The sequence below is a fragment of the Psychrilyobacter piezotolerans genome (genome assembly GCF_003391055.1).
Taxonomy (GTDB): domain Bacteria; phylum Fusobacteriota; class Fusobacteriia; order Fusobacteriales; family Fusobacteriaceae; genus Psychrilyobacter; species Psychrilyobacter piezotolerans.
Map to the genome: position 1 here is coordinate 1 of NZ_QUAJ01000013.1, position 57,671 is coordinate 57,671.

At 34.5% G+C, this 57,671-nt stretch carries 47 protein-coding genes and 1 other RNA gene (1 of these 48 running past the window's edge); 45 read left to right on the forward strand and 3 right to left on the reverse strand.

Features of this window, described 5'->3' with window-relative positions:
• The first annotated feature begins 275 nt into the window (after window positions 1-275).
• The 3 genes from DYH56_RS08325 (at window position 276) to rpoD (ending at window position 5,467) form a co-directional block, all read left to right on the forward strand.
• Window positions 276-2,279, forward strand: coding sequence for a sodium-translocating pyrophosphatase (locus DYH56_RS08325; protein WP_114642390.1), 2,004 nt, complete (start codon window positions 276-278; stop codon window positions 2,277-2,279).
• A 207-nt stretch (window positions 2,280-2,486) separates the two neighbouring features.
• A complete protein-coding gene (gene dnaG / locus DYH56_RS08330) occupies window positions 2,487-4,265 on the forward strand; it encodes a DNA primase (protein WP_114642391.1) in 1,779 nt (592 codons plus the stop codon).
• A 23-nt stretch (window positions 4,266-4,288) separates the two neighbouring features.
• On the forward strand, window positions 4,289-5,467 hold the full coding sequence (gene rpoD, locus DYH56_RS08335; protein WP_114642392.1) for an RNA polymerase sigma factor RpoD: 1,179 nt from the start codon (window positions 4,289-4,291) through the stop codon (window positions 5,465-5,467).
• A 96-nt stretch (window positions 5,468-5,563) separates the two neighbouring features.
• Here the strand turns inward: rpoD and DYH56_RS08340 are convergent, their stop codons facing one another.
• Window positions 5,564-6,097, reverse strand: coding sequence for a helix-turn-helix domain-containing protein (locus tag DYH56_RS08340; protein WP_114642393.1), 534 nt, complete (start codon window positions 6,095-6,097; stop codon window positions 5,564-5,566).
• A 430-nt stretch (window positions 6,098-6,527) separates the two neighbouring features.
• On the opposite strand from DYH56_RS08340, the gene DYH56_RS08345 reads away from it, so the two are divergent.
• From DYH56_RS08345 to DYH56_RS08490, 30 genes are all read left to right on the forward strand, one after another.
• The gene (locus DYH56_RS08345; protein WP_114642394.1) at window positions 6,528-7,544 is read left to right on the forward strand and encodes a PTS sugar transporter subunit IIC; all 1,017 of its coding nucleotides are present in this window, start codon (window positions 6,528-6,530) and stop codon (window positions 7,542-7,544) included.
• Window positions 7,545-7,825: 281 nt separating this feature from the next.
• On the forward strand, window positions 7,826-9,034 hold the full coding sequence (locus DYH56_RS08350) for an L-serine ammonia-lyase, iron-sulfur-dependent, subunit alpha (protein ID WP_114642395.1): 1,209 nt from the start codon (window positions 7,826-7,828) through the stop codon (window positions 9,032-9,034).
• A 166-nt stretch (window positions 9,035-9,200) separates the two neighbouring features.
• Window positions 9,201-10,187, forward strand: a complete 987-nt coding sequence (locus DYH56_RS08355) for a sigma-70 family RNA polymerase sigma factor (RefSeq protein ID WP_114642396.1) — start codon at window positions 9,201-9,203, stop codon at window positions 10,185-10,187.
• Entirely contained in the window at window positions 10,177-11,244 is a 1,068-nt protein-coding gene (locus DYH56_RS08360; protein WP_114642397.1) for a Nif3-like dinuclear metal center hexameric protein, read from the forward strand. The genes DYH56_RS08355 and DYH56_RS08360 overlap by 11 nt, the downstream gene beginning before the upstream one ends.
• A gap of 15 nt (window positions 11,245-11,259) precedes the next feature.
• On the forward strand, window positions 11,260-11,811 hold the full coding sequence (locus DYH56_RS08365) for a hypothetical protein (protein ID WP_114642398.1): 552 nt from the start codon (window positions 11,260-11,262) through the stop codon (window positions 11,809-11,811).
• Between the two features lie 12 nt (window positions 11,812-11,823).
• Window positions 11,824-12,177, forward strand: an RNA gene (gene rnpB / locus DYH56_RS08370) — RNase P RNA component class A.
• A gap of 440 nt (window positions 12,178-12,617) precedes the next feature.
• Window positions 12,618-13,439: a Cof-type HAD-IIB family hydrolase gene (locus DYH56_RS08375; protein ID WP_114642399.1), complete on the forward strand. Its 822-nt coding sequence runs from the start codon at window positions 12,618-12,620 to the stop codon at window positions 13,437-13,439.
• A 309-nt stretch (window positions 13,440-13,748) separates the two neighbouring features.
• Window positions 13,749-15,695, forward strand: a complete 1,947-nt coding sequence (locus tag DYH56_RS08380) for a GGDEF domain-containing phosphodiesterase (RefSeq protein ID WP_114642400.1) — start codon at window positions 13,749-13,751, stop codon at window positions 15,693-15,695.
• A 122-nt stretch (window positions 15,696-15,817) separates the two neighbouring features.
• The gene (locus DYH56_RS08385; protein WP_114642401.1) at window positions 15,818-16,720 is read left to right on the forward strand and encodes a GGDEF domain-containing protein; all 903 of its coding nucleotides are present in this window, start codon (window positions 15,818-15,820) and stop codon (window positions 16,718-16,720) included.
• 39 nt (window positions 16,721-16,759) lie between these two features.
• A complete protein-coding gene (locus DYH56_RS08390) occupies window positions 16,760-17,161 on the forward strand; it encodes a DUF1622 domain-containing protein (RefSeq protein ID WP_114642402.1) in 402 nt (133 codons plus the stop codon).
• Window positions 17,162-17,207: 46 nt separating this feature from the next.
• The gene (locus DYH56_RS08395; protein ID WP_114642403.1) at window positions 17,208-17,855 is read left to right on the forward strand and encodes a cobalamin B12-binding domain-containing protein; all 648 of its coding nucleotides are present in this window, start codon (window positions 17,208-17,210) and stop codon (window positions 17,853-17,855) included.
• The gene (locus DYH56_RS08400; RefSeq protein ID WP_114642404.1) at window positions 17,848-18,903 is read left to right on the forward strand and encodes a uroporphyrinogen decarboxylase family protein; all 1,056 of its coding nucleotides are present in this window, start codon (window positions 17,848-17,850) and stop codon (window positions 18,901-18,903) included. The genes DYH56_RS08395 and DYH56_RS08400 overlap by 8 nt, the downstream gene beginning before the upstream one ends.
• Window positions 18,893-20,911, forward strand: coding sequence for a diguanylate cyclase domain-containing protein (locus DYH56_RS08405; RefSeq protein ID WP_114642405.1), 2,019 nt, complete (start codon window positions 18,893-18,895; stop codon window positions 20,909-20,911). Before DYH56_RS08400 ends, DYH56_RS08405 begins: the two co-directional genes overlap by 11 nt.
• 174 nt (window positions 20,912-21,085) lie before the next feature.
• Window positions 21,086-21,667: a TetR/AcrR family transcriptional regulator gene (locus DYH56_RS08410; RefSeq protein ID WP_114642406.1), complete on the forward strand. Its 582-nt coding sequence runs from the start codon at window positions 21,086-21,088 to the stop codon at window positions 21,665-21,667.
• Window positions 21,668-21,692: 25 nt separating this feature from the next.
• Window positions 21,693-22,958, forward strand: coding sequence for a TolC family protein (locus DYH56_RS08415; RefSeq protein WP_158539101.1), 1,266 nt, complete (start codon window positions 21,693-21,695; stop codon window positions 22,956-22,958).
• A gap of 258 nt (window positions 22,959-23,216) precedes the next feature.
• A complete protein-coding gene (locus tag DYH56_RS08420; protein WP_114642408.1) occupies window positions 23,217-24,341 on the forward strand; it encodes an efflux RND transporter periplasmic adaptor subunit in 1,125 nt (374 codons plus the stop codon).
• A gap of 10 nt (window positions 24,342-24,351) precedes the next feature.
• On the forward strand, window positions 24,352-27,381 hold the full coding sequence (locus DYH56_RS08425) for an efflux RND transporter permease subunit (RefSeq protein ID WP_114642409.1): 3,030 nt from the start codon (window positions 24,352-24,354) through the stop codon (window positions 27,379-27,381).
• Window positions 27,382-27,598: 217 nt separating this feature from the next.
• Window positions 27,599-27,913 carry a PG0541 family transporter-associated protein gene (locus tag DYH56_RS08430; protein WP_114642410.1) on the forward strand — a complete coding sequence of 105 codons (315 nt, stop codon included), beginning with the start codon at window positions 27,599-27,601 and terminating at the stop codon, window positions 27,911-27,913.
• 243 nt (window positions 27,914-28,156) lie between these two features.
• A complete protein-coding gene (locus tag DYH56_RS08435; RefSeq protein ID WP_114642411.1) occupies window positions 28,157-29,545 on the forward strand; it encodes a sigma-54 dependent transcriptional regulator in 1,389 nt (462 codons plus the stop codon).
• 27 nt (window positions 29,546-29,572) lie between these two features.
• Window positions 29,573-31,297, forward strand: a complete 1,725-nt coding sequence (locus DYH56_RS08440; protein ID WP_114642412.1) for a peptidylprolyl isomerase — start codon at window positions 29,573-29,575, stop codon at window positions 31,295-31,297.
• Window positions 31,298-31,504: 207 nt separating this feature from the next.
• A complete protein-coding gene (eno, locus tag DYH56_RS08445) occupies window positions 31,505-32,812 on the forward strand; it encodes a phosphopyruvate hydratase (protein ID WP_114642413.1) in 1,308 nt (435 codons plus the stop codon).
• Window positions 32,813-33,015: 203 nt separating this feature from the next.
• Window positions 33,016-33,741: a prepilin peptidase gene (locus DYH56_RS08450; protein WP_114642414.1), complete on the forward strand. Its 726-nt coding sequence runs from the start codon at window positions 33,016-33,018 to the stop codon at window positions 33,739-33,741.
• 20 nt (window positions 33,742-33,761) lie between these two features.
• On the forward strand, window positions 33,762-34,373 hold the full coding sequence (locus tag DYH56_RS08455) for a type IV pilus modification PilV family protein (RefSeq protein WP_158539102.1): 612 nt from the start codon (window positions 33,762-33,764) through the stop codon (window positions 34,371-34,373).
• Window positions 34,374-34,377: 4 nt separating this feature from the next.
• Window positions 34,378-34,902 carry a PulJ/GspJ family protein gene (locus tag DYH56_RS08460; protein ID WP_114642416.1) on the forward strand — a complete coding sequence of 175 codons (525 nt, stop codon included), beginning with the start codon at window positions 34,378-34,380 and terminating at the stop codon, window positions 34,900-34,902.
• A gap of 116 nt (window positions 34,903-35,018) precedes the next feature.
• On the forward strand, window positions 35,019-35,888 hold the full coding sequence (locus tag DYH56_RS08465; protein ID WP_114642417.1) for a hypothetical protein: 870 nt from the start codon (window positions 35,019-35,021) through the stop codon (window positions 35,886-35,888).
• A gap of 19 nt (window positions 35,889-35,907) precedes the next feature.
• Window positions 35,908-36,960, forward strand: coding sequence for a pilus assembly protein PilM (gene pilM / locus DYH56_RS08470; RefSeq protein ID WP_114642418.1), 1,053 nt, complete (start codon window positions 35,908-35,910; stop codon window positions 36,958-36,960).
• Window positions 36,961-37,518: a PilN domain-containing protein gene (locus tag DYH56_RS08475; protein ID WP_114642419.1), complete on the forward strand. Its 558-nt coding sequence runs from the start codon at window positions 36,961-36,963 to the stop codon at window positions 37,516-37,518.
• 28 nt (window positions 37,519-37,546) lie between these two features.
• Complete coding sequence (locus DYH56_RS08480) at window positions 37,547-38,185, forward strand: hypothetical protein (RefSeq protein WP_114642420.1); 639 nt, start codon at window positions 37,547-37,549, stop codon at window positions 38,183-38,185.
• Entirely contained in the window at window positions 38,175-38,690 is a 516-nt protein-coding gene (locus DYH56_RS08485) for a hypothetical protein (RefSeq protein WP_114642421.1), read from the forward strand. The genes DYH56_RS08480 and DYH56_RS08485 overlap by 11 nt, the downstream gene beginning before the upstream one ends.
• A 4-nt stretch (window positions 38,691-38,694) precedes the next feature.
• The gene (locus tag DYH56_RS08490) at window positions 38,695-40,413 is read left to right on the forward strand and encodes a secretin GspD/PilQ domain-containing protein (RefSeq protein ID WP_114642422.1); all 1,719 of its coding nucleotides are present in this window, start codon (window positions 38,695-38,697) and stop codon (window positions 40,411-40,413) included.
• A gap of 86 nt (window positions 40,414-40,499) precedes the next feature.
• On the opposite strand, the gene asnA is transcribed toward DYH56_RS08490, so the two are convergent.
• Window positions 40,500-41,498, reverse strand: a complete 999-nt coding sequence (asnA, locus tag DYH56_RS08495; RefSeq protein WP_114642423.1) for an aspartate--ammonia ligase — start codon at window positions 41,496-41,498, stop codon at window positions 40,500-40,502.
• 540 nt (window positions 41,499-42,038) lie between these two features.
• Between asnA and prfA the strand changes: the two genes are divergently transcribed.
• From prfA to DYH56_RS08530, 7 genes are all read left to right on the forward strand, one after another.
• The gene (prfA, locus tag DYH56_RS08500; RefSeq protein ID WP_114642424.1) at window positions 42,039-43,112 is read left to right on the forward strand and encodes a peptide chain release factor 1; all 1,074 of its coding nucleotides are present in this window, start codon (window positions 42,039-42,041) and stop codon (window positions 43,110-43,112) included.
• Window positions 43,112-44,263, forward strand: a complete 1,152-nt coding sequence (prmC, locus tag DYH56_RS08505; RefSeq protein ID WP_114642425.1) for a peptide chain release factor N(5)-glutamine methyltransferase — start codon at window positions 43,112-43,114, stop codon at window positions 44,261-44,263. Before prfA ends, prmC begins: the two co-directional genes overlap by 1 nt.
• A gap of 111 nt (window positions 44,264-44,374) precedes the next feature.
• Window positions 44,375-45,460, forward strand: a complete 1,086-nt coding sequence (hflK, locus tag DYH56_RS08510) for an FtsH protease activity modulator HflK (protein ID WP_233500016.1) — start codon at window positions 44,375-44,377, stop codon at window positions 45,458-45,460.
• Window positions 45,441-46,286: a protease modulator HflC gene (gene hflC / locus DYH56_RS08515; RefSeq protein ID WP_114642426.1), complete on the forward strand. Its 846-nt coding sequence runs from the start codon at window positions 45,441-45,443 to the stop codon at window positions 46,284-46,286. The genes hflK and hflC overlap by 20 nt, the downstream gene beginning before the upstream one ends.
• 307 nt (window positions 46,287-46,593) lie before the next feature.
• The gene (queA, locus tag DYH56_RS08520) at window positions 46,594-47,616 is read left to right on the forward strand and encodes a tRNA preQ1(34) S-adenosylmethionine ribosyltransferase-isomerase QueA (protein WP_114642463.1); all 1,023 of its coding nucleotides are present in this window, start codon (window positions 46,594-46,596) and stop codon (window positions 47,614-47,616) included.
• Window positions 47,617-47,837: 221 nt separating this feature from the next.
• Window positions 47,838-48,386: a 16S rRNA (guanine(966)-N(2))-methyltransferase RsmD gene (rsmD, locus tag DYH56_RS08525; RefSeq protein ID WP_114642427.1), complete on the forward strand. Its 549-nt coding sequence runs from the start codon at window positions 47,838-47,840 to the stop codon at window positions 48,384-48,386.
• Window positions 48,387-48,735: 349 nt separating this feature from the next.
• Window positions 48,736-50,046: an MFS transporter gene (locus DYH56_RS08530; RefSeq protein ID WP_114642428.1), complete on the forward strand. Its 1,311-nt coding sequence runs from the start codon at window positions 48,736-48,738 to the stop codon at window positions 50,044-50,046.
• Between the two features lie 8 nt (window positions 50,047-50,054).
• Here the strand turns inward: DYH56_RS08530 and DYH56_RS08535 are convergent, their stop codons facing one another.
• On the reverse strand, window positions 50,055-50,897 hold the full coding sequence (locus DYH56_RS08535; protein WP_114642429.1) for a MipA/OmpV family protein: 843 nt from the start codon (window positions 50,895-50,897) through the stop codon (window positions 50,055-50,057).
• Window positions 50,898-51,132: 235 nt separating this feature from the next.
• Here DYH56_RS08535 and DYH56_RS08540 point away from each other — a divergent pair, with 235 nt between their 5' ends.
• From DYH56_RS08540 to prdA, 5 genes are all read left to right on the forward strand, one after another.
• The gene (locus DYH56_RS08540) at window positions 51,133-54,540 is read left to right on the forward strand and encodes an ankyrin repeat domain-containing protein (RefSeq protein ID WP_114642430.1); all 3,408 of its coding nucleotides are present in this window, start codon (window positions 51,133-51,135) and stop codon (window positions 54,538-54,540) included.
• Between the two features lie 3 nt (window positions 54,541-54,543).
• Window positions 54,544-54,759: an exodeoxyribonuclease VII small subunit gene (gene xseB, locus DYH56_RS08545; protein ID WP_114642431.1), complete on the forward strand. Its 216-nt coding sequence runs from the start codon at window positions 54,544-54,546 to the stop codon at window positions 54,757-54,759.
• A gap of 10 nt (window positions 54,760-54,769) precedes the next feature.
• Entirely contained in the window at window positions 54,770-55,642 is an 873-nt protein-coding gene (locus DYH56_RS08550; RefSeq protein WP_114642432.1) for a polyprenyl synthetase family protein, read from the forward strand.
• A gap of 281 nt (window positions 55,643-55,923) precedes the next feature.
• Complete coding sequence (gene prdC / locus DYH56_RS08555) at window positions 55,924-57,108, forward strand: proline reductase-associated electron transfer protein PrdC (RefSeq protein WP_199533000.1); 1,185 nt, start codon at window positions 55,924-55,926, stop codon at window positions 57,106-57,108.
• A gap of 170 nt (window positions 57,109-57,278) precedes the next feature.
• A protein-coding gene (gene prdA, locus DYH56_RS08560) for a D-proline reductase (dithiol) proprotein PrdA (protein WP_114642433.1) crosses the window boundary here: on the forward strand, window positions 57,279-57,671 show its 5' end (the start). It continues 1,494 nt past the right edge of the window; the window shows 393 of its 1,887 coding nt (coding positions 1-393); it begins with the start codon at window positions 57,279-57,281; its stop codon lies off the right edge, out of view.

Consider the following 57,671-nt stretch of genomic DNA (forward strand, 5'->3'; position numbering starts at 1 on the left):
CTTAAAAAAAGCTTTTAGGTTGTCGTTGGTAAGAATATCTTTAAGTGTAATAGTAGTCATAATAGTTATTATACCAAAAACCCCCAAGATGGGGGCTGGGGGTTGAAGAAGCGTTAGCTTTTTTTTATCTAGGAAATTAAAAAAAATAATTTTGAAAAAGAAAAAATATAAACTATACTTAAACTGAACGAAATTATACTTATAGATCACTTACTTAAATTACGTTAGGAGCTTCAAGGGACACCTTAGGTGAAACAAAAATTTATAGGGGGAAAATGATTATGGTTAATTTATTGTTGTTGGGAGTAGTTGGAGGACTGTTGGCATTGATAGCTTCATATTTTTACGCTTCAAAGGTAAGTAAATATGAGATTAACGATGTTAAAGTCGAGGAGATAACTGAAGCGATCAGAGAGGGTGCCATGGCATTTTTACATGCTGAATACAAGGTATTGGTATGGTTTGTTTTAGGAGTCGCAGTTTTATTAGGAGTATTTTTGAGTCCCTATGTGGCACTTACCTTTATATTGGGAGCAATTACATCAGGAGTTGCAGGAAATGTAGGGATGAGGATAGCTACTAAAGCTAATGGAAGAACAGCCATAGCTGCCAGAGACGGCGGACTGTCCAAGGCATTGGATGTAGCTTTTGCAGGGGGAGCTGTAATGGGTTTAGCAGTAGTAGGGCTGGGACTTATAGGGATATCAGCACTGACTATAATATTTGATGCAAATATGGAAATTATAACAGGATTTGGAATGGGAGCATCGTCTATCGCCTTATTTGCCAGGGTAGGTGGAGGAATCTACACTAAGGCAGCTGACGTAGGTGCAGACCTGGTAGGAAAGGTCGAAGCAGGAATACCTGAAGATGATCCGAGAAATCCGGCAACTATTGCAGATAATGTAGGAGATAATGTAGGAGATGTAGCAGGGATGGGAGCCGATTTATTTGAATCATATGTAGGCTCAATGATAGCTACCATGGCACTGGGAGCTACCCTTTCCGGGCTTATGCCGGGACAGAGAATGGCACTGATTATAGCACCGATTTTAATAGCCTTTGTAGGGATTATAGCCTCGATAATCGGGACATTTACGGTGAAGACAGATAATCCGGATGAGGTTTATCATAAGTTAGAGGGGGCTACCAGAATTTCTGGAGTTCTAGCACTTTTAGGAGCCTTTGGGGTTATTAGATATCTGGGGATTCCAATGGGTGTATTCTATGCAATTGTTTCCGGGTTAGTGGCCGGATTAATTATAGCCTATTTTACAGGTGTATATACCGATACAGGCAGAAAATCAGTAAACAGGATTTCAGATGCAGCTAAAACCGGGCCAGCTACATGTATAATAGAGGGATTAGCAGTGGGAATGGAATCAACTGTAGCGCCTATAATAATAATAGTAATAGCTATTTTGGCAGCATTTCACTTTGCAGGACTCTACGGAATAGCCATTGCAGCAGTTGGGATGTTATCAACTACAGGTATGGTAGTAGCAGTAGATGCATATGGACCAGTAGCGGATAATGCAGGTGGAATAGCAGAGATGTGTAACTTACCGGAAGAGGTAAGAGCTTGTACAGACAGACTGGATGCAGTAGGGAATTCTACAGCAGCAGTAGGAAAAGGTTTTGCCATCGGATCGGCAGCTCTTACGGCATTATCGCTGTTTGCAGCATATAAACAGTCCATAGAAGCTCTGACAGGAAGGTCATTGCTAATCGATATAACTAATCCTAAAGTAATAGGTGGATTATTCATTGGTGGGATGCTTACATTCCTATTTTCAGCCTTGACGATGACAGCAGTAGGTAAAGCAGCCATGGAGATGGTGGAAGAGGTTAGAAGGCAATTTAGAGAACATCCAGGAATTATGGATTATACAGAAAAACCCGATCATAAAAGATGTATAGATATCTCTACAAAATCTTCTTTAAAAGAGATGATCGTACCTGGATTATTAGCAGTATTAGCCCCGGTAATTGTGGGGTTATGGTCTGTAGAAGCTCTGGGAGGATTATTAGCAGGTGCACTTGTAACAGGGATATTAATGGCTATCATGATGGCAAATGCCGGTGGAGCTTGGGATAATGCTAAAAAGCAAATAGAAGCAGGCTATAATGGAGATGGCAAGGGATCTGAAAGACATAAAGCAGCAGTAGTTGGAGATACAGTGGGAGATCCATTTAAGGATACTTCCGGGCCATCGTTAAACATCTTAGTTAAACTTATGTCTATAGTTTCATTGGTATTGGTACCGTTATTTATATGATAATAAAAATAAAATTATAGATTAAGAGCCAGAGAAATTTCTCTGGCTCATATTAACTTCTAATGGATTCACTTTAAAAGTATATAAATTTGATTAATTTTAAAGTAAAACCAAAAATATTCAAAATAGTATTAAAAATACTTGAAATAATGAATATTATGGGATATACTGAAATGTAGTATCAAAATAAATTGAGATGGTGTTTTTATGAGATTTAGAAATGAAGATTTAGATAAGGTTATAACACAATTGAATATTGTAGAGGTTATAGGCGAATATGTCGATCTAAAGAAGACAGGTTCGAATTATAAAGGTCTTTGTCCATTTCATAAGGATACTAACCCTTCCTTTATGGTAAGTACCTCAAAAAACATATATAAGTGTTTTGTTTGTGGTGCAGGTGGAAATGTTATTAAATTCTATATGGAATATAATAAGCTGACCTATGGGGAAGCAGTCTATGAGCTGAGTAAAAAATATAATATAGATATTTCTCCTATAAGTGGGAATAGTTCAGAGGATAGAAATAAGAAATATTATAAGATCTTGGATGAAGCACTTTCATTTTTCAAGGGAAATATTTTTTCTAATTCTGGAAGGGAAGCGCTGTCCTATCTAAATAACAGAGGGATGAAGCCTGATTTCATAAGGGAAAATAATTTAGGGTATGCTTTAAATGGCTGGGATTCACTATACAATTATTTGACAGGAAAGGGGTATGATCCTCCGATCCTATCTAAATTAGGTCTGATAAAGAGTGGTGACAAGGGGTACTATGATACCTTTCGTGACAGGATAATCTATCCAATCTACTCACCTGGTGGAAATGTAATCGCTTTCGGCGGCAGAACTATGAGTGACAGAAAGGAAATTGCAAAATATCTGAACTCACCAGAAACCCCGGTATTTCATAAGGGACGGAATCTCTATGGAATAAAAAATAAGGGTAGCAGCATTAGGAGAAAAAATTATGCCATCCTAATGGAAGGCTATATGGATGTACTGGCAGCTCATGCCTATGGGTTTGATGTGGCTTTGGCTCCTTTGGGGACAGCTTTTTCAAGTGAACAGGCTGAACTCCTAAAAAGATATACATCCAATGTAATAATCGCTTTTGATATGGATAATGCCGGCAGGGTAGCCAGTGAAAAAGCCAGTCTAGTCTTAAAGAAATATGGATTTAATATAAGGGTTTTAGAACTGAAAAATGCTAAAGATCCCGATGAATTTTTAAAAAAATATGGTAAGACTGAATTTTTGAAATCTGTAAAAAACTCAAAGGAGATCTTTGATTTTTTATATAGTTATTACGTCAGGGAATATGACCTGAGCAATTTTATGGCAAAGCAAAATTTTATAGGTAGATTTAAGGAATTTTTTCAATCTGTGGAAACTGATTTAGAAAAAAGCTTGTATTTGAATAAATTGTCGGTATCTTTAGGGATGGAAAAAGAGGTTGAAATATTAAAAAAAATCTTAATATTAAACAACGAAGATACTGTGGTACCTAAAAGAATAGAAAGACAACCGTTAAAGACAAAATCATTAAAAATAGACGAATTAGAATTAGAAACACTGAAACTTTGTTTAAAAGACAGAAAGTATTTCGAAAGATTTAAAAATAAGACTATAACTTCTCCCTTTGTTCAAAATATATTTGATACAATAGAGCAAAATGGAGAGCAGAACTATATACAAGAACTACTGCGTGGAAATTTTTTTAAGCTGGAAGAGGAAGAGGAGGAGATAATCCTCAATATATCTACAGAGCTTTCTGCTAAAAATGAAGACGATATTATAAATACTTATATTGAGGTTTATAAGAGGTGGTTCGTAAAAGAAATTGATGAAAAAATGAGTTTTTTTAAAAAAAATGATATAAAATCATTTTTAAATTGTAAAAAAATATATGAAAAAATAATTGGTGATATAAAGATAGATGATTTAGAGGAAAATTATAAAGAATTTATTTCTATGAAAATTTGATTTGTGAGTGTTGAGGAGGCAAGATGAAAGATTTTATTAAAAATGGGAAGGTCCGTGAAATCATAAAGAAGGCTTTAGAAGACAAGATTATGTCTTTTGAGGAGATAAACAGTAAACTTCAAGATGATTTTGCTCCAGAAAAAATAGAAACCCTGATCAATGGGATGATCAATCAAGGGATAAAAGTAGTAAGTGAAAAAGAGTTGAAGAAAAAGGCTGAATCCAAGGAAAAACCCGCTAAGACGACTAAAACCAAATCAATGATAGTAAAATCTGATCTTCTAGAAGATGACTCTGAATTTGATCCTGAAAAAGTAAAGGAAGTAACTGAAGAAGAATTGGATACTAAAAACTTACTTGTAGGCGGGGTATCTGTAGACGAACCTATAAAAATGTATCTTCGTGAAATTGGTCAGGTTCCACTATTAAAGCATGCTCAGGAGATAGAATTAGCTAAACGGTCTGACGAAGGGGATGAATGGGCTAAAAACCAACTTGTAGAAGCTAACTTAAGACTGGTAGTAAGTATAGCAAAAAAACATACCAATAGAGGTCTTAAATTATTGGATCTGATCCAAGAGGGAAATATTGGTCTGATGAAGGCTGTTGGAAAATTTGAACATGCCAAAGGATATAAATTTTCTACATATGCAACGTGGTGGATTCGTCAAGCTATAACAAGAGCTATAGCTGACCAGGGTAGAACCATAAGGATACCGGTACATATGATCGAAACAATAAATAAGATAAAGAAGGAAGCCAGAATCTATCTGCAAGAGACAGGTAAGGAAGCTACACCTGAAATTTTAGGTAATAGATTGGGAATGGAAACTGAAAAGGTAAAAACTATTTTGGAAATGAACCAGGATCCGATTTCACTTGAAACTCCGGTAGGAAGTGAGGAGGACAGTGAATTAGGAGATTTCGTAGAAGATAACAATATGCTGAGTCCATACGAAGAAACTCATAAGACTCTATTGAAGGAACAACTGAATGAAGTATTATGCAGTCTCAGTGATAGAGAGGAAAAAGTCTTAAGATTTAGATATGGTTTAGATGACGGATGTCCAAGAACCTTGGAAGAGGTTGGGAAGATATTTAAAGTAACCAGGGAAAGAATCAGACAAATCGAGGTAAAGGCCTTGAGAAAATTAAGACATCCCAGCAGAAGAAAGAAATTAGAAGATTTTAAAACGGTGTAAAAACTAATAACAATAATAAAAAAAAGAGGCTGACCCAAAGGGTTGTGCCTCTTTTTGATTACTAAATTCAGTAATTAACTATGAATTGCTCTTTTTTTAGTTTCTCAAAGAAAACCAATGAGTAACATTTTTCTTTTTAGCAGGATTTCTATATTTATGAGCTTGGAATTTCTCAATATAGATAGAATCGCCTTCATTTAAAGTGTAAAGTTTGTTATTTAGTTCAATTTCTAAGCTACCCTCGATAACAACTCCTACTTCATCATAGTTGTGTCCCCAAGAAAAGTCACTATGTTGATTATCATCAGAAATGGTGATAGATATACCATTTAACGCGTGGTTAGCATTGGTTAAGGTTTCTATAGCGATATCTCCTTGTTCCGATTCAAAGATAGATTTCCTTTCAGTTCTCCTGGTGATCGGAGACTGTTCATTTACATCCTGTAAAACTTCCATGAGGTTAACCTCTAAAGCTTCACAGATTTGTTGAAGGTTACTGATAGACGGACTATTCTGTCCCCTTTCGATATTACTGATAAATCCAACTGACAGGCTGGTTTTACCCGAAAGGTCCTTTATAGTCATTTTTTGTTCTTTTCTAAAAAATTTGATTTTCTCTCCTAAATTCAAGGTTTATCCCTCCTAAATTAAATGTTAATGTATATTTTACGTTCATCTCAAGAATCTTAATTTTAAGGTGATTTATGTATAAATAGAGCATAGATCAAATTTTAAGGCAAAACGTAATATTTTGAAACATTGTATTTTATTTAACACTTCATTGTATCATAAAAACTAATATATTAAAAATTGAAGTTTTATACTTGGAATTCAAAAAAATGAAAAAATAAAAAGGAAATTCATCAATTTTGTTAAGTTATAGTGAATTTTTTGCTTTTATGTTTAATTAAATTGTTTTTTTTTTGGAAAAAGTACACTTTTATTCAGAAAAGTGATTTTTTTATTTGAAAATAGTGAATTTTATGTTATACTAATCAGGTTGTTAAACAAGAATGTTGAACATTAAGCAATTAAAATATTTAGGAGGAAAGAAAAAATCATGGAAATTTTAAAAGGAATAGTATTATTATTATTAGTATTAGTCGGATTCACAATGTTTAGTTTAAAGATGCCAAAAGGTATGAAGGCAATGGGTGCATTAGCAGGAGCAGCAACAGCTAGTTTCTTAGTAGAAGCTTTTCACTTTTATGTTGGAGGAGACTTATTTGGAATTACTATATTAAGAGATTTAGGAGCAGCATCTGGTGGAATGGGTGGAGTAGCAGCAGCAACTCTAGTGGCGTTAGCACTTGGATCATCACCTGTATATGCAGTATTAATTGGTTGTGCAGTATCTGGATTCGGAATATTACCAGGGTTTTTTGCAGGATACGTATTAGGATTTATCTTACCTAAGATGGAAGAAAAAATACCTGATGGAATAGATCTAATAGCAGTTATAGTAATAGCAGCACCATTAGCAAGATTAGTGGCTATTGGAGCAGACCCGTTAGTTAACGCTACTTTAATCAACATCGGAAAAATAATTACTCAAGCTACAGCTCAAAGCCCGACTATAATGGCAATTATTTTAGGTGGAGTAATCACAGTAGTAGCAACAGCACCACTTAGCTCAATGGCACTTACAGCAATGTTAGGATTAACAGGATTACCAATGGCAATAGGAGCATTATCTGTAATGGGATCATCTTTTATGAATGCAGTATTCTTCCACAAGATATTCAAAGATAAGTCAACTACTATTGCAGTTGCAGTAGAACCGTTGACACAAGCTGACTTAATCTCGGCTAACCCAATTCCTGTATATTGTACAAACTTCGTAGGTGGAGCTATAGCAGGACTTATCGTAACTCACTTTGGACTTATTAACAATGCAGCAGGAACAGCAACACCAATCGCAGGATTAATGGTTATGTACGGATTTAACAGCCCGTTAAAAGTAACTATTGCAGCAGCACTATGTGCAGTGGCTGGATTAACAATAGGATTTATTGGATCACTTGTATTTAAAAACTTTAAGATCAAAAGTGTTGCAGAAGTTAGAGGAACAGTATAAAACTAAAAGGATATAAAAGAATATAAAAGAATATAAAAGAATATCGTATTAAGATATTGTACAAAATAATGATAGGTTTAGGGGTGCCTCCTAAACCTATTTATGATTTTCGGAGTACAGAATGAACTGCTTTAGTTCTTAACAGCTTATAAATGTACAGTGTTATAAAATTTGTATGGAAGAAAGTTTGTAAATTATAAAAATTATGTTATAATATAGTGTATAAAAAATTATTTTATTGAATTATTTGAAATTCAGAAAAAACTTAGGAGGAAACAGTTATGGATTCGTTAAAGGAATTATTTAAGATAGGAAATGGACCATCTAGTTCGCACACTATGGGACCGGAAAGAGCGGCAAAGAGATTTAAAATGGAGAACCCTGATGCAGCTAGTTTTAAGGTAGAATTATATGGATCATTGGCAGCTACAGGTAAGGGACATTTAACTGACTGGGTTATCGAAGAAACTTTAAAGCCTAAAGCTACGGAGATAGTTTGGATGCCGGAATTCGTTCATGAGTTCCATACAAATGGAATGAAGTTCATAGCTGTAGATAAAGATGGAAATGAAACTAAAGAATGGTTAGTCTTCTCTGTAGGTGGAGGAACTATCGTAGAAGATGGTGAAGCTAGAGGCGGATCAAATAGAATTTATCCATTGACAACTATGGATGAAGTAATAAAGTGGTGTAAATCAAACCAAAAAGAATTATGGGAATATGTAGCAGAGATGGAAGATGCTTCTATCTGGGCATTCTTAGAGAGAATTTGGGAAGCTATGGAAGAATCTGTAAAAACAGGTCTTTCAAAGACTGGAGTATTACCAGGAACTATTAAATACCCGAGAAAAGCTCAAATGTTTTATAGAAAAGCCAGAAGAGATGACTCAAGAACTAGTTATTTAGGGAAAATATTTGCTTATACATTGGCAGTATCGGAAGAAAACGGTGGGGGAGGAAGAGTAGTTACTGCTCCTACATGTGGTGCCGCTGGGATTATCCCGGGATTATTATATGCACTAAAAGAAGAACATAACTTATCTAAGGAAGAGACTTTAAGAGGTCTTGCTATAGCAGGATTAATTGGAAACTTAATCAAAGAAAATGCAACTATATCTGGAGCAGAAGGTGGATGTCAGGCTGAAGTAGGAGCTGGGTGTGCAATGGCAGCAGGAATGGCAGCATTTATCTTAGGAGGATCTTTAGATCAAATAGAATATGCAGCAGAGATGGCATTAGAGCATCACTTAGGACTTACATGTGACCCAGTGGGAGGATATGTACAAATTCCTTGTATCGAAAGAAATGCAGCAGCAGCAGTTAGAGCATTGGATGCAGCTAACTATTCATTATTTACAGATGGTCAGCATACAGTTAGTTTTGATAAGGTAGTACTTACAATGAAGCAGACTGGTCTGGACATGAAGAGTGAATATAAAGAAACATCATTAGGCGGGTTAGCTAAATTTGATTTTAATGCAAACTGCTAATTAAAAAATAAAAATTAAGTATATTTAGAGCATATCTAGTATGCTTGATTAACTAAGAGGCAGTTCCTATCGGACTGCCTCTTAATTTAATTTTAAATTAATTGAAAGAGTTTAAAATCTTTGGTATTATATATAATACTAAAAAAATATATTTGGAGTTGGGAAGATGAAAAAAGATGTTAAAGACATTAAAAATATAGGGGATATCATAGATATGAGAAGTTTTGAAGTGATGGCTGAAACTTCTACTCCTAATGAATTTAAGAGTTTAATATTAACTTTAGAGGGAAAAAAAATAGATGAGACAGGTGGAAGGGTTGAAAAATTCGATAGAAAAAATATAGGAAATTTTTATGAAGATACTGTGGAGAATTATCTGAGGGAACTATCCTCTGTAAAATCTATAAAAAAAGAAACAATATCAGAATTAATAAAAAATATTCAGGATGGAGATATCTCTTCCAGGGAAATTCTCATGGAAGGATCGTTAAAATTAGTGGCTAAGACAGCTCTTTATTATTCCAAAGTAGGAACAAGTTATATAGAGTTAGTTCAAGACGGTCTTATGGGAATAATAAAAGCCATAGATAACTATGATCCGGACTGTTTTATGGATTTTTCAGAATATATGGGATTTTGGATAAAATATGAGATGATTCAAAGTAACAAGCTGATTGTTGAAGAACTGAAATCACCTATAGTGGCTTACTTTAAAAATATGAAGGTAGAAGTATATAAGTCGGAAAATAAAATCATCAATTCAGAAATAAAAGAGACATACGAGGCAGAGATAAAGAGAGTTTTAAATATGGATATGGAAGAATTTGAAAATTTACAGAAGATCAATGAATATGGATTTTTGATAAAAAAAGAAGACAGGGAGGAAGCAGAGGTATATAAGAGTATTGCCGAGATAGATATGGAGCTGGCAAAGGTAGAAAAACTGATGTCGGTATCTAATTTAGCCAATAAATTTACAGCGGCAGAGATAAAGATCCTGGATCTATACTATGGACTCAGCGGGAAGAGAAAATACTTTGAGGAGATTGGAGAGATCTTAGATATGCAGCCGTCCAAGGTAAAGGCAGAGGTGGAAAAGCTTATGATAAAATTAAAGTATAACGGAAAGAAGGTATGGATCGATGAAGATTAAGACTTTAATAAAAAGATTGGAAAAAAAATTTCCTAAAAACATTGCTGAATCCTGGGACAACATAGGCCTTTTGGTTGGGGATGATAATAGAGAAGTAACTAAAATCCAGATCTCGCTGGATGCCACAGAAGAGGTGATAGATCATGCCATAGAGGCGGGGGCAAATCTCATCATAACCCACCACCCGATTATATTCAGCGGGATAAAAAATGTTACTTCTAAAAATATCATGGGGAGAAAACTTTTAAAATTAATTGAAAACAAGATTGCCGTATATTCTATGCATACCAACTTAGATTCAGCAGAAAATGGATTAAACCAGTATATATGTGAAAAATTAGGGGTGAAAACATCTAAGATTTTAGATGAAAAATATATGGAGATGTATCTGCTATCGGTCTATATAAAGGCAGAATTTGAGGAGAGGCTGGAATCTAAGGTAGAGGAATTCGGACTGGAGTATAATGGGTATAAAAATGTATACTATACCTCTGATTCTGTGGAAAGTTTTGAAAAGATAGAGGAAAAGACAGAAAAAAAAGAAAAGTTCAGGAATAAAAATAAAAAAATAAGTATCTTAGGTGAAAAAGGAAAACTGTCGAATCTTTTAAATGAAATAAAAAAAATTCATCCCTATGATGAAGTCGCATATGAGATGATAAAAACAGAAAATAAGATTTCTTTAGGCGGGCTGGGCAGGATATACAGTCTGTCTGAAGGAATGGAACTAGGCAGCTATTTAGAGGTGGTTAAAGATAAGTTATCTCTAAATAATGTAAGGGTAGTGGGAGAATTGGATAAAAAAATAAAAAAAATAGCTGTAGTAAATGGCGGAGGAGCTAGTTTTTTAAGTAGGTTAGAAAAAATAGGTGTTGACCTTTTTATAACAGGTGATATAAAATATCATGAAGCCCTGGATGCCAGGGAGATGGGAATATCTATCTTTGACATCGGCCACTATGAGAGTGAGTATTTCTTTACCGATATAATAGAAAGACATTGTGATGATTTAGCGGTGGAGATCTACAATGATCGGCCAGTATTTAAGAGTTTATAAAATTAGGAGGATCCTATGATAAAAAGAATGGTGTTTCTAATCCTTGTAGTGTTTACTTTTTCCTTTGGGCAGGTAACTGACAGCGGGAACTATTTGACTGCAGAAGAGAAGCAGGAAATCGAAAAAAAATTATCAGAGATTGAAAAAAATGGAGATATAGTGTATCATATAAATCTTGGCAGAAAAATGGATGAAAAAAATATCGTTGAAAAAGCGATAATTTTGGACATAATTCCAGATGGGAAAAATGATATCAATGTACAATTAAAGTTTACCCAGGATATAGATACTAGTGATTACGAGGAAGAAATCGACAATTTGCTGGTTGAAGGGGAAGATGCAGTAGTAAAAAAAGAGTATAAGAAGTTTATACTAAGTGTTTTGGATGTATCGGAAAAAATCGTGGATGATATAGAGGTAGACAAAAAAGAGATCCAAAAACAAGAGGTAAAAAAAACATTCATTGAAAATAAATTTGCAGGATTACTGATCCTGATATTTATGGCTATAGCTATTTTTGTAACTTTAAGGTTTATAAAGATGGGTGGAATTAGAAAGAGTAAATAAAGTATTAATAACTAGGTGTTAGAGTCAGTCGCTGCTGGAGTAATCCAGGGGAGGAACGTCCGGGCTCCACAGGGCAATGAAGGCAGCTAACGGCTGCTGAGGGAAACCTTAAGGAAAGTGCCACAGAAAATAGACCGCCTATGAACTTGTTTTGTAGGTAAGGGTGAAAAGGTGGGGTAAGAGCCCACCAGTATGATAGGAAACTATTGTAGCTTGGTAAACCCCTTCTGGAGCAAGACCGAAGAAAGGTCATTATGAGACTGCCCGTCTCGATCTTTAGGTGTGTCGCTTGAGCCTATAAGCAATTATAGGCCTAGATAAATGATTGACCAACGACAAAACCCGGCGTATCCTAACACCTATTTATCATAAAATTAACCCCTCCTGAATCAGCATGCTGATTTAGGAGGGGTTTTTACATATAGACCCATTTGACCCTCTCTCTGGATCTCTCTCCCTCGTAGGGAGAAAGAACTTTCTTCTACCCTAACACCCTCCCCTCCAATGGAGAGGGAAAGGTTATAACGGGATTGAGGAGTGAAATACTAAAAAATATGGAAAATGATTTAGAACAGATTAATTTATAAAATTAGTGTCAAAAAAGAAAAACTTTGTGAGCCTCTTTATCTCCTTTCTTTGTGATGAAGGGTTAGAGGTTTTGAATCTGTGTAAATCCAATTAATCCGTGTCCTCTGTGTTCTATAAATTGGCGGCAAAAACTCAGACTTTAATCTGTATCAAAAAGCATTTTACCAATTTTTATGATATCATATACTTGGAATAAAAATCTGATATGAGGTGAAAATATGAAATATAAGATGATAGTAACGGATATGGATGATACATTGTTAAACAGTGAGGGAAAGATATCGAGAGAAAATAAAAAAGCCATAATGAAAGCTCAGGAGATGGGGGTAAAATTTGTTTTAGCTTCTGGAAGGCCTACCTTTGCCATGAAAGAGTTTGCCAAGGAATTGGAACTGGATAGATACGGGAGTTATATGCTGAGCTATAACGGAGCTATAATTACCGAGTGTGCTACAGATAAGACATGGCTGGAGGAAAAATTAACTGTAGAAGATGCCCACAAGATATATGACCTGTCTAAGGAGCATAATGTTCATCTCCTTACCTATGTAGGTGAGGAAATTACCGCAGAAACTGAAAGTGAATACATAGATGTAGAGGTAGATCTTACAGGTATGCCCTATAGAAAGGTAGACTGCTTTAAATCAACTGTAACCGAGCCGGTAGTAAAATGTATCATGCTGGAAAAACCAGAGTATCTAAAAGAAGTAGAGAAAAAATTAAATGAACTCCTAAAAGGGGACTATAGTCTGGCTATATCCAAGCCATTTTTCCTGGAAGTAATGAAAAAAGGGATCGATAAAGGGGCTAGTTTATTGAAATTAGCTCATAAATTGGATATAAAACCGGAGGAGATAATAAGTGTAGGAGATTCCTATAACGACATGACTATGCTAGAGGTGGCAGGGATGCCGGTAGCTGTAGAAAATGCCAAGGTAGAAGTGAAGAATATGGCAAAATTTATCTCAACATCTCACAACGATCACGCGCTGAAAACAGTGATTGAGAGATTTATAATGGATAAACCATTAAATATGTAGTAAGGTTAAATTTTCCACAAAATAGAAAAGCTGAATCCTTCAGCTTTTCTTATATAAGAATAATTTTAAAAAAAATGTAAGATAAAATTAAGACCTTTAATAGGGTCTTTTTTTCTTGATCCCGCTTTTATTTATTCTAATCATCCTTTAATATTAAAGTTCATTACATGACTGAACTTTCGCGAAACAATAGTTAGATGATTAAGACCTATGCAGAGGTCTTAAATTGTACCTAATATAGAATAAAAAGCTAAATAAAAAGGAAGTATTTTCTTTTTAAGTATAACATCTTTACCAGGAGGTGATGCTGTGAAAAATATCAAAACAATCACTATGTCCAATCAAATTATATTATTTGTCTTTGGTCTTTTAACACTTTTTTTTATCATTTTTTTTATGGAATTTAATGACGTTCAGACGGAAATAGACTCTGATCTATATATGGGAGCTTCAAATGTCAAATACTATATGGGGGAAAATTTCGTTAGTAAGAAGCTGAATGAAAATACATTAACCCCGGAAGAAGCTCTTGAAAAATTTAATTTTTTACATGAAAAAGCACTATTATTGGGATTGGATTATTTTTACATCCTTATGAAAGATGGTAACGATATAGTTTATGCTGCCGTAAGTGATACCAAGGAAGAACTCCAAAAAGTTCCAAATTCAGGATTTTGGTTTTCCTTAAAGGAATCCGGGGATAATTCATTTGATGAAACCTGGGAAGCCTTTAAATCTTCTGAACCTGTATATATAGAATCCTCGGATATGTGGGGGAGCTATCGATCGGTGTATATTCCCGAAATTTCAAAGGATGGTATTAGATATATTGCCGGGGCCGATATTACAACTACTTCTTTAAAAAAACAGATTTTTTTAAAAACAATGAAGATATTTACTATATTTTTAATATCTATGTTTTTCATTGTACCGGTTTTATTTCTCTCTAAAAAAAGCATGAAAGCCAAAAAAAAATTAGAGAAATATATTACTTTTATGGATAATAGGGACAGACTTACAACTGCTTATAATAGAGACTATGGATTGAAACTCCTCTCAAATAAAATTAAAGAGTTTCACACTGAGGGTAAATCCTTTTCTATCGGTCTTTTAAACATAGATAACCTAAGGTTTATAAATGAATCCCGTGGAATGGATGTAGGAGATTGTTTACTTATTATAGTTCATAGGCTTTTAGTCCGAATTTCTAGAAAAACAGATACAATTGTAAGGGTGGAAGGAAATAAATTTATGATCATACTTCCCGGATTCCGTAAAAAATATCAGGGGAAAATATATGATGCCATTGAAAAAAAAATAGTGTTTTTCAATCAAAACAATAAAAAAGAATATTTTCTTAGATTAAATTACATTATATGTGAATATTATGATGGCAGTATGAAGGATTTTTTTGAGGAATCTATTCAAAAATTAAAGAAATTAAAAAAAAATGGAGGGATGGAAGATCTGGTACTTAAAGATGAGATCTCAAGGGGGATAAAAAACCTGGAATTCAAAACATTTTTCCAGCCTAAGGTGTATTTAGAAGAAGAAAAAGTTGGTTTTGAAGCTCTAGTCAGGTGGTTTCATCCTGAAAAGGGAGTTATTTCACCAAACATATTTATTCCCCTGGCAGAAGAATCTTATCTGATCAATAAAATAACTGAAATAGTTTTAAATGATTCCCTGAATGCTGCTGAGATCCTTAAAACAGATATTTCTATAAATTTATCTGCCATTTCATTTGAAAATAATTATTTTTTAAGTTCTCTTCAAAAAAAAATAGATGACTCTAGAAATAAAAATTATATTACCTTTGAATTAACAGAGAGAATAGCTGTAACTAATTTTGAGGATACCTTGGATAAAATAAATAATTTCAAAAAATCCGGAGTTTCATTTTCTATAGATGATTTTGGAAGCGGGTATTCTTCCCTTTCATATATTGAAAAACTTCCTATAAATGAACTAAAGATAGACAAATCGTTTATAGACAATATAAATACATCTTTGGTTAACCCCATCATAATAGAATTGATTACAAAAATTGGAAGAGTTGCAGGGTTTAAAACTGTGTGCGAAGGTGTGGAAACCGAAGAGCAGATTGAAAAGTTAATATCACTGGGAAGCGACAGCTTCCAGGGATATTATTTTGGAAAACCAGAGCCTCTTTTGAGGGTAGTGGAAAAATATGAGAAGGGAGAATATCATTCTAAGTTAAGGCAGTTTTCGTATAAAAATCAGCCTGAAAAATAGAGACTGAAAGTCTCTATTTTTCTTAATTTGAATCACAATTTTTATAAAAATTAGATGAAATAACTAAAAACTATACTTTTAGGAGAAACCATCTGAAAAAAATATTAGAGAAGGTGAAGAAGTTGGAAAATTTTAAATCATCTAAAATACTCATTTCATACTTAATCTTAATAGTGGTCACACTAACATTAGTATATTTAGATTCATCCTTTGCAAAAGTAGAAAATCCATCATCAAAAGATATCATAAGTGAATTTTTAATCTGTATTCAACCTGCAATATGGATATACTTTGGAAAATCCGGTTTTAGAAACAGCAATCACTGCCGTTTGATGCTGGGTGGCTTTATTATCCTTTATTCAGGGATCTTACAGGATTTAATGGATGAATTTTATGAAATAGAAGGGGTCTTAGGCGAACTGGAAAATGTTTTGGTCCCCATTGGACTGATCATCATATCGATTGCCGTTATTTTACGTTTTTTAGAGGAGGAAAAAAACAAGCTGCTTCTCTCACAAAAGACTGAAGATATCTATAATAAAAGCATAAAAGATCCATTAACCGGACTATATAACAGATATCATCTTGAAGAACATCTCGAAACTATCCTAGACAGACTAATTGATATTGATGCAGATGTATCGGTGGCGTTTATCGACATCGATAATTTTAAAGCAGTCAACGATGTGTATGGGCATGTAAAAGGTGATGAGGTTTTGACAATATTGGGGACAGAAATAAACAGATGCATAAGAAAGTCTGATTATGCTTTTAGATACGGCGGGGATGAATTTTTAATAATATATCCGAATACTAAAGTAAAAACAGCTCTAGCAATAACCGAGAGGGTCAAAAAAAATATTTCTATATCATTGAAAATAAAAGGGATAAAATCAAGTCTCAGTATTGGAATCACCACATATCAAAAATTTGAAAACTATAAAAATTTAATAGACAGAGCTGATAAGATTATGTACGAATCCAAAAGAAATGGTAAAAATCAAATAACCATAGCTACTTCATGATGGGGAATAAAAAAATCTGATGATTCAAAAGGAGGATGAATGCAGAATCTTATACGAATTATAAACGAGATTATTATTAATATGTGTCAGCTTTTAGCTTCCATAGTTATACTCTTAGGGGTAATCAAGGCTCTAATAATTTATGTTAAGGATCTTTTGTTTCAAAAGAACTCTCTAGATACCATCCAGGAGAGCAGATTAGAGATAGGACATTCCTTTTCTTTAGGATTAGCCTTTCTTATTGGAGCTAGTATTTTAAAAACTATTATTACCCCAAACTGGAATGATATCGGACAATTAGCGGCAACAATTGCAATTAGAACTACCCTCAATCATTTTTTGCTGAATGATCTAAAGAATATCTTCGAAAAAGAGAATAATGCAGATACTCCGGAAGGGAACAACCTGAAAAAAGAAGATAGGGATAATAAAAAAAATTGAAATTTTAAAAATTTATTTTATAAATCTAAACAAAAGGAGGTATTTTGTGGATTATATCGAAATTTTTAGAGAGGAGTTTAAAACTTCTCTACTTAACAATGACCGTATTGGGATTTTTGATATCTATAGGAAGGTAAAAAATCATCCTATAGATTTTGATTTTATTGAAGATATTATGGTGCCGGCTGCCGAAGAAATAGGAGAATACTGGGATAAGGGGGAGGTGTCTCTGTCCCAGCTATATATGAGCGGCCGTATCTGCGAAGAGTTGGTAATTTCAATTTTTCCAGATCAACATCTACTTCACAGGGGCACTATGAATACGGCTATAGTCAATTTTTGCGACCACCATCCGCTGGGCAAGAAAATAGTCTGTTCCACATTCAAAGTAAATGGAATCCCCCTGCTCGACTACGGACACGGAATCGACCAGGAGACCCTCATAGAAAAACTCAAGAGGGATAGACCAAAATTTTTAGTAATCTCTGTTCTGATGCTGCCCTCAGCTCTAAAAATTAAAAAGCTGAAAGAGAGGCTGTTAAAAGAAGGGATGGATACCAAAATATTGGTTGGAGGTGCACCCTTTAGATTTGATAAAGATTTGTGGAAACAAGTCGGTGCAGATGCCATGGGTATTACACCAATGGATACGTTAAATATCATAAAGGAATGGGGGGGGAGCTGCAATGAGTAAGTCTATGACATCACTAGAGAGAGTATTGAAGGCAATGAGCCACCAAGAAGCCGACAGGGTGCCGCTGTTTTTACTGTTTTCCATGTACGGAGCCAAAGAATTGAATTTAAGTATAGAAGATTATTACTCCGATCCCAAAAACGTGGTTAGAGCTCAGATAAAGCTAAGGGAAAAATATGGGCATGATTGCTTCTATACATTTTATTATGCATCCATCGAGACAGAAGCCTGGGGTGGAGAAGTTATTTTTTCAGAAGATGGTCCTCCAAATTCTGGTAAGCCTATAATAACAGAAAGGGTGGAAATAAGTGATTTGAAGGTTCCTGACATCCATTCTTCACCCTGTCTGAACAGGGTTTTAGAGACGACCAGGGAACTAAAAAGGTACAGCGATGAGGTGCCCATTATAGGCGTGGTGATGTCCCCCTTCTCATTACCTGTCATGCAAATGGGGTTTGATAAGTACATAGAAATGATCTATGAAGACAGACAATTTTTTGATAAACTGATGGAGATAAACGAGGAGTTTTGCATCCGCTGGGCAAATGCCCAATTAGAAGCCGGAGCCACAGCTATCTGCTATTTTAATCCAGTGTCATCCACTAGCATTATACCGAAAGAAATGTACAAAAAAACCGGATTCCAGGTGGACAAAAGAACAATTTCAAGAATTAACGGCCCTACCGTTACCCACGTTGCATCCGGTCGCTGCCTCCCAATCATAGAGGAAATCATAGAGACTGGTACCCTGGGCATAGGTGTGAGTACACTGGAAGATATAGGGGCTTTAAAGGAGGAGTGCAGGGGGAAGCTTTTCGTATTTGGAAATTTGGATGGAATAGAGATGTGTAACTGGGATGAAGGTGAGACGAAAAAAAAATTAGAAGAGCTTATTGAAAAAGCGGGATCCGGGGGTGGTCTTGCCATTTCAGATAATCACGGCGAAATACCATGGCAGGTACCTGAAAAAACTCTTTTGAATATATCAAAATATTCAAAAATCTTAGGGCTGTATCCTTCCAAAGATGCTGATCTAAATGAAGAATAAAACCTGTATACTGATATGCAGCAATTTTTATTTGGAATTGAAGGCTGTACTGGATAAAGAAAAACTAAATGATTTCTTTGCAAAAAGTTTTGACTGCAATTGTGCGGTACCTCAGCAGGAGAGCTGCTCTGTCATAGAAAGAATCTTAGAAAAAAATAAAAATAAATATTCAAGAACTCACCTGATATGCAGCAGCGGGTGTACGGGTACTGGAAGCCTAAATAAAAATAAGCCTGACTTTGGAATCAGCGAGACAAAATTATGTTTTAATTATCTTATCAATGAAAATATCGTCAATACTTATCTGGATAAAGGCAACTATATAATAAGCCCTGGATGGCTGAACAGATGGGAACACTATGTTATAGACATCTGGAAATTTGATCAAAATACTGCAAGAGAGTTTTTTAGAGAACATGTATCGCAGCTGCTTCTTCTGGATACCGGGGTATATAAAGAAAGTATCCGTAAAATACAGCAATTTTCAAACTATGTAGACAGGCCTTTTGAAATTTTGCCCGTTGGCCTTGATTATTTCAGCCTGTTTATCAAAAATATTATTCTTGAATTAAAAAATGAATCGGTCCAGGCAAGGCAGGAAGAACAAAGAAAGATCTCCATACTGCAAAACAAGAAAAATTCCGATTATTCGATGATCTGTGATTGGTTTGGAAATTTGAAGCAAACAATGGGCGAGGAATCCGTAATCAAACACATTCTCGATTTGATAAAAATGCTTTTTGCACCGGGAAAAATAATATATCTATCGGTAGGAGATGGCGAAAAAATAAATAAGCTTATTTGTTTTCCCCAGGGATGCGATCAAAGTGAATTAATGGAAATTTATGAAAATAGGATGGATGGAAAGTATCGGTGGACAAGATCAGGAAGTGGTTTTTGCATTAAGATCAGTCATGAAGGTACCTTACTAGGGATTCTTTTGGTGGATGATATAATGTTTGCGGAATATAGAAACAGCTACTTAAATACTTTTTTAGACATAAGCAACATATTTGGGTTAACTATTTCCACAGCGAGAATATACTCTAAATTTTTAGATACGAAAAACAGCCTAAGCATACAAAAATCATATTTTCAGCAGTTATTTAAAAATTCACCTGATGGGATTTTAAGACTGGATAAAGATTTAAGTGTCAAGGACGTCAATATCGCCTTTTTGCAAATGTTTCAGTCTTTTAAAAAAAATGTGATAGGTATAAAAATAAGAGATCTCTTAGGACTTTCCAACAAGACAGAAAATTATGATATATACATATATCAGCTGAAAAAAGGTCAAACTGTTAAAATTGAAACTAAAATAAGATCCCAAAATAGGGAGAGAGATGTATATATTCTAGCTTACCCCATAATAAATTTGGATGAATTAACCGGCTTCTATGTTATCTTCTCTGATATCTCAGATAGAAAAAATAAAGAAAAGAAAATTAGAAAACTGGCCTACGAAGACAGCCTGACCGGAATGCTGAACAGAAGGGCGTTTGAAATACAGCTCATGACAGCTTTAGACCGCTACCGGTTAAAAAAAGAAATTTTTACTCTGTTCATAATAGATATAAATAAATTCAAGAAAATTAACGATACTTTCGGGCATAGCGTAGGGGATGAGGTGTTGGTCAAGGTGGCTGCCAAATTAAAAGGGTGCATGCGTAAAAGTGACGCTGCATTTAGAATAGGCGGTGATGAATTCGCCTTAATAATACCGGATCTCTGTCAAGTTGATGTAGTTGAAAATATGGCCAAAAGGATATTATCTAATCTGGAGATGAAGTTTCCAGTCAAAGAATCTACTTTTAAACTCTCCGCCAGTATGGGGATATCCATCTGCCCATACGACGGTACAGATATGGAAACATTGTATAAAAAAGCCGATATAGCCATGTACAAGGTAAAGAAGATGCAGAGTCATGAGTTCAGTTTTTTTAGCAGCAGGTATGATAATGAAAGTAATGCAGACTTATGCGCAGCGGCTGTGAGATCAGAATATTAAATAAAAAATTAAAGAGCTTGTTTTCTGTGTTTTGCAGGAGCAGGCTTTTTAATTTTAACTGCATTTTATATTTATTATTTCCATATGATAAAAAAAATTGACTTGTGTGTGTGGAAAATGTTACACTAACACAGAAGTGACTAGTCAGTCATTTTTTTATTAAAGGAGGAAAGAATGGACAATAAAATCAAAAAAAGAAAAAAAATAATAGAAGTAGCCACAAAGCTTTTTGTGGAAAGGGGATTTCATGGAACTCCTACCAGCTTAATAGCCAAGGAAGCCGGGATTGCCACAGGAACCCTGTTTAACTATTTTAAAACCAAGGATATATTGATAAATGAAATATTCAAGGACATAAAATCAGAACAAAAAGAAATCATTTTAAAAGATTTAGATGAAGCGAAGACCTCTAAACTGAAATTGAAGAAAATTTGGAAAAACTTGATTGTATGGGGAATAAACAATCCGCAGGAAAGGAAGTTTATAAATTATTTTAGTAATTCTAATTTTATAAGTGATGATACCAAAACTGAGATCAAAAAAAATTATAAGTTCTTATTGGATATTTTCAGAGAGATTATAGAAAAAAAAGGAATGAAAAATACCAATGAACTGATGCTGATCCTTAATTTTATGGGAGCCTGTATATTTACAGGGAAATATTTTCATATAACTAAGGAACCCTATAATGAAAAAGTATGCGATGAACCCTTTGAAAGGTTTTGCAAGAGTATAGAGCTGTGCGATGAAGATTAATTATCGAGAAAAAGGAGAAGAAAAGATGAAGAAGATAATAAGTTTGATGTTAATATTAATGGTATCTTCCCTATGGGGAGCAGAAAAAATGACTTTAAACGAGTCCTTAGAGACGGCCTACGAAAACAACTATGAGTATCAAAATATAAAAATTGATAAGGAAAATATTGATTTACAGGTGAGAGAGGGATATAAATCGGCTGCTCCTGCACTGGATTATAGAGGTGGATATACTGCTACAGGGGATGAAAACAAAATGAGTATGACCGACGGGTCAAAGAGTGACCAAAGGCTGAACCATGAACTGGGAATTACACAGCCGATCTACAATGGCGGAACGGTAATTGCAGGAATTGAAATTGCTAAGATATCCCAAGAATTGACGACATATAAATTGGCTAAAAGTAAGAGTCAGTTGAAACTGGGAGTTATAGATGCGTACCTAAAGATCCTTGCTCAGGCAGAGGTTATTGTGGTATATGAAACGTCGCTGGAAGAAGTGAAGGCGGCTTTTGAAAAAGCAGAGAGAAAATATCAGTTGGATCTAATATCTAAATCGGATTACCTGCCTCTTAAAACCCAGGTTATATCTACAGGTACTGATCTGGTGGAAGCACAGAATCAAGGGGAAATATATATGATTGAGTTTAAAAATATTATCGGGATGCCCATGGATAGAGATATAGATTTAGAGAATCTAGAGTTTCAAAAATATGATTTAGATCTGATAGATATAGATGCTGACATAAATTATGCTCTTTTAAATAATAAAGACAGCCGAATATCTAAGTTAAACACCGATATAGTAGAAAAGCAGGAAAAAATATCCAGAGCAGACTTATTGCCGCAAATCAATGGTAGGCTGGCTTATAAGGCAGAAGACCGGCACTTGAGTGATTCTATGGATAATTGGTATTGGACTGCTGGTATAGAAGTAAATTGGAGATTATTTGATTTTGGAAAATCCTGGGATGCTTATACAAGATCTAAAAATGAGACCAGAAAAGCCGGAAATATTGAGAGAAAAACTTTGGACGATTTGGAAGTAAACATAAGAACTAACTATATTGACCTGGTTAAGTTAAATGGGACTACAGAGGCTAAGGAGGCTGAATTGGAAGCTGCCCAAGAGAACTACGATCTGCAAAAAAGAAAGTATAATGAAGGGATTATATCTATAACAGATTATTTGATCTATGAAACTCAGTTAAATAATACGAAACTATCTCTCATTAAAACAAAGCTTGATTATTACTATGCATATGAAAAATATTTAGAAGATTTGAAATAAAAAAACAGTCACGAATTACACGAAGGAGATGCGAAGGAAAAACTTAGCCACCAATAAACACCGATCTTCACTGATGGAAAAGAAAAAGAGTTCATAAAGAGAATCTAAAACTTAGTGATCTTGGTTCAAAAACTTTGTGAGTTTGGTGTAAAGGTTATAATTTTATTAATCTGTATCAAAAAGATTGATTGGTTTAATTCATGAAAAAAATCGTATAATTTTAGTATAGATTTGTGCGCAGCACATTGGGAGGATAGAATGAATAAAATAATGAAGCAGATGGCGATATTACTTGTAGGATTGAGTTTGGTAGCCTGCGGAAAAAAAGAGGAAATTGTTAAGGGGAAGGAAGAGATAAATTATAAAAATGTAAAGGTGGTAGATGCTGATTTAAGCCATATAAATAAAGTGTCGGTATCATCTGGGTCTTTAGATTCCATAAATGAGATGGAAGAGATCACTAAAACCAGGGTAGATGTAATAAAAATAAATTATAAAAACGGAGATAAGGTAAGGGTAGGAGATGTAGTATTGGTCCTTGAAAATCAAGATGTGAAATCTGCGTATTTAGATTCTAAAGCGAGAGTGATCTCAGCAAAGGCAGACTATGAAACGCAGAAAACTACCTACAATAAATATGAAATTCTTTACAATGAAAAATTAATTTCAGAAGAGGAGTTCTTAAATATTAAGAATAAATTAGCTTCCAGTGAAGGAACATACAGGTCTGCTGTGGCAGCACTTTTAAAAAATGAAAAAGATTATAATGATCTTACTGTAAAAGCAAAAATAAATGGAACAATAGCGGACTTAGACTTAAAATTATATCAAAAAATAGAAAAGGAGCAGCCGCTGTTTAAGGTAGTAGACAATGACAGTTTAAGAATTTTAAGCGGGGTATCCTCCCAGGATGTAATCGGACTAAAGACAGAGGCAACAGCTAATATCTATGTGGAAGATTCTTTGGAACCTGTGCAGGGGTCGCTGTATGAGATCAATCCAATAGCCAATTCCTCTACTCGAAAATTTGAAGTGAAAATAAAGATAGAGAACGAAGATTCTAAGTATAAGCAGGGGATGTTTGCAAAGGTAGAACTATATACGGGAAAAAAAGAAGGAATACTGGTTCCTAAAAAAGCTGTGATTGTTGAGGAATTGTATTCATATATATTTGTGGTAGATAAAGAAAATATAGAGTCAGAAAACTATATAGTGAAAGAGACAAATGAGAGGTTGGTAGCCAGAAAGATAAGGGTAAACGTAGGGATCTCCAACGGGGAAAATTGCGAGGTAATAAGCTCGGATTTGAAAGAGTCAAATAAAGTAGTAGTGGCAGGGCAGTATTCTCTGAATGATGGAGATTATATAAAGGAAGAGAATTAGGAGGACGAAGATGGCTATATCATCAATTGCAATAAAAAGACCTGTTTCGGTTATCATGCTCATGATAACCATGGTGGGAATGGGTTTATTAGGGTTAAAAAATATGCCGGTAGATCTTATGCCAAATATGAACGTTCCTGTAGTAATGATTCAGACTACCTGGATAGGAGCTACCCCGGAGGATATGGATAGTCTGGTTACCAGAAAAATAGAGGAAGTTATGCCCAATATTGAAGGGATAAAAGAGATGAACTCAACCTCATCGGAAAATTCATCCTTCGTTGTATTAGAATTTGATTATGGAACAGATACAGATAAGAAAGTAACCGACGTACAGACAGAATTAAACAACATTAGGAATGATCTGCCATCGGATATAAATACCCCCATAGTAAAAAAAATTCAACCAGGGGGAGAAACGGTAATTGCCGTTACAGTCTCGGCTGAAGATTTGATTTCAGCTAAAAGTTTGGCAGAAAATAGAATTAAACCCAGGTTTCAACAGATCTTAGGAGTTGGAAATGTAGGGGTTTATGGTGGATATGAAAAAGAAGTAAAGGTAGAGGTCGATCCAAATAAGATAGAGTCTTATGGAATGAATATCGATGATCTCTATAATATCATTGGAAAATCCAGTTCGAATATTCCTGCCGGAACTGTAGAAGAAGGCGGAAAGAGATATCTTATTAAGGTAATGACAGAATTAAAAACTATAGAAGAGGTACAGAATATAGTGATCAGTAATGAAGATGGTGAGGTGCTATATCTGAAAGATGTAGCAAATGTAAAGTTGGGAAATAAAGATGTGGAGAGTTACAACAGGATGAATGGCACTCCTTCGATTTCCATATCGGTGGAGAAGTCTACCGATGGAAACTCTGTATCGATTTCAGATGGAGTAAAAGAAGCCATTGAATCACTGTCACAGACGTTACCGTCAGATGTAAAATTAAGTGTATCCTATGATACATCCATAGATATATCCAACTCTATAAACAATGTAAAAAATAGTGCCATAGCAGGGCTGATCCTTGCTTCAATAGTATTGTTTATATTTTTAAAAGATCTCAGAGCTACGATTATCATAGCCATGGCAATACCGCTATCCATTATAGGAGCATTTTTCTTTCTAAATAGTATAGGGGTAGGATTGAATATAATATCTCTCATGGGATTATCCCTAGGAGTGGGGATGCTGGTAGATAATGGGGTAGTAGTTCTGGATAATATCTACAGGCATATGACAGAATTGAAAAAACCTAAATTTGAATCTGCCAGAGATGGAGCTTCGGAGATGTTAGTGCCGATCATAGCTTCTACAGCTACTACAGTTGCGGTATTTTTACCCATAGTAATGACAGAAGGACTGGCTAAAGAAGTATTTTGGGGGATGTCGTGGGCTGTAACCTTTTCATTACTGGCTTCATTATTAGTTGCCATGACCTTTGTACCCATGATATCCAATAAGATATTGAAGGAAAGGGTAGTGGAAGTCCAGGATGGAAGATTTCTTATTTTAATAAAAAAGAAATATGTAAAATTATTGTCATTGACATTAAGGAATAAGTTTAAAACCTTATTGATAGTAATAATAATGTTCTTTGCCATAGTAATACCGGGAATTCAGATAGTTGGAGGAGGATTTATCCCTGCAACAGATGACAATGTATACGTAGTGACGGGGGAAACGCCGCCAGGAGTTACACTGGATAAAGTTGATTCTATTACCAGAAGGGTAGAAAAAATATTAGAGGCCGATAAATATACAAAAAATATAGAAACATCGGTAGAGAATGATGGATTTTCTATCAATGTAAAGTTAGACCTGAGAAAAGACAGGGATAGATCGGTATTTGAAATAACGGATATCATAAGGGAAAAATTAAAAGGAATTCCTGATGTAGATTTAAATGTAGCCGACGGATATGCTAAGGGCCCAGACAGCGGCGGGAGAGACATAAGTCTAGATCTTACATCGGATAATGCAAGACAATTGGATAGTTTTGCTAATCTGGTCTTTGAAGAGATGAAAAATATGCCGGAAATAGGGGACTTTAAGAGTAGTTTGACCGGAGGAAGTCCTGAGGCCAGGATAGTAATAGACAGGGAAAAGGCAAGATATTATGGTATAAGACCAGCAGATATCAATAAGGTGATCTTCTATCAAGTATTAGGATCTAATCCTATAGATCTGAAAACAGATTTAGAAGAGATCGAGGTAAATGTAATGCTGCCTGATGAATATAGAAAATCATTGTCTAAGTTGATGACAAGTAAATTAAAATTAGATTCAGGGGATATTATTCAAGTTTCAGATGTTGCCCATATACAGATAGCAGAAGGACCAGCAGAAAAGGAGAAATTAAACAGAGTCAGAAAGGTAACCCTCAGTGCAAATTTAAGAGGCGGGAATAACAGTAAAACAGTGGAAAAATTGATTACGGAGAAGATTGAGAAATTAGGTGTTCCTAACACTACAAGTTATAGATTTGGTGGAGATAACCAAAGAACCAGTGAGATGATGGTACAGCTGAAAAATTCTATGTTTATTGCGATATTCTTAATCTTTGTAATATTAGCTTCTCAATTTGAATCATTGGTATTACCATTTATAATCATGGGATCTGTACCACTATCCATAATGGGGGTATATGCAGGTCTGATAATTACAGGTAAGGAATTTAATGTAATGGTAATGGTAGGAATTATCATGTTAGCTGGTATAGTAGTTAATAATGCCTTGGTACTTATAGATTATATAAAGTTATTGATTGCAAGGGGAAGTAACAGAAGGCAGGCTGTGTTAGAAGCAGGTAGAACAAGGCTGAGACCGATTCTTATGACAACTCTAACAACTATGTTAGGGATGTTACCGTTAGCCTTAGGGATAGGGCAGGGGTCTGAGATGTATCAGAGTATGGCTATAGCTGTAATATTTGGATTGATGATTTCCACCTTGTTAACCCTGGTGGTAATACCGGTGCTCTATGAATTGGTAGAAAACGGAGTGGACAGGGTAAAGGCTAAATTTAAAAAATAAAAAAAAACTGAACCACGAATGGAACGAATTATCGTGAAAGATAAAAGATAAAAAGATTTCAACGCAGAGTAAGGAGGTCACAGAGTAACTCAGAGAAAAAATAGAATTTCTCTGTTTAAGAACTCAATAAAACTAAGTGTTCAGAGATTTTAATTTAATTATCCATTATCAATTATAAATTGTACATTTTGCCGTAGGTGACAGAGGGGAGGCTTCTATGGAATTAAAGGGAGAATATAAAGAACTCAGATTATTGTTTGACGGATCTTTAGAAGAGTTAATATTGGAGGAGTTAAAAAATAGTGATGTTATAAAATATGCTATTATCCCAAAGTTAAAGGTATCGTGGCAAAAAGGAATAAAACATCTCAATACCCATGTCTGGCCTGGAGAGGATGAAATCTTACTGGTTATAGCAGAAAAGGAAAGGTGCTACGAACTGGTGGAAAAATTTTCCAATTTAAAAGAGAGTTTAGAGTATAATATAACTTTTGACATATCGGTAAGAGCACTGGAATATATTAATATTTAGATAAAATGAGGGTGTTAATCGCCCTCATTTTAAATTTTTAGAACTCAAAAATTTAATGGTTATACAGATACAGAAGTAAAATTAAGAATATTTAATTTAGAAACGCCAATTGTTTTACCTTTGTGTAATGAAATTGGAAATATGTTTCAAAAAAAACAAAATAAAACAAAAAAATCTTGAAATTTGACACTTGATTGATTATAATACAGTGATGAAAAAAATCAAGAATATAGGAGGGATATTGTGAAAAAATCGATTTTAGCAATTTCTGAAAGAAAAGAAATTTTAAAGCAGGTAAGAAAAGAGTTGTTAGGTGAATATGAAGTAATTACTTTTAATAATTTTTTAGATGGGTTAGATATGTTGAGGGAAAGTGATTTTGACATTATTTTATTGGATCAAAATATGACATGGTTTACTTTTACAGAGGTAAGAAGAAAATTAAATGGTATAGGAAAAGATTTTGTAGTAGTGGGGTTAATAGAGGAAGAAACTGATGAAGTATTAAAAGACCTAAGAGGTGCTGACATATATAACTACCTATTAAAACCTTTGTGTATAAAAGAATTTAATAAGTTAATTTTCCCGGCTTTACAAAGTTTATCTATATTGAAGGAAAAGAGAAAGTTAGAAAAGAAGCTGTCTGATACAGAGGAAATTAAAGAAATTGTCGGGCAAAGTACTAAGATCAAAGAGATTAAAAACTTAATAGACAAGATAGCAGAAAGTGACCTGACTGTTCTTATTAGTGGAGAAAATGGTGTAGGAAAAGAATTGATAGCAGCAGAAATCTATAAAAAGTCCGATAGAAGAAAGAAAAACTTTATGGTAATCAGTTGTGCATCCATGTCTTCAGATATAATAGAATCGGAATTATTTGGATATGAAAGGGATGTTTTCCCTGGATCTGGATCTGGGAAGGTAGGAATCTTAGAGGAAGCTGACGGGGGAACTGTATTCTTAGATGAAATTACAGGTTTAGATATCAAGGCTCAGGCAAAATTACTTAGAGTAATAGAATATGGTGAATTTAGAAGGGTAGGAGGAAATAAAACTAAGAGAGTAGATATCAGGTTTATTGTTTCTACAAATAAAAACCTTAAAACAGAGGTTGAAAGCGGGAAGTTTAGAAGTGATCTATATCATAGATTAACAGCTTTTCCAATTGAAATGGCGCCGCTTAGAGAGAGAAAAGACGATATTCCACTACTGGCTAACTATTTTTTAAATAAGATAGTTGTAGATATCCATAGAGAGATGCCTATTATCTCAAGTGACGCAATGAAATACCTTATGGAATATTCATACCCTGGAAATATCAGAGAGTTAAAAAATATAATTGAAAGAATGGTTATACTATCAACTGATAGGGTAATCGGAGTAGAAGATCTGCCGTTAGAAATCAAGATGAAATCAGATACCCTTGAAAATAAAACGATAATTGGATTGGGACCACTAAAAGAAATTTTAGAGAAGGAACTCTATAATTTAGCTGATGTTGAAAAAGTAGTAATAGCTACAGCCTTACAAAAAACCAGATGGAATAAGCAGGAAACAGCAAAATTATTAGGGATAGGTAGAACTACATTATATGAAAAGATTAGAAGATATAAACTGGATCAAAAAGGATAGGATTAAAATAAAAATGGGGGAAATATAATGGCGATTAGAAGTTTAAGAAAAAAGATGAGACCTGTAATTTGGATGATTACAATAGGATTTTTCATCTCGATGTTAACTGTAATAGTTAGTAATATCAGCATGGGATTAAAAAATAAACAATATGCTTTTAAAGTAAATGGAAATAAGATAGCAATTCCTGAGTTAGAGAGAGGGATCAATAATATCAGTAATCAATATGGTCAATACTTTACAACTCCTATGGACAGGGAAGAAGCTAAGATATTAGCGGTGGATAACATCTTAACCAATGAAATTTTGAAAGAAATTGGAAATGATCTTAAGGTTAAGGTAAGTAGTTCAGAAGTAAAGGTAAAAATTGGTGCTATAGAAGCACAAATTCCAGATAAAGAACAATTTAAAAGGATGTTAAGTGCACAAGGGTACACAAAAAAAACTTTTGAGCAATCTATTGAAGACTCTATCTTAGTGGAAAAAACCAGAGATAAAATAGTTGAGAAGACTAAAAGTTCAGAAGAAGAGAAAATATCTCAATATGAAAAAGGTAGATATAGTGAGTATTTAGGTAAAACTTATGAGGTGGCAAAACCTCTCGTTGAGAAAAATCTAAAGGAAGTAAATGGAAATAAAGAGTTGATTAAATTAGTAGAAGCGGGTAAAAAAGAGGCTAAACTAGACGATATCAGAGAAAACTACGGTAAAATCACACCTACTGTAGAATTTGAAGAAGATGGATTTGAGATAACAAATATAGATATCATAAAAGGTGCATTATACCAGTCTTTCTACGGTGTTAAAGACTATAATGAGGCAAAAGTTAAATCTACAGCCAGTATAAAAGATGAGATTAAATTGGCAAAAATTGCAATGGATAGAGGGGCTGAAAAAGATGAAACTCTGCCGACTATGAACCAGATAATGGATCTTAAATTACAGCTTGTAGATAACATCAAAGAAAATATTGTAGTGAATGATGCAGAGATCAAAAAGTTTTTTAATGAAAATAAGGAAGTTTACAATATAGAGGCCAGTGCTGACGCCAATATAATTAATTTTGTTGTAAATCCAACGGACCTGGATATGGAAGAAGCGAAAGAGAGAACCGACAAAATTTTGAAAGAAGTAGATGCAGCTAATTTTTCTGAGATGGCTAAAAAATACTCAGAGGGACCAAGTGCACCAAATGGCGGAGATTTAGGATGGTTTGGAAAGGGTCAGATGATTCCTGAATTTGAAACAGCAGCTTTTAAAGGTGAAGTGGGGAAGGTGTATCCAGAAGTTGTTAAATCTAAATTTGGGTATCACATTATTTTTGTAGAAAATAAAAATGAGGAAAAAGGGCAGGTTAAAGCATCTCATATCTTGATAAAGGTAAGCTCAGGGGAAGAAACTTTTAAAAAAGTCATGGGAACTGCTAAAACAGTAGCTGAAGAGTTGAAAACCAATAAATTAACCTTTGAAGATGCCGGTAAAAAAGCATATTCAAAGTATAAAGTTGTAGAATATTTAGATATAAAGAAAGACGGATATATTAAATCTTTAGGATACGATGATCTATTGGCTAAAAAAATCTTTGAATCTAACCTAAATGAAATAAGTGTAATAAAGACTGAAAAGGGAATCTATGTATTCCAAAAGACAAAGGAAATAAAATTTGAAGAAGCTGACTTTGATAAAGTCAGAGACAGAGTAGTCTATGATTATAAAAATCAAAAGTTAATGGAAGAGATGAAAAAATTATAGTCAGTGAAAAAGATATAGAAATTTTCTATATCTTTTTCATTTGAAAAAACAAATTTTTAAGTGTAGACTATAAAAGTTAGTTAAAATAACATCCAGGCATTTTTTGCTCTAAATTTGTTTGAAAATGATACAAAATTAATCTTTACATAGATAAAAAAATGTACTATTATTAATACATATTAAATAAAAAAAATTCAGGAGGACAACATGACTAGAATAGTAGAAATCTTAGGAAGAGAAATATTAGACTCAAGAGGAAACCCAACGGTAGAGGTTGACGTAATCTTAGAATGTGGATCAATGGGAAGAGCAGCAGTGCCTTCAGGAGCATCAACAGGAGAGAGAGAAGCGGTTGAATTAAGAGATGGAGATAAATCTAGATACTTAGGACAAGGTGTATTAAAAGCAGTAGAAAATGTAAACACTGAAATCCAAGAAGCTGTTTTAGGAATGGACGCAACTGATCAAGTAGCGATCGACAGAAAGATGATTGCTTTAGACGGAACTAAAACTAAATCAAGATTAGGAGCAAACGCAATATTAGGTGTATCTTTAGCAACTGCAAAAGCTGCAGCAAATGCTTTAGGACAACCTTTATACAAGTACTTAGGTGGAGCAAATGCAAAAGATTTACCATTACCAATGATGAACATCTTAAATGGTGGATCACATGCTGACTCAGCTGTAGATGTACAAGAATTCATGGTACAACCAGTAGGAGCTGCATCATTTAGAGAAGGATTAAGAATGGGAACAGAAGTATTCCATCACTTAGGGAAAATATTAAAAGCTAACGGAGATTCTACAAACGTAGGTAACGAAGGTGGATATGCACCATCTAAAATAGAAGGAACTGAAGGAGCTTTAGATATCATCATTGAAGCTATCAAAGCTGCTGGATATGAGCCAGGAAAAGACATCACTTTAGCTTTAGATGCTGCTGCATCTGAATTCTGTGATGGTGGAGAAGATGGAAACAAAACTTACCACTTCAAAAGAGAAGGTGGAGTTAAGAGAACAACTTCTGAAATGATCGAATGGTATGCACAATTAGTAGAAAAGTATCCTATCACATCTATCGAAGATGGATTAGATGAAAATGACTGGGCTGGATTTGCATCTATGAGAGAAAAGATGGGAGATAAAGTTCAAATAGTAGGAGACGATTTATTAGTAACTAATACAGAGTACTTAGCAAAAGGAATCGAATTAAAATCTGCTAACTCAATCTTAATTAAATTAAACCAAATTGGTACTTTAACTGAAACTTTAGAAGCTATCGAGATGGCTAAAAAAGCAGGATGGACTGCGGTAGTATCTCATAGATCAGGAGAGACTTCTGACGATACAATAGCTGACGTTGCAGTAGCAACTAATGCTGGTCAAATCAAAACTGGTTCTGCATCAAGATCAGATAGAATGGCTAAATACAATCAATTATTAAGAATTGAAGAGCAATTAGGAGAATCTGCTGTATACCAAGGTATGGGAGTATTCTACAACTTAAATAAATAATTTTTTAAAGGTGTCTTAGGGCACCTTTTTTTTTTGGAAATATTGCACAAGATGGAATTTAGTCGTATAATGATATAGTTGTTATAATTACAGTTTTAAATTAATTTTTTTTAATTAAATTTAATATAGGAAAAAACAAAATATACAAGTATAGGTTATAAATACTATGAAAGTTATTATAGTTATTAAAAGTGAGGTAGAAGATGCAGTGGTTAGTTTTATTATTGGGATTTATTATAGGAAGTTTTTTAAATGTTTGTATTTACAGGATACCTAGGGGGGAAAGTGTGGCATTCCCCCCTTCTCATTGTCCGTCGTGCGGACATACTATCAGGTGGTATGAAAATATACCGGTATTCTCCTATCTCTTTATTTTGAGGGGGAGATGCAGTGGCTGTAAGGAGAGGATATCTATACAGTATCCCCTTGTAGAATTTATAACAGGGATCTTATTCTACCTGTTTTTCTTAAGGTTTGGATTAGGGATCATGGGAATAAAGTATTTGATATTCATATGTCTCCTAATTGTTGGTATATGGGTGGACTTTACCCACTATTATATCCCGGACAGGGTCAGCTTATCTATATTTATAATAGGAATTGTGACTTCTTTTTTTACCATTGGTTTTGAAAGAAGTGTATTAGGGGCAGGAATTTTTGCACTATTCTACATAGTTTTATATGGTTTTGGAGAAAGTTTTGGTCATGAGATAATGGGGTTTGGAGATGTGAAATTAGCCATGGGTATAGGAGCAATGATTGGATACTTCAGCCTATATCAGGTTTTTATATTCTTAAATATTGCATTTATCACAGGAGCGATAATTGGTGTAGGACTGATTCTTTTAAAGAGAAAAACAAGAAAGGACATAATGCCTTTTGGACCGTATATAGCAATAGCAGGATTAGTGGTGGGGTATTTGAGCTAGACGACAGAGGTGGTGAAATGATGAGTGTAGAAAGAACAGAAAATAGAAGGAATAAAAAAAAAACAGGATATAGTTTAATAGAAGCTTTGGTAGCTCTGGGAATATTACTTCTAGGAATAGTGCCGGTGGTTACTGTAGCAACACAGGCTATGCTGTTTCATCATAGAGCCTCTGAAACCGAGGAGGCAGCGAGAATCAGCCAGACCATGATAGATTATATAAAATCCAGGGGATATGATAATTTAGATCCATTGGGAGGAACAAAATATTCGTTAAGTTCTACCAGTGGAGGAGCTTTTACTGTAGATGGTTTTGGATCATCCTTTGGGATATCTCAAGATTTAGTTTTGTTGAATTCAAAAGGAATAAATCTTAATGAAGCTAGTTTTTATGTGGTTATGGATAAGGATAAAAATATAGCCAAGCTAAAAAAGAGTGATGGCAGTGATGATACTTATACCGACCCTGTCACAGGTGAGACACCAGCCGGTCCAAAGGATATGTATAGAGAAGATCTCATCTACGGAAAATTTATATTTGGATTTGGAGATACAGATACTGCTAAAAAAACCGGCAGGGAAAAAGAGATGGAGACCACATTTATAATAACCCCTATCGAAAATTGGAAGTGATGAGATGAAAAAAAGTGGATTTAGTTTAATAGAAATAATAACAGTAACAGCTATAATGGGAATAGTTATGCTTATATTTTCTCCTATGATCGATGCCTTCACAGGTGCTCAAGACAGACTTTATAATCAGTCCAAGGTAGACAGCAGGTTGAATGAGGTAGTGGAGTTTATCAAAAGAGATGTAAGAAATGCAAGAAGTAACCCAGGCGGGGAACCGATAGAAGTATTTGATAATAATACTGATAATAACCTAATTACTGACGGCTCTACAGGAAAAAAAATAATTATCCACGGAGTAGATTTTAATGGAGTTTCTAAAGATATTGAATATTATTTAGATGATACGGATTTAAAATTAAAAGTAACGACTAGTAGTTCTATTATTTTAAGTAATGTAGAAGAAGGCGAGTTTAAATATAAAGATAAGATATTACTCTTTTATTTTAAGATAGATCTACCCGATAGATTGGAAGGAAAAGTAAGAAATGAGGTCAGAGATGTGGGAGTCACAAGGATAAATTTAGAATAACCCTCTTCTTCTTATGTCTCTCCCTCGTAGGGAGAAACGAAGTGGTTTTAGAGATTTTAATTTTAAATTGTTCATTATAAATTATCAATTACGCCGAAGGCGTATAGGGGGGAGTTATGAAGAAGAAAGGTTCGGCTTTAATTTTATCTATATTGATGCTGTCATTTTTTATGACAATTACCCTGACCATGTATTATATAGCAAGGAATAGAAATAAGCGGTCGATATATAAGATAAAGGGAATGAGGATAAGCAGTGGTCTGGACAGCGGATCAGCTATAGCCCACTATGAACTATATTTGGCTGATGAATATGTGAGTAAAGGATATCTTTATGAGACTAGCGGAACACCAGATTATAGAGGAGATAATTATCCAACAACACCTCCTTCGATAACAAAAAGGTATACTCAAGAAGTAGTTACCTCTGGAGGTGTGATAACTATAGTTCCAAAACTAGGGGAACATTATACAGGGGTAGTTTTAAATAACTATAATGAATATTTTGCAGCCTATTGGGATCCGACTACAGGAACAGCAATACAAGTCAGTTCTGGATCAACTATAACTTCTAATGATGTGTTGATTCAACCCTGGGTAGCAGAGGATAAAATCATAGATGGTAAAATAGCCAGTCGTGCCTGGATGAATAATACCGGGGAAAAAATAGTGAGGTTGTGGACAAAAACAACAGGAAGTGCAATAAGTGTGGGAGGGTATAGATTAACAACGGTAAGTGGGGTATATATAGATGGAAGTTCTATAGGTGCTCCTTTGGTTCCTGCTAAATTGGATCCCACTACATCAACCTCTATAGAACTAACCTATGAAAAAATAGTATCCATAGATAAAACAACTATAGGGGATTCAGGAACAGAAGACTACAGAATAACCTATATAGAAGATGCGGAAGCAACGTCTAGTGGGAGCAGTATAATAATAGATAAGGATGAATTAAAAAGTATGACGGTAGAGAAATTAAAATAAAAAAAGGGGGGGAGAATCTATGTTTGAGTTCAAGGTTGACGGAGCTTTAGATATAGGGAGCAGCGGAATAAAGGTGGCACTCTATAAAAATAAGAAGATAGATAAGGTGGGTTTTGTTAATTATGCGGATATGACTGAAGAAAAAATAATAGCTCTTCAGGAATCTTTGGAGATACTGGAAAAAAAAATAAATCTAAAGGGGAAAAATTTAATAGTGACCATGCCTGCTTCTAAATTTTATGTAAAAACATTGGAATATAACAACACTAAAGAGGAAGATGCAGAGGCTGACCTGGAGGCTAAAATAGAGGAGGATCTTGAGGATATAATTTCAGGTTATACAAAGGATGAATTTATTACCCAGATAGAAACAGTCTATGAAAATGATCTCTATAAAAAACTGTTGGTAATCACAATTCCCATAGAGGAAATTGAAAAAATTATGGGTATTTTAAGTCAATTTAAAATAAGGGTATTGAAAATAATTCCAGATTTTATTGCTCTCAACGATTTAGTGGATCTATTGGATCAAAAATCGGAGGAAGAGACGGCTGAAAATATAATGATCGTTGATATAGGGGGAGAAACCAGTAAAATATTTATGAGTACACTGGGAACCCTGAATATGCTCAGGATAGTAGGAATAGGTGGAAATGATTTTACTGAGATAATAAAAGACCACGAGATGTTAGATTATGAAGGGGCAGAACTAGAGAAACAACAGCTGGAATTAGGTGATGATGAGGCTAGAGATTATAAGACACAGGGTGAGATGTCCATGTTCAAAGATCTCACATCAATAGTGAATGAATTGACTACTCAGATAGAAGATTCTCTGGAATACTTTAATACTAACTTGGCTGAAGGAAGGATAAGTAAAATTATATTAACTGGAGGAGGAGCACTTATAAAGGGATTTAAAACTTATTTTGATGATGCCTTTGAGATACCCTGTGAGGGGATAGATTTGAACCTATTAAATTTAGACTATAAAAACATAGAGGACAAGGAACTATTATCGAGTTTTAAAATGACGACCCTTGTGGGAGCCTTAATAAAAGAGGTGGGATAAATGAATCAGATGAATTTTTTAACGAAAGAATATAAAGACAAATTAGAGATAGAGGAACATATCAGGGAATGTTTTGGTGTTTTCGTAATGGTATTTTTAGTTCTCTATGCAGTTTCTTTCGGTATCGAAAGGATAGAAAATTCTGTCCAGAAAAAAATTAGTATAGAAATGACAGAGATAGCAGAAAATAATAATAGAATAAAACAATTGACCCTGGAATCTAAAAAAGAAACTAATTTGGGTGCAAAAATAGAGATTATAGAGGATATCTTCTCACAAAAAAACTTGAGGGTGTCGGAGATCTTACGGTCATTGGAGGGAAATATTCCTAAAAATGTATGGATTCAAAATTTAGTTTATGAGGGGAAAGAGGTAAGGATAAAAGGCTTTTCTTTTAAGGATGACGGATCTAAGAGTTCAGAGGAGAATGCCTACTATTTTGAAGAAAGGATGCTGGATAGTGAGGTGTACGGGACTGTAACTCTAAATTATTTGAGAAAATCAAGTAAATATGGGGAAAAAATAAATGAATTTGAATATGTGTTAGTATTGGAATAGACTGATATATAATTAGGGGTTGAGCGCTATGGATCTATTTGGGAAAGAGATAAATATTAATATTGATAAAAAGCAAACGAAACTGCTCATAATCACAGGAACGGCTATAGGAATAATTATTGTTGTTTATTTCTTGGTAATATCACCTATAGGAAAAATTTTTGATAAAAAAGAAGAGTTGTTGAGAGTTAAGCAGGAAAAAATATCAACTGAACAAAATTTGAAATTATTTGAAAAAAGATACGAGAGAGTAAAGGTAGAAAGGGAAGCTCAAAAATATAGGTTAGAAAAATTGTTGGAGGAATTTAGGCAGCATAGCTTTAAGGATGAGGCCAGATTAAAACAGATGATACAGGATATATTAGATTATCTGAACATAGAATTATTAGAAATCGGAAAGACGGAAACTATGGAAATAGAGGAGAATAAGGAATACCAAAGAAAGACTATACCATATAAAATATCAGGTAATGGCAGAGATATAGGGTTGTTTTTCTATTATTTAGAGAACTCTAAAGCGCTGCTTACGCTGAAAAAAAGTCGGTTAGAGGTAGCAGTAAAACCATTTAATGAAGGAGATAAAAAAATAGGACTGGTAGAAGTTAAATTTAAGCTGGGATACTATAATATTACCGCTGAAAATGAAGGAGGTAATGATGAAAACTAAGATATTTTTTATAACATTAGTAGGAATCGTTCTTGTCTCTTGCGGGAAGAAGGAAGAGGAAAAAGAGGTGAAAATACCGGTAAAAACAGAAATAATAGAGGTGGTGGAGGCGGCGACTCCTCCTGCAATAGAGATAGTGGAGGAAGTTAATCCACTCTCTAAATATATTTCCGATGAAGTTTACAATGAAGGAGTTGGAATTTTTTATGGAGATAAGGAGAGTATGTTTACAGAAGATGCAGATGCATTTTCTGGAAATTACGAGGAGTTCAAAGCTTATATTGAAGCAAGATTTAAACCAACCATGCTGATAAAGCAGAATGGAATAAATTCAGCAGTGGTCTATTATTTAGAAGATGGTTCTAAAAATAGAACTATGGTAAGCGGGTTTAAAATAATTGAAATAGAAAAAATAGTATATTATATTAAAGTTTTTAAGGATAGGATAGAAATAAAACAGGGGAAGAATGGTAGAGCCGTTCCCCTATACTTAAGGGAAAGGTGATGAGATGAAAAAATATATTTTTATGCTGCTTATAATTTTTACTGTAGGAGCTGCAACCTTTGGAGCTACTATAAAAAAATTACCGCAATCAAGATTTGAGGAGGATATGGACTTTAATGGGGCTAGGTTATCCGATGCCTTGGCACTGATGTCTAAGGTAACCGGGGTAACCATGGTAGCGGATTCAGAGGTTAAAGACGTGGTAATAGACCTGTACATCAATAAAGGACAGCCTCTAAGGGAAGTATTGGATATAATAAAGGTAACCAATGGGTTAGAAGAGATATATGTAGGGGAAGTAATTATGTTAGCCAAGACAGGTAAGGGTGCCACTTCACTGATGGGGAAGATAGTGGGTGACAGCAATCAAGGTTTGCCTGGAGTAAGAGTGACCTTGGTAGACAGTGGATATAAATCTATAAGAACAGAGGCCGGAGGAGTATTTATCTATGATAATATAAGACCTGGGGTCTATATATTAAAATTAGAAAAAAATGGGTACGCTACATCTAGTGAAGTGGTTGACATCAGGCAAAATAAGATCACCAACATAGATGTAATTTTAGACAAGAAAAATAAAGAGGGGTTAGTTGTAGCAAAAAAAGAAGAAGGCCTCAGAGAAAAGGAGCTGGGGAGCAGTAAAAATATAGATGGAATAGAAGTTATTACCGAAAGGATCCAGCTAAAACATGGTTTTGCAGAGGATATAAAGGGTGTGGTGGATTCTATCTTGGGAGAAACTCTGACAGTGACTGCATTTCCTAAACTGCATATGCTGGTATTAAAAGGCGGAAAAGATGATATAGATACAGCTAAAAAATTGATAGATGACTTAGATCGTTCCGTAAAGCAGGTGAGGATAACAGCCCAGGTGCTGGAAACAAGTGATGATTTGCTTGAAGATCTCGGATTCGATTGGTTATTTTCCAACAAAGACAAAGACGTAAATGACCCTACTAATCCAGGTAAAGAAGGTACTGGTGTAGGATTATTGAGTGCAGCAGGAACAGCAGGATCAGTGGCTACTGCAGGAAGTACCATTGATTTTTTGGATATATTCAATGATGGAAAAAACTTATTGGACCTTTCAATAAATCTTCTGCAGACTACTTCGGATTTATCGATCTCTTCTGTACCCTCTGTGGTCATTGTAAATGGAGAGTTGGCTGATTTTAAAGTGACAGAAGAAGTAATTGTAGGAACAAAGGTAGAGGTTGATGATGATGGTAATCGTACAGAGGAACCGATTTGGGAAGAAGCCGGGACAATATTCTCTGTAACTCCTATAATAAGGGAGGGATTGGATGAACCGGATACAATAATTCTCGAGGTCAGCTCTGAGGTCAGTGATTTTGAATTAACCTCTGGATATTCAGGTGACTCAGGAGGAAAACAGCAAAGTAATATCTCAACAAAGGTACAGATACAGGATGGAGATGTAATCTTTATAGGGGGATTAAAAAAGGTTAACGTAAGTGAAACTGTCAACAAGGTGCCTATCCTGGGGGATATTCCTTTATTGGGGACTTTATTCAGAAGCACTACAACTAAAAACGATATTACGCAAGTATATATTCAGCTGACTGCTGAAATAGTAACAGATAAAAATGCAAACTCAGAGATAGAACTGTCTAAGTTTAAGGAAAACCCGGCTACAACAGGGAAGCTCAACAGGATCTACCCTAATTTCGAAAGGACAAAGGAAGAGGGAATAGATCTTTAGATTGAATTTTTTAAACTCAAAATTATATATAAATAAAAAAGGTATCCCTCCTAAAATCTGGAGGGGTACCTTTTTTTATTGTTTTTTTACAGAAGTTCTATCCCTTTTTCCAGGCACTCCTCAATGATATGAGCAGGCCATGAAGATGACTGGACTTCTCCAATATGGGCTTTTTCCAGGAAATACATACAGATTCTAGACTGCCCTATTCCCCCGCCTACAGTAAAGGGTAGTTTTCCTTCAAGAAGCGATCTATGGAAATCCAGATCTTTTTTCCACATGGTATCTGTTTTTTCCAGTTGCTCTAGGAGAGCTTTTTTGTCTACCCTGATACCCATAGAAGATAACTCTAAAGATCTGTCTAATACAGAGTTCCAAAATAATATATCTCCATTCAATGACCAATCATCGTAGTCCGGAGCACGGCCATCGTGACGATCTCCAGAAGGAAGTTTATCCCCGATTCCAATAATAAATACGGCACCATATTCCTTAGTTACAGCATGTTCCCTTTCTTTAGGAGTAAGCTCAGGGTATCTTTGTTCTAATTCAACGGCTGTGATATAGTGTATTTCCTCAGGTAGGCCAAGAGTAAGAACTGGATATTCTCTCTTTATATAGCTTTCTGTTTTTTTAAATGCTTTATATATTCTATCGACGATATCTTTAAGCTTTGTGATGTTTCTTTCCTCTTCTAAAATTATTTTCTCCCAATCCCATTGATCTACATATAGAGAATGGATCTCAGAAAGGTCTTCATGTTTTCTTATGGCATTCATATCGGCATATAAACCTGTATGGGATTTAAATCCATATCTGTATAGTGCCATTCTCTTCCATTTTGCCAGTGAGTGAACGATCTCTAATCTTTCCTCATATTCAGTTGAAAAAGATACTGCCTTTTCAATTCCGTTGAGATCATCGTTTAATCCAGATGTGCTTTTTACAAACAGGGGAGCTGAAACCCTAGTTAGGTTAAGTTCGTAAGCTAGTGAACTTTCAAAAAAATCTTTAAGTTTTTTGATTGCGATCTCTGTCTCTAATAGTGATAGTTTACTTTCATACTTGTCTGTTGTTTTTTTCATGGTTGTCCTCCTGAGTTTATTTGTTTAAGATTATTAGGTTAAAAAGGTGAGGTAAATTAAAAAACCATCAAAGCAAAATTGCCTTGATGGTTTCCCTTATAGTTTCATTGAGGGGTTCTAGGCATTTGCATCTTGTTTTTATCACAAAATGGATCTGCCTAAAGATAACTAAATGTTATCTGTCTACAAATCCCCTCATATTATTATTATTATTATTATTATTATTATTATTGTTAGAAATCATAATTAATTTAAACATAGTCTTACTCCTTATAATCTATTTGTAACTAGTATAGAACATTTTTTTGATTATGTCAATAATAAATATTATAGTACTTAAAAAATGGTATTACATTAAATTTGGGTCTATCAAACTACCCCTAATATAAGGGGTAATTGTTTTTAATAACATATTATGGTATACTTTATAAGTTAAAGTCTTGAATTTTAAAGGTATATACCACTATAAAAATTAAGAAAAAATAAAAAAACGAACAATAGATATTGTAAAAAAATAAAGTTGTAGGAAGGGATGAATAGATGTTTAAAAAATTAGATGACGTAGCAAAAAAATATGATGAATTAAATGCATTATTAGCGACTCCAGAAGTAGCTACAGATCACAAGAGGATGATCGAATACAATAAGGCCATAAATGACATGGAAGAAATTGTATTAAAATACAGGGAATACAAGGGGTACTTAGAAGAATTAGAATTCATCAAAGAAAATTTAAAAGATGAAAAAGATGAAGAAATGAAAGAGATGATGTTAGAAGAAAAAAGCGAGATAGAGGAAAAATTACCTGAGATGGAAGAGGATATGAAAATATTGTTACTTCCAAAGGATCCTAACGATGATAAAAACGTAATCGTAGAGATCAGAGGTGGAGCAGGTGGAGACGAGGCTGCCCTATTCGCTGGGGACATTTTCAGAATGTATAGTAGATATGCTGAAAGAAGAAAGTGGAAGATAGAAATAATGGATAAAAATGAGATTGGTGTAGGTGGATTGAAAGAAATTATCTTCTTGATCAAAGGGCAGGGAGCTTACTCCAGATTAAAATTTGAATCAGGAGTACATAGAGTACAAAGAGTACCTGCTACAGAAGCATCTGGAAGAATTCATACTTCTACAATTACAGTAGCAATCTTACCTGAAATAGATGATGTAGCACAAGTTGATATCAAGACATCTGACCTTAAGATAGATACATACAGATCAGGCGGATCAGGTGGTCAGCATGTAAATACTACCGATTCAGCAGTAAGAATAACTCATATACCGACGGGAACTATTGTTCAATGTCAAGATGGTAGATCACAATTAAAAAACAGGGAACAAGCTATGAAAATATTAGCTGCTAAGATATTTGAGGCAGAGGTAGAAAAGCAAAGATCAGAGGTAGAAGGAGACAGAAAGTTACAAGTAGGAACTGGAGCCAGATCTGAAAAAATCAGAACATATAACTTCCCGCAAGGAAGAGTAACGGATCACAGAATCAAGCTTACCCTTCATAGGTTAGACTATATCTTAGATGGAGATTTAGATGAGATAATCGATGGATTAATCACATTTGACCAGGCAGATCAACTACAAAGTATGGTAGATTAATGAAAAATCTACTCGATATATTGAGATGGAGTGAGGAGTATTTTAAAAAATACTCCTTTTCTAAACCTAGATTAGAGGCAGAAAAGGTAATATCATACGTATTATCCATCGACAGGATATTACTCTATGCAGAATATGACAGACCCCTTGTGGATGATGAGAGGGTTAAGATTAAAAGATATATATTACAGATGATAAAGAAAAAAATTGGATTTGATCAACTCCTAAGGGAAGAGAAGACAGAAAGTAAAAATGATAAAATAATTACAGAGTTAGACGGGGATAAGATTGGGAAGAATTACAGAAAAGAATTTTTAGAACTCCTGACTAAGAGTATAGTTTACCTGAAAAAACATGGATCCAAGGAAGCAAAATTAGATGCAGAACATGTATTCAGCCATATTTTGAAAGTTTCCAGGATGGATATGACTCTGAAGTTTGAAAGGGAGATCACAGAGGCAGAAAAAAGAGAAATTCGGGAGATGCTGGTAGAAATAGGGAAAAATAAGAGACCCCTCCAATATGTTTTGGGATTTGAGGAGTTTTATGGCTATAAATTTTATGTAGATGAGTCGGTACTTATTCCACGGCCGGAAACTGAATTATTGGTGGAAAGATGTATAAAATTGATGAGTGAAATAGAGGAGCCTAAGATACTGGATATCGGTAGTGGCAGTGGAGCTATATCTATAAGTTTAGGAAAGGAACTTCCAAAATCCATGGTTTTAGGAGTGGATATTAGTGAGAAAGCTTTAGCAGTAGCCAATAAAAATAAGGCAGAAAATAATGCTGCCAATGTAAAATTCATTAAATCTGATATACTGAAGGGTGTAGAATATAAGAAGTTTAATCTGATAGTTTCCAACCCGCCCTATATTCCTGACTATGAATATGAAGTGTTGGAGGAGAAGGTATTAAAATATGAGCCTAAATTAGCTCTGACTGCTCCTGAGAATGGTTTATATTTTTATGAGGAAATCTCTAAAAATGCCCCTGATCACCTGGTCAAAGGCGGGTATCTGGCTTTTGAAATCGGGTATAATCAGGGGGAAGCTGTAAAAAAAATAATGGAAAAAAATGATTTTTTAAATGTAGGAGTATATTATGACTATGCAGAACACGAAAGAATGGTCATAGGGAGAAAAAAATAATTGAAAATGGATAAATGAAAATTGAAAATAATCTAGTCACAGATTACACTAATTTATTATTAATTTTCAATTATAAATTATTAATTTAACCGAAGGTTAGAGGGGGGCATTATGGGAGAAATAAGGTTCGATGATTTGGAAGATGTTCAACGATTTATAAAGGAGGTCTTTTTCGGTAAGGGCAAGGGGAGAAATGATCAGAATGAACCGCCAAGGGATGATCAACCTAGGGGCGGAAGACCCAGAAAATCATCTGGAAAGCATATGAAGGGTGGATTAGGAGGAGTAATGATAATATTATTTCTTGTTTTTCTTGGAACCGGTATCTACCAGGTCGGACCAGATGAGGAGGCGGTACTTCTTAGGTTTGGACAATATTCTAAAACTGTAGGACCTGGGATGCACTGGTATTTTCCCAGACCAATCGGGAGAAGATATGTTGTAAAAACAACAAAAGTCTATAGGGTGGAGATAGGATTTGAAACTGTTGAGATCGGGCCACCTGCAAGGTATCAAAATATCCCAGAGGAATCATTGATGTTTACAGGGGACGAAAATATGATAGATGTTGATTTTAGTGTCCAATATAAAATCAGCAACTTAAAAGATTATATATTCAATGTAAAAGATCAGTATGAAACGATAAAAAGTGCATCTGAATCTGCTCTTAGACAGGTTGTTGGAAGTAAGGGAATAGAGGAAACTCTGACAATTGGAAAAGAGGGGATACAAGAGGAAACCCGTGAAAAACTAAAGGAAATATTAGACAGTTACGGAATTGGAATAATGATAATAGGATTGCAGCTGCAGGATGTAGGGCCCCCAGAAGCAGTTATGCAGGCTTTTAAAGAAGTAGCCAATGCCCGTGAAGACAGATCTAGATTTATAAATGAAGCTAATGGTTATAGGAACGACATTATTCCAAATGCCCGTGGACAGGCATCTCAAATGGTAAATAGAGCGGAAGCTTATAAGGAAAGAAGAGTAAAAGAATCCCAGGGAGATGTAGCAAAATTTATAAAATTAAGTGAAAAATATTCATTGGGGAAAGAGGTTACAAAAACAAGGATGTATCTGGAAACTATGGAAAAAACAATGCCGGGTATTGAAAAAATAATAATAGATCCTGAATTAAAAGGAAGTATTATAAACTTAATTGGGGGAGGTGTGGAAGCTAATGAAAAAACTAATAATTAGTATTCTGGTAATGGTTGTAATAGTGTTATCTACATCTTTATTTCAAGTTTCAGAAATTGAAAATGCCGTTGTGATCAGGTTGGGAAAACCAAAAAGAGTGGTAACGGAGCCTGGATTATATGCAAAACTTCCATTTATCGATGATGTCAGATATTTTGATAAAAGATTATTAAACTATGATGCAGCACCTAAGGGAATTATAATTAAAGAAAAGAAAAGTATAGTAATAGATAACTATGCCAGGTGGAAGATTGCTGATCCCCTATTATTTTTACAAAGTGTACAAAATATAGGAGGAGCCCAGGCCAGATTAGATGACATCGTATATTCCGAACTCCGAAGAGAGATGGGGAAATATACCTTATCTGAAATAATATCTTCCAAAAGAGATGTTATTATGGAAAATGTAACCGGGGAAAGCAGGAAAAAAGCTAAATCTTCAGGGATTGAGATAATAGATGTAAGGATAAAAAGGGTAGAGCTGCCTAAAGAAAATGAACAAAACATCTATAAAAGGATGGAAGCTGAAAGGAATCAACAGGCTAAAAAATATAGAGCTGAAGGAAGAGAAAAATCACTGGAGATAACTTCTCAAGCCGACCAGGAAAAAACTATAATATTAGCAGAAGCTTACAGAAAATCAGAGGAATTAAAGGGTGAAGGAGATGCAAAAGCTCTGGAAATATATGCTGACGCATACAACAGAGATCCTGAATTTTATAAATTTATGAAAACTTTGGAATCCTATGAAAAGATTATGGATAAAAAAACCAAGGTAATATTATCTACAGATTCAGAATTATGGAAGATGTTACAAACAAAATAGCTAAGAGTTTAGCCACCAATGAACACCGATTATTAACCAATAACCTAAAACTAATAATAAAAGCTTAGTCACAAATTACACAAATTAAAAGATTATTTTTAAATCTTGGGCACAAAATAAGAGAGTAACTTGTTACTGATTTTAGTTATTGGTGTAGATTAGTGGCAAAAAAAAGTTACTTAGGAGTAGTAAGAACTAAGAATTTTAAATTCGAGGTAATTAGTGCAATTCGTGACAAAGAAAAAAAGAAATAATTAAGAAAGAGGTATAGAAATTGAATAAGAAAAAGCAAGAGATAAAAGAAGAAATATTATTGTCGGATTATGACTACCATCTTCCGGAGGAATTGATAGGACAGACCCCTACAATGCCCCGGGATCATTCGAGACTATTGGTTGTAGATAAAACTAAAAAAGAGATAGAACATAAAAAATTCTATGATATTTTAGACTATCTGAATGAGGGCGATGTTCTCGTTCGAAATTCTACCAAGGTAATTCCTGCAAGACTTATAGGTAAAAAAGAAAGCGGAGCAGTGATGGAAGTATTTTTACTGAAAAGACTGGAATTAAACAGATGGGAATGTTTGGTAAGGCGTGCTAAAAAATTAAAATTGGATCAGACAATAATATTTGGAGATGGCCAGTTAAAAGCTACTCTAAAAGAGGTAAAAGATGACGGGAATAGAATCCTTGAATTTACTTTTGATGGAGTTTTCGAAGAGATCATCCATGAATTGGGGCAGATGCCGTTACCGCCATATATTACAGAAAAATTAGAAGATGGAGACAGGTATCAGACTGTTTACGCTGAAAAAGGCCAGTCGGTAGCAGCTCCTACAGCCGGACTGCATTTTACCGAGGAATTATTTGAGAAAATAGCCCAAAAAGGTGTAGAAGTAGTGGATGTATATTTAGAAGTTGGACTGGGAACGTTCAGGCCTGTTCAAACTGAAAATGTATTGGAACATAAGATGCACTCTGAAACTTTTGAAGTGCCGGAAAAAACAGCAGAAGTTGTAAACAGGGCAAAGGCAGAGGGGAGAAGGATAGTCGCAGTAGGGACAACTTCTGTAAGAACGTTAGAATCAGCTGCCGATAGTTCTGGAAAGTTAATGGCAACTTCTGGAGATACTGAGATATTTATCTATCCGGGATACGAATTTAAAATAGTAGATGCATTGATTACAAACTTTCATCTCCCTAAATCCACCCTGCTTATGCTGGTTTCGGCACTGTCTGAAAAGGACTTTATGTTTAGTGTTTACGAGGAAGCTGTAAAAGAAAAATATGAATTCTTTAGTTTTGGAGATGCAATGTTTATATATTAACACAGAAAAAAATGGGACACGAAGCACACGGAGGAAAAGAGATAGAGTTCACAAAGGATTACTAAAAAGCTTAGTGTTCTCTGAGGCTATTTCTTAGTGAGTTTTGTGTAGGGAATTTTGATTTAATTTAATGTAATGTAATCTGTGTCAAAATCAAAAAAGTCAGATTTTAGTCTGCGTCAAAAAAATGGATAACAAAATAAAAGAAGAGGTATGGAAATATGAGAATAATAGCAGGAAGTGCCAAGGGTAAAAATATAAAATGCAGGGATGGATTTGATACCAGACCAACTACAGACAGGGTAAAGGAATCATTGTTTTCAATGATTGCTCCCTATATAGATGGAGCTAAAGTATTGGATTTATTCAGTGGAACTGGAAATATAGCTTTAGAGGCAATAAGTCGTGGAGCTTCAAGAGCTGTAATGATCGAAAAGGAAAAAGACGCCCTTAGAGTGATCATAGAAAATGTAAATAATTTAGGATTTGAAGATCAGTGCAGGGCATATAAGAACGAAACTTTGAGAGCTCTTACAATCTTAGGGAAAAAAAGGGAAAAGTTTGATATTATATTTCTGGACCCGCCGTACAAAGATAATGTATGTACTGTGGTAATTGAAAAGATAGCTGAAACGGAAATATTAGCAGAAAATGGATTAATAATAGCAGAACACCATATATTAGAAGATATGGCAGAAAGTGTAGCAGAATTTAAAAAAGCAGATGAAAGAAGATACGGTAAAAAAGAATTGAGTTTTTACACCAGATAAAGATTTATAAATGGCTGAGAGAGGAAGGTTTTTAAGACTTTCCTCTCTTTTATTTTTTAAGAAAATAACCACTTTTCTTATTTTGTTTAGGTTTTACTTAGTTGAAAGTATTTTTTATTTGTTATTTTTTCTTTGGTTTCACCACTAAAATAATTTAATCACAATATTATTTGTTGACAAAATGTTCTGTATACGGTATAAATATATGCAAACTAAATATCCTGAAGAGAAAAAGAGAGGGGGAGAAGATCAGCTGATCAGCTGGTCCTCTCTTTTATTTTTTTTTTTGGAGTATTGCTTTGAGGTAAACAAAGGATAAAATAAATAAAGGTATATAAGGAGGAAAAAAATGAGTAATTTTTTTAAATCGATAGGAGGAGTTGTTGGTGTCGACACTAAAAATGTAGACAAGGAGTACACCAGGTATAAATGGCAGGTTTTTATCACGATATTTGTAGGTTATGCAATTTTTTATATAACGAGGAAGAATCTTTCCTTTGCAAAACCATATTTGATAGAACAACTCGGATATACGAAACTTCAAGTAGGAGCTATTGCAGCAGGAATGCCACTAGCTTACGGATTAGGAAAATTTATTATGGGTGGAGTATCGGATAAATCAAATCCCAGATATTTTATGGGACTTGGACTTATCTTGGCAGGAATAGTAAATATTATTTTTGGAAGTGTTCATAGTATTTTAGCTTTTACCGTTCTTTGGACTATAAATGGTTGGGTTCAATCTATGGGATGGCCTCCATGCGGGAAAACAATGAAGGTGTGGTTTTCTGACAATGAGAGGGGAACATGGATGTCTGTCTGGAATACAGCTCATAATGTAGGAGCTATGATGATTCCAGCTATAGTAATACTAGGAGTAGGTATGTTCTCGGGAAGCTGGAGAGGACTATTTTTCCTGCCGGGAATCATATCTATAATAGCCGGTATTCTGACAATGGTATTCTTGAGAGACAAACCGGAATCATTGGGACTGCCCTCTGTAAGGGAATATCATGGTGAAGTTCTAAAAGAAGATGTAAAGGTTATAAGTAAAAGAAGTTCTAAACAAATATTTGTAGAAGATATCTTAAAAAATAAAGTTCTTTGGTCTTTAGCGCTTTCAAATGCCTTTGTTTATTTTCTTAGATATGGAACATTGGACTGGATCTCTGTATACTTAGTTCAATATAAAGGGATCAACATAAAGGAAGCTGGATTCTCATTTTTCATGTTTGAATTTGCAGCAATACCAGGAACTATTTTATTGGGATGGATATCGGATAAGGTTTTCAAAGGGAGAAGAACTCCTCTAATCATGCTATGCTTATTATTATCAGCTGTATTAGTAACAACTTATTGGATGACTGATAATATGGTAATAATAAATATCGCTATTTCACTGATAGGAGCCTTAATATACTTCCCGGTAGCAGCTATAGGTATAGCAGCAGTAGACATTGCTAAAGATGACAGTGCCGGTATGTCGGCAGGATGGACAGGATTATTCGGTTACTTTGTAGGGGCTACAGGGGCTGAATTAGGAGTAGGATATGTTTTGGATAATTATTCATGGAACGTATATTTTATCATGCTGATAGCTTCGGCAATAATAGCCATGGTACTTTTAATACCTGCGTGGAATTCAGGTAAAGATAGATAGATTGAAATTTAAAAGGTATAGGTAGCTCCTAAACCTATCATATTGGAATTGCTCCCTTTTACAAGGGGGCTTTTTTTTATGTTATCCGAAAGAGATTCTATATAATAATATGAAAACAGATCCATATTTCTGCTCAAGCTGTATGCTAATACAGTGGTGAATCTTATGGCACTCCCAAATCCATCGATATTATGAGGTGGAATTCCAGAATCGGATGCAGAGATACCAAAATATCGATTGGTGTAGGAATTACTCATCATCTCATAACTTAAAAAACCAAGGATAATAAATTTTTTGAAGGGGATGCCTCCTAAAACACCTATAGATGCAGTATTTTCATCACTATTTCCACGAACATTATGTTTGATTCCACCGGTTAAAAGAACATGACCAACTGGATAATTACTTCCAATTCCCAGCATGATGGGGTTATTTTCATCGGAAAGCTCTTTCAGGTAGGAGTCGAATTTATCCTCTGTATGGCCGGCAAATCTATATTCAGCGTTAAAATTTAAAGCCAATTTATCTCCCTGGTAGAAGTTATACCCATTATAGATACCGCCAAAGGTATAAAAATTATTGTATTTAACATTTATTAAGGGAACTACGGTGGAATAAGAAGATGTATCATTGAACCGTGGTTCAATGGCTGATCCGGCAAGCCCAAGGGAAATAAATTTTTCTTTTTTTCTCTCTTTTTCCTCTGCTATCCCTCGTATAAAGGCGTAGTTATTGGCTCCATCCTTATCTATGTAGATCATGATACGATTTATGGCGGGATCTAAAAAGTATATGGAGAAACTTTTTATGGAAATAAAAAATATCAAGATGATAAATTTAAGTTTTTTCATAATTTACAGCTCCTATTATATGAATTAAAAACTTCCTTTTAAATTATAGACATCTATAATTTAATCGATGGTTTGTGGCAGCTAAAACTATAATAATACCTAGTTTCAAATAGGGAAGCTTAATGTAATATAGTTTATCATAAAATTAGGAATAAAAAATTAAAATGTATATACATATATTATAGTTTAGTATTGTATAATAGGAATAAGGACATAAAATTAGGAGTACTTACATATGAGATTTTTAATAACTGGAGATTTTTTTAAAAATGTACCTAAGGAAAAGATAAAGCAGGTCAAAGAGAGGATACAATATTTTTACAGGGAAATATCGGAAAATAAAAAAAAGATATTTGATATCCCCAAAGGGTTTTGGGTAAAAAAACTGAAGGAAAATTTATATGAATTCAGGGTAAATAGCGGCGATAGGGTATTGTTTGAATTTAAAGATATTAAACGGGCTGGATATGGGGAAAAAGTACTGGTACTGCTGTTATTTTCAACTCATGATCTGGCAGTGAAAAGCGGAATACGTCAAAATAAAACTGAAGATTTAAAAGTTGAAAAATTAGAGATAGAGAAGAGCTGTGAGATAGTGGATGAAAGGCTGGATAAAGATTTAGATGCTATATACAGTGGGATAAATTCAAAGATAGTCTATGAGATTACCTCCGATGAGAACCTTTTGGAATTCATCCAAAACGAGGATGAATATACGTATTATTATCTGAATGATGAGCAGTATGAAATTTTAAACTGTGAATTTCCATTATTTTTAAAAGGGAGTGCTGGAAGCGGAAAAACTACAGTGGCCATCAGAAAAACTATGGAATTGGAGGAACGACAAGATTTAAAGGTGGGATATATAACATTTACCCAGCCCTTAAAAGAAAAAGCCCATGAAATGTATGAAAAATTTAGAGACCCTAATTGTGAAAAGATGGTTGAATTTTACTCTTTGGAGGAGTTATATGAAAAACAACTGAGGGAAAAACCTACGGGATTGAAGATATTTGAAAAATTTATCTATGAATATAATCCAAGGACTCCTAAAGGAATGGAAAACCTAGAGTTATATCAGGAGATCAGAGGGATAATAAAGGGAAGTATGGGAGCTAAAGGGGTCGGGAATTGGAATAGAGATCTAAAGCAGGAACTTATACCTCGGGAAGATTATTTAGCCTTGAATAAGAAATATACGGTATACAGTGAAGAGGTGAGGAAGGAGATATACAAAATTGCCCTTATATATCAAAAGTGGCTCACCGAAAGAGATTATCTGGATGAAAATGATCTGGCACGAAGGGTTATCCTGAGTGGTAAAGAAATTTTTGACTGTATAATTTGTGATGAAGTACAGGATCTGACTGAAGTTGAGATATATATGCTGAAAAATCTGGTGAAAAACGGAGAAAATTTATTATTATCAGGAGATATCCACCAGATAATAAATCCGACTTATTTTAATTTTTCCAGGGTAAAATCACTATTTTATAAGGGAGAATATACAGAAAAGCAGCTGGGAAAAAATTATAGGAGCCAGAAAAAAATAGTGGATCTGGCCAATAAACTAAGTGACCTCAGGGGAGAATATATCGGAAAGCTGGGAGAGGATTATAAAGAAGCTTCCATATTAGAAGGGGAAGACGTATATATCCATAAAAAAGATAATAAATTTTTAAAAAAAATGGAAGAAAATACAGCTATTATCTTAGTTCCAACCTATCAAATAAAAGAAACGTTGAGGGCTGAATTACCGAAGATCGCCAATAAAATATTGACGGTACAGGATATAAAAGGGTTGGAATTTGATTCGGTTGTACTCTATAACTTTGCAACAGAACTAAAAAAATATTGGAAAATTATTTTTTCTGGAAGGGCTAAAACAAACCAACTTTACAGATATTACTTTAATCTGCTGTATGTGGGGTTGACCCGTGCCAAAAAAAGACTCCTTCTTATGGAGGAAGAAAAAGATCTTTGTTTATTAAAGGAATTGAAAAATTATCTGGTTCCCATGACAGTAGAGGGAAAAAGAGATTTTACTCTGAAGAGCGGGGAATTGGATTTTTTGAAAGAGGGGAAAGAATTTTTTAATCGAAAATTATTTGCAGAAGCCATTGCTGCATTTGAAAAAGCAGGAGCAGAAAAATATATAAAAAAAGCTAAAGATGAATTAGCAGCCGATGAATTCTTCACTGAATACAACGAGGAGAAAACAATAGAGTATATCGTAAATAACGATGATTCATTATCCCGTTGTTTAGAAAAATATGTAGTGACAGACAGGATAGGTGACTATGCATTTGAAAAAAAATATTATGAAAAAGCAAAAAAATATTATGAAAAAAGTGAAAATTATGAAAAACTCTCACAATTATTTGAAATGGATGGCAACTTGGAAAAAAGTTTAGAATACGCCGTAAAATCAGAGATAACTCCACTGATAAAGAGGGTAAAACAGGAACTGGAAAAGAATGATGCGGCCTTAGATATAGCTAATGAAGTAAGGGTTCTGCCGGATAAAAAAATCAATTCTAAAAAAATTTCCCTGGTTGAGTTTGAAAATTTAGATAAAAAATATATAATGAGAAAACAGCAAAAAAATACAGGTGATATTCTGGTAATATTAAACGGCAGATTTAAATCTAAGGGTAAGGATCCAAAAAAAAATAGTGTGAAATCTCCTACCAAACTATTGATTAAGCTCTACCATATAGATGGCGGAGGAAATGGCATCAGCTATCTCATGGAAAATTTTTCCAGTCAGTTAAATATAAAAACCATTGTATCTCTTTTAGATGATGGAAATATCATTGAAAAATACATATCAAAGAGTAAGAAAAAACCTGAATTAGATGAGCTGCTGTTACTGGCCTGTGAACACAAGAGAATAAAAAATACAAAAAAACTCCTGCAATTAGGGGGAGAAATAGAGGTGAAGTCCGAAGATGGTCTGACTCCGTTGATGACAGCCATAAAAAATAAAGATTTAGAGATGGTAAAATTATTGGTAAGCAGTGGTGCTGGATTAGGAGAAGTTTCAGATGAAAAAAATAAGTTGAAAGTTACCCCGTTAATTTATTCTGTTGCAGAAGATGAATTTGATATTTTTAAATATTTAATAGATAAGGGTGCAGATGTAGAATTGCAAAATCCTGTCTATCATGGGGTAGCTCACAGAAATAAACCTATGATTAGAGCCTTGCTGGATAAAAATGTAAAGTTAGATATAGAGGTAGAAGGGATGACACCGCTGTTATCAGCCGTAATATCAAAAGATTTGGAGATAATGAAGATGTTAATAGAGGGAGGTGCAAACCTGGATTATACCGTGGGGGGATCCGCCCCTATGATGAAGATAATTCAAAACAATTATTTGGAAGGGATGAAATTATTTTTAGAAAAAGGCTATAGATTAAAGGCGGAAGATCTTGCAGCCTTATCCTTAAAAGGTAATATTGAACTTTCTAAACTGGTTTTAATAGATAATTTAGGATATAATTATATTGAAAAAATAGAACAGAATATATCCCATATAAAAAATAATAGAAAAATAGAACAAAAAATAGAGCCATTAAAAAAAATAAAGAAAAAATATGATTTTGAAGAATATAGGAAGATAGCAGAAGAGGAGGAATAAAAGGTGGCAAAAATAAAGACTTTTGAAGAAAATATAAGTGAGATAGACGAGATAATATCAAAGTTAGAAGATGGAATGGATTTGGATGAATCTATGAAGGAATATGAAATAGCAATGAAGTTACTGGCTAAATCTGGAGCCATATTGGAAAAAGCTGAGGGGAAAATAAAGAAGGTAATGGAAAAAAATGGTCAAATAATAATAGAAGATTTTGAGTAGGAGGGAAACGATGAAGGAATACTTAAAGGAAAGAAGGGATCTTGTAGATCTGGTTATTGAGGAGTGTCTGAATGAACTGAAATATCCAAAAGTCATAGCTGAAGGGATGAAATACTCGGTGCTGAACGGTGGAAAGAGGCTGAGACCTATCCTGCTTTTAATGACATTGGATCTATTGGGAGTTCAGGAAAAAAAAGGGGTGCCTATGAGTGTGGCTATAGAAATGATCCACTCTTATTCATTGGTTCATGATGATCTGCCGGCCTTAGATAATGATGATTACCGACGGGGAAAATTTTCAACTCACAAAAAATTTGGAGAGGCAGAAGCTATATTAATAGGGGATGCACTCCTAACCCATGCTTTTAATCTGATAACCAGGGAAGATATTGAACCATCTAAAATAGTGGAATTGATTAAATTAACCTCTAGTTATGCAGGGGTAAATGGGATGATCGGCGGACAGATGGTAGACATTGAATCTGAGGGGAAAGAGATCGATCTTCCCACACTGCAGTATATCCATACCCATAAAACAGGTAAATTGTTGATGCTGCCGGTGGAGTGTGCCTGTATAATTGCAGGGGCAGGGGACGAAAGAAGGGAAGTTTTAAAAAGATATGCAGAATTAATTGGATTGGCTTTCCAGATAAAGGATGATATTTTAGATATCGAGGGAACTTTTGAGGAGATAGGAAAACCGGTTGGAAGCGACAGAGAACTCCTGAAATCTACCTATCCGTCGATCTTTGGAATGGAAAAAACCAAGGAAATTTTGGATGAAAAAGTAGAAGAAGCCAAGCGGCTAATGTTTGATGCCTTTGGAGAAGAGGCAAAGTGGCACATGAAACTGGCTGATTATATAGGGAATAGGAGAAAATAAAACTAGGGATCACGAGTTGTGATCCCTAGTTTTATTTTGAAAAGAATTATATGTGAAAACTATATCTAAAATATCGAAAATTAAAATGTTTTAATCTGTTACAGAACACTTATTGTGGTTATTGGACTCTAGAAGAGGGGTGAAATTTTTTTTAAAATATTGTAATTATTTCTTGACGTAATATAAAAAATATGTGAATATATAACTGTGCAAAGATTCACTTAGATGAAAAAATGGAAGTATAAACACAGGAAGTTTAAATTTAAGGGGGTGAAAATTTAATGAGTATGAAAAATTTCAAGTTTGTTCTGAAAATGGCTGTAGGAGCTCCTTCTAAATCAATTGTAAAGATAGATGAGGAAGTGAAGAGGGGTCAGTGTATAGCTGAACCAATTTCATTGGGGTGTAAAATACATTCAAGTGTTAACGGTGTAGTGAAAAAAATAACCGATTCTTATATAGAAATTCAACAAACCGAAGAAAATTCAAATGATTATTTAAAAATAAAAGAATGTGAAACTATTTCTGAATATGCATTTGAAGCAGGAATAGTAGGATCAGGAGGGGCAGGGTTCCCTAGTCACATTAAATTATCTACAAAACTAAATGGGGGTTATGTATTAGCCAATGCAGCTGAGTGTGAACCTGTATTATCTCATAATGTGGAGTTAATGGAACAAAATCCGGAAATTGTAGTGAAGGGTGTTAAATATGCCATGGAATCTACAGGAGCTAAGATGGGTTATATTGCTATGAAGCCTAAGTATCTTAAAGCTGCCATGGCTATTGGTAAAGTTTTGAAAAACTATGAAAATATAGAGATAAAATGGTTACCGAATATGTATCCTGCTGGAGATGAAAGAGTAATTGTTAGAGAAGTTCTGGGAATAGAATTACAACCAGGAGAATTACCATCTAAAGCAGATGCTGTAGTATTTAATGTGGAAACGTTAAAGAACTTAGTATTGGCTGTAGAAGACAGAAAGCCTGTCATCGACAAAGATATTACAGTAGGCGGAAGAGTAGTAAACGCTGAAAAAGGTAAAGTTTTCACAGATGTTCCAATTGGAGCTACTGTAAAAGAATATATTGAAAAAAGTGGTGGCTACATACTTCCTTACGGAGAGATAGTTGCCGGAGGTCCATTCACTGGAAGTGCTATAACTGAAGATACATCAATAACTAAAACTACAGGTGGAATATTAGTGGCAATGCCGTATCCAAAAGATACGAGAAAAGTCGGAATAATCGCTTGTGAATGTGGAGCTGGAGAGGAAAGATTAACTGAAATAGCTCACGGTATGGGTGGAGAAGTAGTGGCAGAAGCCAAGTGTAAGAGGATGGTAGAAGTTAATGGCAGATATAGATGCGATAAGCCGGGAATTTGTCCAGGACAAGCAGAAAAAGTGTTATTCTTAAAGAGCCAAGGTGCAGAAGTAATAATAACAGGAACTTGCGAAGACTGAACGAATACAGTTATGACTGTAGCTCCTAGGTTAGGAGTACCTGTATATCATAGTACCGACCACATACTTCGTGGTGCAAGACACAAAATTTATAGAAGTAAGAAAAACTAAATATATATAGAGTTAACTTTTATGTTGATTCAATTTTAAAAGAAAATCAGGAGGGAAAAATGTCAATCACTGTAGAAACTGCAAAAGAACATGCAATGGATCACGCTGTAAGTTGTTGTAGATTTGAGGCTGGAACAATAATCGAGCCTTCAAATTTAGAGGACCCAGCAATATTCTTTGACTTAGAAGAGTCAGGGTTATTAAAATTTGATGAAAACTCATTAACAATAGGTGAGGTTTTAGGAGCAAAATTAATTAAAACAGCAGAAGCATTAACACCATTAACAGCTGATATGTTAGAGGGACTTAATGTACAAACTGAAGAGGTAAAAGAAGAAGTTAAGGAAGAAGTAGTAGGAACACCAACAGCAGCTACTGAAGCTGTAGCACCTGCTTCAATGACGACATCATTAAATGGTGGAATGTTAAAAATTCACATAGGTGAAGGAAAA

Excerpts from the sequence above, each read along its gene's own strand:
- DYH56_RS08535 (WP_114642429.1), bottom strand. The coding sequence starts at position 50,897 with ATGAAAAAACTTAAATTTATCATCTTGATATTTTTTATTTCCATAAAA.
- DYH56_RS08540 (WP_114642430.1), top strand. The coding sequence starts at position 51,133 with ATGAGATTTTTAATAACTGGAGATTTTTTTAAAAATGTACCTAAGGAA.
- hflK (WP_233500016.1), top strand. The coding sequence starts at position 44,375 with ATGGGAGAAATAAGGTTCGATGATTTGGAAGATGTTCAACGATTTATA.
- rsmD (WP_114642427.1), top strand. The coding sequence starts at position 47,838 with ATGAGAATAATAGCAGGAAGTGCCAAGGGTAAAAATATAAAATGCAGG.
- DYH56_RS08450 (WP_114642414.1), top strand. The coding sequence starts at position 33,016 with ATGCAGTGGTTAGTTTTATTATTGGGATTTATTATAGGAAGTTTTTTA.
- DYH56_RS08410 (WP_114642406.1), top strand. The coding sequence starts at position 21,086 with ATGGACAATAAAATCAAAAAAAGAAAAAAAATAATAGAAGTAGCCACA.
- prfA (WP_114642424.1), top strand. The coding sequence starts at position 42,039 with ATGTTTAAAAAATTAGATGACGTAGCAAAAAAATATGATGAATTAAAT.
- DYH56_RS08425 (WP_114642409.1), top strand. The coding sequence starts at position 24,352 with ATGGCTATATCATCAATTGCAATAAAAAGACCTGTTTCGGTTATCATG.
- DYH56_RS08475 (WP_114642419.1), top strand. The coding sequence starts at position 36,961 with ATGAATCAGATGAATTTTTTAACGAAAGAATATAAAGACAAATTAGAG.
- DYH56_RS08345 (WP_114642394.1), top strand. The coding sequence starts at position 6,528 with ATGGAAATTTTAAAAGGAATAGTATTATTATTATTAGTATTAGTCGGA.
- hflC (WP_114642426.1), top strand. The coding sequence starts at position 45,441 with ATGAAAAAACTAATAATTAGTATTCTGGTAATGGTTGTAATAGTGTTA.
- prdC (WP_199533000.1), top strand. The coding sequence starts at position 55,924 with ATGAGTATGAAAAATTTCAAGTTTGTTCTGAAAATGGCTGTAGGAGCT.
- DYH56_RS08530 (WP_114642428.1), top strand. The coding sequence starts at position 48,736 with ATGAGTAATTTTTTTAAATCGATAGGAGGAGTTGTTGGTGTCGACACT.
- DYH56_RS08430 (WP_114642410.1), top strand. The coding sequence starts at position 27,599 with ATGGAATTAAAGGGAGAATATAAAGAACTCAGATTATTGTTTGACGGA.
- DYH56_RS08375 (WP_114642399.1), top strand. The coding sequence starts at position 12,618 with ATGAAATATAAGATGATAGTAACGGATATGGATGATACATTGTTAAAC.
- DYH56_RS08490 (WP_114642422.1), top strand. The coding sequence starts at position 38,695 with ATGAAAAAATATATTTTTATGCTGCTTATAATTTTTACTGTAGGAGCT.
- DYH56_RS08460 (WP_114642416.1), top strand. The coding sequence starts at position 34,378 with ATGAAAAAAAGTGGATTTAGTTTAATAGAAATAATAACAGTAACAGCT.
- DYH56_RS08360 (WP_114642397.1), top strand. The coding sequence starts at position 10,177 with ATGAAGATTAAGACTTTAATAAAAAGATTGGAAAAAAAATTTCCTAAA.
- DYH56_RS08480 (WP_114642420.1), top strand. The coding sequence starts at position 37,547 with ATGGATCTATTTGGGAAAGAGATAAATATTAATATTGATAAAAAGCAA.
- rpoD (WP_114642392.1), top strand. The coding sequence starts at position 4,289 with ATGAAAGATTTTATTAAAAATGGGAAGGTCCGTGAAATCATAAAGAAG.
- DYH56_RS08485 (WP_114642421.1), top strand. The coding sequence starts at position 38,175 with ATGAAAACTAAGATATTTTTTATAACATTAGTAGGAATCGTTCTTGTC.
- pilM (WP_114642418.1), top strand. The coding sequence starts at position 35,908 with ATGTTTGAGTTCAAGGTTGACGGAGCTTTAGATATAGGGAGCAGCGGA.
- DYH56_RS08455 (WP_158539102.1), top strand. The coding sequence starts at position 33,762 with ATGAGTGTAGAAAGAACAGAAAATAGAAGGAATAAAAAAAAAACAGGA.
- DYH56_RS08325 (WP_114642390.1), top strand. The coding sequence starts at position 276 with ATGATTATGGTTAATTTATTGTTGTTGGGAGTAGTTGGAGGACTGTTG.
- DYH56_RS08440 (WP_114642412.1), top strand. The coding sequence starts at position 29,573 with ATGGCGATTAGAAGTTTAAGAAAAAAGATGAGACCTGTAATTTGGATG.
- DYH56_RS08405 (WP_114642405.1), top strand. The coding sequence starts at position 18,893 with ATGAAGAATAAAACCTGTATACTGATATGCAGCAATTTTTATTTGGAA.
- DYH56_RS08350 (WP_114642395.1), top strand. The coding sequence starts at position 7,826 with ATGGATTCGTTAAAGGAATTATTTAAGATAGGAAATGGACCATCTAGT.
- DYH56_RS08420 (WP_114642408.1), top strand. The coding sequence starts at position 23,217 with ATGAATAAAATAATGAAGCAGATGGCGATATTACTTGTAGGATTGAGT.
- eno (WP_114642413.1), top strand. The coding sequence starts at position 31,505 with ATGACTAGAATAGTAGAAATCTTAGGAAGAGAAATATTAGACTCAAGA.
- DYH56_RS08550 (WP_114642432.1), top strand. The coding sequence starts at position 54,770 with ATGAAGGAATACTTAAAGGAAAGAAGGGATCTTGTAGATCTGGTTATT.
- asnA (WP_114642423.1), bottom strand. The coding sequence starts at position 41,498 with ATGAAAAAAACAACAGACAAGTATGAAAGTAAACTATCACTATTAGAG.
- prmC (WP_114642425.1), top strand. The coding sequence starts at position 43,112 with ATGAAAAATCTACTCGATATATTGAGATGGAGTGAGGAGTATTTTAAA.
- DYH56_RS08465 (WP_114642417.1), top strand. The coding sequence starts at position 35,019 with ATGAAGAAGAAAGGTTCGGCTTTAATTTTATCTATATTGATGCTGTCA.
- dnaG (WP_114642391.1), top strand. The coding sequence starts at position 2,487 with ATGAGATTTAGAAATGAAGATTTAGATAAGGTTATAACACAATTGAAT.
- DYH56_RS08355 (WP_114642396.1), top strand. The coding sequence starts at position 9,201 with ATGAAAAAAGATGTTAAAGACATTAAAAATATAGGGGATATCATAGAT.
- DYH56_RS08365 (WP_114642398.1), top strand. The coding sequence starts at position 11,260 with ATGATAAAAAGAATGGTGTTTCTAATCCTTGTAGTGTTTACTTTTTCC.
- DYH56_RS08415 (WP_158539101.1), top strand. The coding sequence starts at position 21,693 with ATGAAGAAGATAATAAGTTTGATGTTAATATTAATGGTATCTTCCCTA.
- DYH56_RS08390 (WP_114642402.1), top strand. The coding sequence starts at position 16,760 with ATGCAGAATCTTATACGAATTATAAACGAGATTATTATTAATATGTGT.
- DYH56_RS08400 (WP_114642404.1), top strand. The coding sequence starts at position 17,848 with ATGAGTAAGTCTATGACATCACTAGAGAGAGTATTGAAGGCAATGAGC.